The organism is Paenibacillus ilasis (assembly GCF_043195395.1).
Taxonomy (GTDB): Bacteria; Bacillota; Bacilli; order Paenibacillales; family Paenibacillaceae; genus Paenibacillus_AQ; species Paenibacillus_AQ lautus.
Genome location: NZ_JBHDJG010000005.1, coordinates 1 through 56,563, shown reverse-complemented (window position 1 = coordinate 56,563; position 56,563 = coordinate 1). Strand labels below are relative to the sequence as shown.

The following is a 56,563-nucleotide window of genomic DNA, read 5'->3' as shown; positions in this document are numbered from 1 at the left end:
TCATTTTATTGGTAGGTATTTGATATTCGTGCCCGGTCGACAAAACTAGAACCCTTAAGCCCTGATGTTATGTGTTACAATACGGATGAGGAAGATGAAGGGCGGGTGTACCGATGAAACGAAGCCGAGGAACGATCGTTAAATTACTGTTCATAGGGTCTTTGGCGGTAACCGTTGCAGCAGTACCTGAACCAGCTAATCTCAGTGATGTCTATGCCACCTCCAACAAAGCGGTCGTGAAGTCGGTCAATGGGATTCAGCAGAAACTGCTGACAGCGATGAGCGACAGGCAATCGACGGTGCGTTTTGTTTATCAGGGCGAGACCCAATCGCTGAAATCGCAGCTTAAAGATGCACTTGATCAGGCGATGGCCAGTGACCCCTATATTCACTACACCATCGCTAGTTATAGCTACGACTATCGTGGGACTTCCAGTTCCGCCAATGTCACCGTTCGGTTGAGTTACCGCGAGACCGCGGAACAGACGAACTATGTGAACCAGAATGCCGACAGCATTTTGAAGCAGATCATCAAGCCGGGCATGAATGATCATGAGAAGGTGAAAGCCATCCACGATTGGGTTGTCCGGAACTTGAAATACGATACCACGCTTACGAAATATACGGCCTATGACGGGCTTTACACCGGAAGCACGGTATGCCAGGGCTATTCTCTGTTAACGCATAAACTGCTGAAGGAAGCCGGGATCCAGAACAAAATTGTGGAGGGCACGGCTTATGCCTCCGACAATCCGAAAGGCCAGCTCCATGCCTGGAATCTGGTCCTTCTGGACGGCAAATGGTATCATCTGGACACGACGTGGAACGATCCCGTGCCGGATCGCGACAACGAGGTATCCTATACGTACTACCTCCGGACGGATGAACAGATGGGCCGGGATCATACCTGGGTGAAATCCTATCCGAAGGCGAGCACCCTTTACCGCAACACGCTGGCAGGGCTAGCCGTGAAGGATCGTTCGAGAGCCGGAGTATACGAACAATTAAAACGGGATCTGGAATATCAGCTTTATGATGCCCGTTCCATCGTCAGCTCCTATAAACAGCTCCAACCATTGGTGAAAGCTGCAAAGGCTGAAGGGAGCCAGAAGCTGGTGTTCCGGTTTGACGGCAGTGAGCGAGAGCTTGTAAATGTGCTCCAGCAATTACAGATGAAGAGCAATCTCGGTTCCATCAAATACTATCACCATGCGTTTGAGAACACCGATGATCTCAGAGTGCAGATCATCTGGTAATATGTCCGCATCACAAAAAAGCAGCTTCCGTTCCCAAGTATGGGAGGGAAGCTGCTTTTGGCATGACTGGTTATTATTATTTGACGTTTGTGCTCAAATCGCATTCGTCCAACGGCACGATGCGGCTCTTCTTCATCAAGCGGTAGCCGAACCAGATGGAGAGGAACAACGGAATGCTGACATACGTGGCAATGATCGTTAACCAATCGATCTCCCCGCTGAAATTGCCTTGACCGATAATAGCAACAAGACAGAGCAGGAAGGCGAAGATGGGACCGAAGGGGAACCAGCGTGCACGGAACGGAAGATCCTTCAGGTCCTTGCCTTGAGCAACGTAGGCTTTGCGGAAGCGGTAATGACTCACCGCAATCGCCAGCCAGTTAATGAATCCGCACATCCCGGAGGCGTTCAGGAGCCACACGTACACGACCCCATCGCCGAAGAAAGAGGCCAGGAAGGCCAGCATACCTACGGCGGAGGTTACGATCAGAGCCGCAACCGGTACGCCGCGGCTGTTCAGGCGGCTGAGCCATTTTGGTGCCATGCCCTGCTTCGCCATGGCATACAGGACACGGGTTGAGGCATACATCCCCGAGTTGCCTGCCGACAGCACGGAGCTTAGAATTACGGCATTCATAACGGAAGCGGCAAAGGCAAGCCCGGCCTTCTCAAACACCAGCGTGAAGGGGCTGACTCCGATATTATCGACCCCGGATTGAAGCAAGCTGGGGTGGGTGTAAGGGATCAGCATGCCGATGACAAAAATAGCAAAAATATAGAAGATCAGAATGCGCCAGAACACCTGACGGATGGCTTTAGGGACATGTTTCCTCGGATTTTCGCTCTCGCCGGCCGCGACCCCGATCAGCTCGGTTCCCTGGAAGGAGAAGCCTGCAGCCATAAACACGCCGACCAGTGCGAAGAATCCGCCGTGTACCGGCCCGTCGCCTAGGCTAAAGTTGCTGAATCCAACGGCTTCACCGCCAAGAATACCGAATATCATCATGACACCGATGATAAGGAAGATAATGACGGTTGCCACCTTAATGATAGCAAACCAATATTCCGATTCGCCGTATCCTTTGGCGGAGAGAACGTTTAAGCCGAACATAATCGCCAGGAACAGAAGACTCCACAGGAATGACGGGCTGTCCGGGAACCAGAATTTAATAATAACCGTCGCTGCCGCGAGCTCGGCGGCGATGGTAACGGCCCAGTTGTACCAGAAGTTCCAGCCGACGGCAAATCCGAAGGCAGGGCTGACAAACCGGGAGGCGTAGGTGCTGAATGAGCCGGAGTCCGGAAGATACGTAGCGAGCTCGCCCAGGCTGGTCATCAGAAAGTAAACCATGAGGCCAACCGCGGCATAGGCGATAAGCGCTCCGCCTGGGCCGGCGGAGGCGATGGCCGTTCCGCTTGCCAGGAACAGGCCGGTACCGATCGATCCGCCAAGGGCGATCATGGTCATATGACGAGCTTTAAAGCTCTGCTTCAGCGAAGCAGCTGGTGCTTTTTTGCGATTCAAGATCGAACACTCCTTCTATGCATTAAGAAATGATATTTAAAATATACCCTGTTAGAACAAAAAGACCGCAGGTCTATACCTGCGGTCTTTATCGTATCCGCATCATACCCTCCATGAAGATAGCACAACACGGGGGAATCCCCGTGACAGTTCCGTCTCTTTCGACAACGGCCCCAGCACAGGATACAAGAGTATACCCTGCACTTCGGCATTCATGCCTTTCACTGTGCTTCACCGGCTTCTCTTCGCCTCGGCACAACTACTGATCATGTCTGCAACCTCTACCTCATCTTGGAATGATGAGGCTATCTGTATATTCAATTCTAACAAGAGAGTCCTAGTATAAATCACATCCCATGTCAGAAGCAATGGTTAAATTTAACGGTTCTAAGTAGTCCCGCTGATGCGATTACGATTGATTCCGTTTGGCCATTTGCTGCCAGACGGTTCCGGCCGCTTCTTCGCCGGATTCGATGCGCTCCAGTGCCATTCGTGCCTGCAGACTAACCTCGAATTCCGGATCATTGGCAGCTTCCTCCAGGGCGGAGCGGGCTTCCTCGGTACCTACTTCATACAGGAAACGGGCTGCACGCCAGCGTACGATCTTGCTGCTGTCTTTGAGCGATTCGATCATGACCGGGGTAGCGGCAGCATCGCCGATATCGGACAGCGTATCGCCTGCGGTACGGCGAACGGCCGGTGTTTCGTCACGCATGGCCTCATATAGGAGCTCCATCGCTTCAGGGGTGCGAAGATCGCCCAAGTACACGACGACGAGCCGGCGGATCTGCATCTTCGGATCCCGAAGCGCTTTGCGGAGAAGCGGAATATGTTTCTCCGATGGCTCCAGTGCATCCAGCGCGGCATAACGGACGCGCCAGTCCTCATCCTGCAGCGCGGCTTCGGTTTCCTCGTCGGTCAGCTTCCGGCGCTGCTCAACGAAATCCTCGTCGCTGGCACCGTGGGCAATCGCCTGGGCAACAACCTTATCGAGGCGCTCCTGCGGGAAGGCAGCTTCAAGCTCCTGCTCTACGTCACGGGCGATGTCTTCCAGCTGGCCGTATCGCACGCCGTACTCCTTGAGCTTGCGCTCCTTGATGAGCATCGTGGTTCCCACCGCTGCTACCGCTTTGGCGAAGCGCTCCGACAGACCGATGCGTTCTTCCTGATTCCCGCTTTTGACACGAATTTGCATCGGAATATTCCGGAAATATTGCACGAACACTTGAGCCTCTCCAAAAGCGATGTCATCCGCACCTTCTTGGAGCCCGGCGGCCAGCCCCTCCTGACCGAATATTTCCTGAACGGCACCTAGGATGGAAGGCCAATCGGCGTTACCTTTACGGTCGAGCGCGATGAAATCAAGGGTATGAAAGACGCTCTTTACGCCCGGGATATGGAGCAGCTGCCTGATCCAGGGGGGAGCCGACCGTTCGTTGTCTAGTGTATATGTTCTGCGAATCCCGGACTCCAGGGTTTCGTCAAGGTGAAGCATCATGGAGTTCGGGCTCGGGGTTGGTTCAATAAATGTAATTTTCATGGGTTTATCTCGCCTCCTTATCCTCTTATTGTACCTCTTTTCCATGCAGGAAAAAACATCATGGCAAGGATTCAAACAAAATGACCGGACTTTGGATAAAAAGAGGAAAGGTTTGTAAAACTGATAATGATTGGATATAGGCCATTTATGTTCTTCAAAGAGTTAGTGTTAGAGGGCTGCTCCCCTGCAGAAGGGCTGAAATATATAAAGGAGGCTTGACTAACGGATGCACAGGAAGCAGGAGCGAAAGCTTGCGATTCTATGCTTTGTTGTTGCGGCCATTATGCTATATGGCGCCGTGAAAGGGTATCTGCGCTATATGAAATATTTTGGATAAAGAAACCGAGGAGTGAATCTGATGTCTTCATTGGACCCCGTACTGATGAGCCGGATACTGACCGGTTTGACCCTGTTTGTACATATTGTTCTGGCAACCATCGGCGTTGGGATTCCGATTATGCTGGCTCTGGCGGAATGGAGGGGGATTCGGACAGGAGACAACCATTATACCTTGCTCGCCCGGCGCTGGGCGCGTGGATACGTGATTACGGTGGCCGTCGGCGTCGTGACAGGTACCGCCATCGGTTTGCAGCTCAGCTTGTTATGGCCCACCTTTATGCGCGTAGCCGGCAAAGCCATTGCGCTGCCGCTGTTCATGGAAACCTTTGCTTTTTTTGTGGAGGCGATCTTTCTTGGCATTTATCTCTATACATGGGATCGATTCAAAAATAAATGGACCCATTTACTGCTGCTGATCCCCGTAGCGATCGGCTCCTCCGCGTCAGCGTTCTTTATCACGAGCATGAATGCTTTTATGAATCAGCCCCAGGGCTTCGAGCTGGTGGATGGGGTATTTACGAATGTGAATCCGTTCGTGGCCATGTTCAATCCGGCGACGCCGACCAAGGTAAGCCATGTGCTGGCGTCAGCGTTTACGACCAGTGCCGCCGCGCTGGCCAGCATAGCCGCTTTCAGTATATTGCGGGGAAGCAGGCACATTTACTTTAAAAAAGCGCTGAAGCTCACTGTTGTGTCCACCTTTGTTTTTGCTGTGGCCACCGTGATGATCGGGGATTTTTCCGGCAAATTTCTGGCCAAATACCAGCCCGAGAAGCTGGCGGCGGCCGAGTGGCATTTTGAGACGATGACACAAGCCCCGCTCATTTACGGCGGCTTCCTGGATGAGAACAACGAGATTAAGTATGCATTGAAGATTCCCTATGCGCTTAGCATATTGGCAGGGAACAGCCCCAGCACGGAGGTCGTTGGCCTGAATGAATTTCCGGAGAATGAGAGGCCGCCGATGTCGGTGCATTATTTTTTCGATTTGAAGGTGACCAGCGGCGCCGTGATCGTTCTGATTCCGCTTTTATATATGTTTCGCAAGAAACTTCCTGGCAAAAGGCCTTATCCAAAATGGCTGCTGCTCAGTATATTGGCTTTAGGGCCTCTATCGATGTCAGCCATTTGGCTGGGCTGGTTCCTTGCCGAGATCGGAAGGCAGCCATGGATCGTGCGGGGATACATGAAGGTATCGGATGCGGCAACCACTTCATCAAGCGTCGGCTGGATGCTGGTGTTGTTTATTATCCTGTATCTGGTGCTATCCGTATCCGCGATCCGCGTGCTGAGCCAATTGTTCCGGAATAAAAGCGCCGAAGAGGAAATCCGGCTGCTGGGACTCGAAATCGAAGGGGGAGACCGCAATTGAGCTATGCAATGGTGGCAATAACCGTGCTGTGGACATTTCTGTTTGGCTATTTGCTGGTAGCCTCGATTGATTTTGGTGCCGGATTTTTCAGCTATTACAGCGTGCTCACCGGACACGAGAACAAGATTCATAACATCATCCAGCGATATTTATCTCCCGTCTGGGAAGTGACCAACGTATTCCTGATCTTTTTTGTGGTCGGACTTGTCGGATTCTTTCCCGATGCTGCGTATTATTATGGCACCGCTCTGCTTGTGCCGGGGAGCTTGGCCCTTGTGCTGCTGGCGATCCGCGGCGCTTACTACGCCTATCACACGTATGGCAGCCAGACCGGGAACAATATTGTGTATATGGGGCTCTACGGGGCCACGGGGCTGCTCATCCCTGCCGCGTTGTCGACGATATTGGCCATCTCGGAAGGCGGCATTATCTATATGGACAACGGCAAGGTGGAGCTTCATTGGTATACGTTCTTCACGAACCCGTACACGTGGTCGGTCATCCTGCTTGCGCTTGTGAGCGTTCTGTACATCTCGGCGATGTTCCTGTCCTATTACGCGCAGCGTGCCGGGGATGAGGTCGCGTTCGGCGTGGTCCGGGGTTATGCGCTGGGGTGGAGCGGACCGACGATCCTGGCTTCGGTTTTCGCGTTTTTCCAGATCAACCATCAGAATCCGGTGCATTTTCAGCAGATGCTGGATATCGCATGGATGTTTATCGCGTCGTTCATCTGCTTTGTCATTGCGGTGTACCTCGTATGGAAACGAATCCGGCTCGGCATCGCTTTTATCATGGTCATGCTCCAATTTGCCTTTGCCTGGTATGGGTATGGACGCTCACATCTGCCGTATATTCTCTATGATTACATCCACATTCACGAGAGTATTACCAACGATACGATGGCGATCGCTTTGATTACCGCATTTATCCTGGGATTCTGCGTATTGGTTCCTTCCCTGATCCTGCTGATGCGATTGTTTCTGTTCGATGCGAACTATATTCGCGGTAAATCCGCGAAGAAGGGGTGAGGCAAGTGGAGGACTTCGGTATTTTCATAGCACCGCTGCTCACCGTACTGGCTGCCGTAGCCTTTATGGCGATCTACGTCGTCAAGTATAAAGATCCATCGGATTGAGTCTGGACAAAGGCAGTACGGGTTGTTTCGCCAAGAATCATTCGGTGTAAAAAGAACAACAAACGCAAAGTTGAGCGGAGAGGTCAATACGGGGTAAAATACAGGGTAATGGAAGGAGGAGGCTGCATGCCAAAAATTCGCTATAACAATATCGATAACGTCAGCACGGATAAAACACTTAAACAATTCAAGCAGTGGCGCGACGAACGTCGTCAGAAGAAGAAGGATTATTCCTACTGCATTCCGAACCTGACGCCGGATCTTCAGTATTTGCATAGCAACCGGCACGAAACCTCCGTTACCTGGATCGGGCACGCTACGTTCTTCATCCAATATGAAGGCTTGAACATCGTGACTGATCCCGTATGGGCGCGGAGAATGGGGTTTAATAAGCGCCTTGGAGAGCCTGGACTTCCCATTCATGAGATTCCCCCGATCGATGTCATTTTGATTTCGCATTCCCACTATGACCATATGCATGTTGCCTCGATCCGTAGGCTGTACCGTGCGGACACCACGATCCTCGTACCGGTTGGTCTTCGTCGCAAAATGATCAACAAAGGCTTTCGCCGCGTGATCGAACTGCAGTGGTGGGAATCCGCAACCATCAAGGGCGTGAAATTCTCCTTCGTGCCGACACAGCATTGGACTCGGCGTACGCCGTTTGACACGAATACATCCCATTGGGGAGGATTCGTAATGGAGCCCGTGCTGCAGGATGCGAAGACGGATTCGGATTCTTCCGAGGAATCGCCATGCATTAACGAACCTGTCGCGGAGGATGGGACCCGCCTGCTTCCGCCGAATTTGTATTTTGCCGGAGACAGCGGATATTTCGAGGGCTTTAAGCTGATCGGAGAACGCTTCAATATTCACCTTGCACTGATGCCCATCGGTGCATATGAACCGGAATGGTTCATGACGTCGCAGCACGTCAATCCGGAAGAGGCGCTGCAGGCATTCCAGGATGTGAAGGCCGAGACGATGATTCCGATGCATTACGGCACCTTCAAGCTGGCAGACGATACGGCCAGAGAAGCGCTGGACCGGATGGAAGCTGAACGCGAGCGGCTGGGGATCGCCAAGGAGCGGATTCGCGTATTAAAGTACGGAGAGACCTTCAAGGTTCAGCCTGAGCGGAGAAGCGTGACATCGTAACCGAAACGTACAAACGATTCCGAACACTATACACCATAGACTGCCAAAAGAGGCCCGAAAGGTCATATAACCTTTCGGGCCCATTTTCGGTTTCTTTCACGTTCAGCCTCCGAAACGTCTGAACGACCCATGCGCCATTCGATTGGTTTCTTTCATTAATAGAAAAGCTACTTTTTCTATTAAATCTGAAAAAGTAGCTTCAGATCGTCGGCCTCCTGCGCAATTGCTTGAAAATTGGGGGGCACGAAGGAGGTTATATTTGTTTAAAACCGTTTTATATCGTCCAGAAGCTTCGATAACCGTCGTACTTATGCTATAATGTGCTGAAACCAATAGTGATAAAGGATGGTAATGCTTAATGATCAGTACAAGCGGCGTAACGCTCCGCTATGGCAAACGAGCACTATTTGAAGATGTCAATATAAAATTCACCCCGGGCAACTGCTACGGCCTCATCGGCGCCAACGGGGCGGGTAAGTCTACATTTCTAAAAATCCTCTCTGGTGAGATTGAACCGAACCAAGGCGAGGTCCATATGACACCGAATGAACGGATGGCGGTTCTGAAGCAGAACCACTATGAATACGACCAGTATCCAGTCCTGGAGACGGTAATTATGGGTCATTCCCGGCTGTATACCATTATGAAGGAGAAGGATGCGCTGTATGCGAAGTCCGATTTCTCCGAAGAAGACGGTATGCGTGCGGGTGAGCTGGAAGGCGAATTCGCAGAACTGAACGGATGGGATGCAGAACCGGATGCGGCAGCACTCCTGATCGGTCTGGGCATTCCACGCGAGCTGCACGATAAGAAAATGTCGGAGCTGAGCGGCAACGAGAAGGTACGCGTTCTCTTGGCGCAAGCATTGTTCGGCCGGCCGCATAACCTGCTGCTCGATGAGCCTACCAACCACTTGGACCTGGAATCGATTCAGTGGCTCGAGAACTTCCTCATGGATTATGAAGGCACCGTTATCGTGGTATCCCATGACCGTCACTTCCTGAACAAGGTGTGTACGCATATTGCGGATATCGACTTCGGTAAAATCCAGCTGTATGTCGGCAACTACGACTTCTGGTATGAATCCAGTAAGCTGGCGCTTGAACTTCAACGGGATGCCAACAAGAAAAAGGAAGAGAAGATCAAGGAATTGCAGGCATTTATTCAACGCTTCTCGGCGAATGCTTCCAAATCGAAGCAGGCGACTTCCCGTAAGAAACAGCTCGATAAAATTACGTTGGAGGATCTTCGTCCTTCGAACCGTAAATATCCGTTTCTCCACTTTAAGCCTGAACGCGAAGCGGGCAAGCAGCTGCTTACGGTTGATGGCATTACCAAATCGATGGATGGAGAAAAGGTTCTGGATCAAATCAGCTTTGTTGTAAACAAAGGCGACAAAATCGCGTTTGTTGGACCGAACGGTATGCCGAAAACGACGCTGTTCCAGATCATAACCGGTGAAACCGAAGCGGATGCCGGTGAATACAGCTGGGGGGTAACAACCACCCAGGCGTATTTCCCGAAAGACAACTCTGCTTATTTTGACGGTGTAGATATCAATCTTGTGGAATGGCTGCGCCAATATTCCAAGGATCAAGATGAGACATTCTTGCGCGGATTCCTTGGCCGCATGCTGTTCTCGGGTGAGGAAGCGCTGAAGAAAGCAAGCGTATTGTCCGGGGGCGAGAAGGTTCGCTGCATGCTGGCAAAAATGATGCTGAACGGCGCGAACGTGCTCATCTTCGATGAGCCGACGAACCACTTGGACCTCGAATCCATCACGGCACTCAACAATGGTCTGATCGATTTCGACGGAACGATTCTGTTCACCTCGCATGACCATCAGTTCATTCAGACGATTGCCAACCGAATTATCGAGATCACGCCAAATGGTATCATCGACCGCAGCATGAGTTATGATGAGTATCTAGAGAGTGAAGAGATCAAGGGACTTCGCGAAAGCATGTATCCGGTTGAAGCTTAAGAAATAGGATGCGGCGAAGTTGAGGGCGTGAGCTTTCATCTTCTCGATCCATTATAAAAATGCTGCACCTTCCAATTATGGGAGGTGCAGCATTTTTTGCGTTATGCACGTAACTGGCTCTTCTACGAACCGCCGGTACGACGACGCTGGTTGTTTGGTTTTTTATTGTTTTGGCTTTTCATTTTTTGCGCTGAACCGGCCTGAAATTGTCCGGGCTTGTTCGCGGACGAATGTTGCTGTTTCTTTTGTTCCAGCTTTTGTCGGATCGCATCAGCCAAATTCACTTTACGTGATTCATTATTCTCGGGCATAGTATCACCCTCCTCTTTGTGTTCGCTTGTCCTCATTTTATTCGTTTTTAAATCGCGCGGCAAGGGTAACAATGATTAATACCATTTTCTACGTCCATGGTTCTTTGACCGAAGCAATTATGTTTCTCTAGACCCACACGAATGACCTTTGCTAGGATTAAATATGGATAATGATGGATATCGCTTGAGGGCTGCCAAAGAGCAAGCAAAGGAGAGACGTGTAAAGTGAATGCCTATGATAACATCAAACAAGGGGAGCGCGGGGCCTGGATCAGCATTGCCGCTTACCTCGTGTTGTCATCGTTTAAAATATTCTGTGGATACTTATTCGCATCCAGTGCTTTGCTTGCCGACGGTTTTAACAACCTGACGGATATTGTGGCATCGCTCGCGGTATTGATCGGTCTGCGAATTTCCCAGAAACCGCCGGATTCCGATCATGCGTACGGGCATTTAAGGGCGGAGACGATTGCGGCTCTGGTTGCTTCATTTATTATGGCGGTTGTTGGTATCCAGGTGCTGGTTGAAGCCGTTCGTTCATTTTTTGAAGGCTCTAAGGAAATACCGAATGTATGGTCAGCCGGCGTAGCCGGCATCTGTGCCGTTGCGATGCTTGGCGTATACCGATACAATCGGAACCTCGCACGGCGAATCGATAACCAGGCACTCATGGCAGCGGCCAAGGATAATTTATCGGATGCACTCGTCAGTGTGGGAGCGGCTGTTGGTATTATCGGCGCGCAATTCGGTCTGCCCTGGCTGGATACCGTCGCAGCGGTTGCGGTTGGCGTCATTATTTGCAAAACGGCTTGGGAAATATTCAGAGATTGCACCTATAGCCTGACCGACGGTTTTGATGAAAATCGTTTGTCGGACTTGCGTAGTACGATTGCCCGTACGCCCGGTGTCGAGGGAATTAAGGACATGAAGGCCCGAATTCACGGCAATCATGTGCTGGTGGATGTTGTCATCGAGGTAGACCCGGATATCAGCGTTTTGGAGGGTCATCAGATCAGTGACCGTATCGAAGAACAGATGGAGAAGATTCACAATATTATGAGCGTCCACATACACGTGGAGCCTAAGGAAACGTCCTAGGAGATACTGATGGATACGAATACAAATGGCAGGCCAAGGTAATCTTGACCTGCCATTTAATCTGCAAGGATACATGAAGGATCATGAAGTCCGGCAGTCATATACAATTACTCTACATAAATCCAAGCTTTACCGAGCCATGTATAAACTTCAACCCATTCCCCGCCAAGGACGACACCTGTTCGATTACCGGTCGTGTCGATTTTTTGCGGAGCCAAGGCACCAAGCTTTTCGCCGTTTGGTGCGTTATAAAAGTAGGTTCTTTCCGTAATATCGATCATAGGTGTAGGCACCAGCACTACTTCTTCCGGTTTAATAATAGGCTCTTCCGTCGAGATCGGAGCCGGCCCTGAAGTGTCGGATACCGTCCCGTTAATCGGATCTGCGCTTGCTACGGCGGTCAGGGACAGGGTGAGTGCTAGGGCTGCGGTAATGCTCAGTGTTTTTTTCATGGAATAATTCCTCCTTGGGACCGAAGTATGATTTGACATTATCGTAATAACCACGATTTGGATGTTTTGAACCAAGAAAGTTGGGTACATTTCTCAAATCGTGACAAGCTTCAAGGATTCCTATATACTTTGGAGATGGGAAAAGCCTTGTTGTTGTAAGGATATCCTATGGGAGGAGGGACTTTGAATGGTGCGTCGAAAAAAAAGAGCCGGACGTTTCCTGTTGGGTATATTTGTCCTTCTGCTTGTGATTATCGGTGCGTTAGTCTGGTTTGTTTATCCTACGCAATCTCTGGACATGCGCTACCGTTCCGTTGATTTCAAGGACAAGTTGATGACCATGGTATCAAACCGGGATACCCGTATGCTGCTGAGCACAGAAGAAGTCGGGGAACTCAGCAAGAAGAACATGGTAAAATATATGAGCACCCATGACCTGGGCGTCGATATTACAGGCGCCGATTTTTTGATGAATGGCACCACGATGACAGCCCATATGAATGGGCAATGGGGGATCCTTCCCTTTGGCGCTGTGCTGCGCTTTCAAATGTCGGCCGAGGGAAGCCATCTTCACTTGACGCATGAATCGACAACGATCCGGGGGGTTGAGATCCCTTTGAATATGTTTCGACTGGAGCCGATCCAAATTTCGCTCAAGGACTATTTACCGGATCTGGTAACTGTGAAAGATGTGAAGTTTCTGTCCGATGGCTTGGAATTGAACTTCACGATGGATTGGATGTCCATTCCGTCGCTATTTAAGTAAAGCAAGAGAAACGGCTAAAGACTCAGACAAGGAACGATGTCTGGGTCTTTTTTGTATTTTCACGGAGATGTCATTATTTTCAGAAAAAAACTATGAAAAAAATATATATGTAAACATTGACACTAAAATCATCCCCCACTATAATCAGTAATTGTTTAGAAATAAATGTTTTAGTACTAAAGTATATAGAGGCGCCAGTAGGTTGTCTCTATTGAAGGAGTGCTGGACCTTTTAAAGGAGTGTAAAAAATACATGTCCATGCGGAATGAAATTCTGGAGTTGGAGATGCTATTTAAGAAGATGGTTCGGACAGTGCATCATGAGTGGCAGAAGGAGGGGTTTCCTAAACTAGGCAGAACCCAGTATACCGCCTTGGAGATGCTTCATGAACAGGGAGCTTTGAGATTATCGGACTTGGCTGATTCCATTCATGTAACATGCGGGGCGGTGACGGGCATATCCGATAAATTGATCGAGGGCGGATTCGCTCGCCGAATAAGGGATACAGCCGACCGCAGGGTCATCCATCTGGAGATTACGCCGCTTGGGCGCGATCTGATCGAGCAGCTGGCCAATAAACGCGCGGAGTTGAGCCATTTGTTATACGGTTTTCTAACGGACGAAGAGGTTAAGCAGTTGAGTGTCCTGTACCGCAAAATTATGACCAATGTTGAATTTATCCAAGGTCAGATGTCCACATAGAACAAACATGCTATATGTATGATTTTACTTAGAAAGAGAGTGAAGGCTGCACATGAGTACCCATACCATTGCTCGCCACGGCGAGCCTGTTAAGAAAGGCCCTATCATTGCTGCACTTATGATTGGCGCTTTTGTCGCCATTCTTAATCAGACATTGATGAATGTTGCTCTGCCGAGCATCATGGAAAATTTGAGCATTAAACCGACCGTAGCCCAGTGGCTGACCACAGGCTTTATGCTGGTAAACGGGGTCTTGATCCCCGTTACTGCTTATCTGATCGCGCGTTTCTCGACAAGGCAGCTGTTCATCAGTGCGATGACGCTGTTTACGATTGGCACCTTGCTGTGTGCCATCAGCCCCAATTTCGCGTTTCTGCTTACCGGACGCCTCGTTCAGGCTGCTGGTGCAGGCATTTTGATGCCGCTTATGACCGTTGTATTTCTGAACATTTTCCCTATTGAGAACCGCGGCAAGGCGATGGGGATGATGGGGATCGCCATGATATTTGCTCCTGCTATCGGACCCACGCTTTCAGGCTATATTGTGGAGCACTATGATTGGCGTGTGTTATTCTACATGATCTTGCCTTTCTCAATCATTGCTACACTAATCGGGGTTTTCTTCCTGAAAAATGTTACCGAGGTCAGCCGGCCGAAGCTGGACATGATCGCCATCATTTTGTCCACCCTGGGCTTTGGCGGTTTGCTGTACGGCTTCAGTGATGCCGGGAATGACGGTTGGTCCAGCACCCCGGTTGTTACGACCCTAGCGGTCGGCGCGATTGCTCTCATCCTGTTTGTATGGCGGGAGATGAAGGCCGACAATCCGATGCTGGAATTCCGGATATTCAAATACAACATGTTTACGTTGACGACCCTTATCAATGTCATTGTTACGATGGCGATGTATGCCGGGATGATCCTGCTGCCCATTTATCTGCAGCAGATTCGTGGATTCACACCGGTGGAATCAGGACTTCTCATGCTTCCCGGCGCTATTCTGATGGGGATCATGTCACCGATTACGGGAGCGATCTTCGATAAGGTTGGCGCAAGATGGCTGGCTGTTATCGGTCTGGCGATTACGGTCATTACGACGTGGGAGTTCAGTAATCTGACCGAAACCATATCTTACAGCCAGATGATGATCATATATACGGCTCGCATGTTCGGGATGTCGATGCTCATGATGCCGATCCAAACGGCCGGACTAAATCAGCTGCCGCGAAGCTTGAACGCCCACGGTACGGCCATGTCGAATACACTCCGCATGGTTTCCGGTTCGATCGGAACGGCAATTCTTGTTACCGTCATGTCCACCCAGGCAGAGAGCAAAGGGGAAGCCCTGATGCAATCGGGATTATTTGATCCGAAGAATCAGGCCGACCTGCTTAAGCTGGGTAATGAAGCAACCATTTATGGCATTAACTATGCCTTTGTTATTGCCACGTGGATCAGCGTCGCTTCGTTGATCCTAGCGTTCTTTATCAAGAAGACTAAGCCGGCGGAAGAGCCGAAAGCCTCAGGAAATCAGGAGGCTGCAGCAACGAACGTATAACCCGATCCCATTTTTCGCAGCGCAAAAAAAGGGTGTCCTATCCGTTTATCAAACGGAGGACACCCTTTTTTTATTCCTTTTGTGTATATACAATGCATGGGCTTTAGTATGTGACAGCGTCACATACTTCGTCTGCGTCCGGTAAAGAGAGAGATCACAAACAGGACAACGAAGATGAAGAACAGCACCTTCGCGATACCGGCTGCAGCCTCAACGATGCCGAAGAAGCCAAAGATCCCTGCAATCAGTGCAACAACTAGAAAAATTACGGACCATTTTAACATCCTATTCACCCTGCTTTCTTCATCGATTTTATTGGATATAGCATGTAGTCTCATGATGCTCCACGAAGCGGCACATATCCAATTTGAAGCTTGGTAGAGAGCCATCGGCCGTTGCCAACAGCGCCCTTCGTAGTGTTCTTTAACCGGGGCGGCAAGGGATGAAACAAGCTGCAGAACAATGGCATTATTGGCAAGGATCCCTTTGTTTCGTGGGCTGGGGGATAGGGTAACTATTGCGTATCCGAAACCAACATACTTGAAAGTGAGGGACAACGTATGCTAACCCAAATCAGTGTTGCCATTATTGCCGTAGCATTTGCGGTTCTGGTTTTCTTTTTAATTAAGACACTAAAGGCTGCGACACAATCGCTCGAAAAGGTAACAGAAACCCTTCAGGATGTCCAAAAGACGGTGGACGAATTGAGTTATGAAGTGAAGCAGACGATTCGAAATACGAACGATATTACGGTGGATGTTCAGCATAAGATGAGACAGATTGATCCGGTACTGGATACCGTCAAGAATCTGGGAGAAGCTTTAAGCGAAGTCACCTATGCGGTAAAGCAGGTATCCTCCGGCATGGTTAGCCGCTTTAAGCAATCCCGGATGGAGCAGAAGAAAGAGCAGCCTGCCCGTACGGAAGTGCCTTTGACGGCCCAGGATCGTACGTTCCAGTCTTATGACGCGGTATATCAGAATACGGAAGCAGAAGAAAAGTCACGCGGTCGGAACTGGTTAGCTTATGTGGATACAGCGGTTGGTCTGTGGAACAGCTTCCGTCGCCAAAAAGCCAGATAAAAGTAAAAAAGCAAAACCCGGGTATAGCTCTGCAAGCTGAAGAAAGGAGGAGGTCGCATGTGGAATGTCGCACTGTTGATGGTAGGGCTCTTGATTTACTCCGGAGGTGGAGGTGCTGTGGCAGAGCCGCAGTCTTCCGCCGGGATGTCGCCACCGCCTATGATTCATGCCGCTTCGGATGCTGGACAAGCACAGACCAGCGACAACGCTACGGAGAGCTATGGAACTTTAAACGGGATTTCGCTAACGGATAACAAGGGCGATGTCATTCGCAAGCTGGGAGCACCGGCTCGAATTGAGCATGAGGAGCTGACCGGAATGACCAAGCTGGATTACAAAGATATGGAGGTTGGTGTCCGCAACGGCTATACGGAATATGTTCATGTGAAGCCCTCTGCCGTATCCTTTCAGGTTGAAGGCCAGCGTATAGGTATGACAACCAATCAGATTCGGGCATCTCTGGGTAAGCCGTATTTTAAAGCGGAGGACGGGGATGTGTACCTTGAGAACCATCATGCGCTTAAGGTATTTATTGACAGGAGCTCCGGTGAAATTGCAGGAATTGATTTATTTTTTGATTATAGCGAGTAAATTTGTTTCAACCTTAAGAAATAAGGTTAATAACAAATGGACTATAACCTAAATTAAGGTTTTACACTATTAGGGGAGGTTTTCACAATGGAATTTACCAATACGAAGTCATATGCCAAAGTCGTTGAGAACGGTACTCAAGCGGTTCAGGAGGTTCAGAATCTGCGGCAGTCCGGTTACGATCATGATCGGATTTATGTATTGGCTCATGATTCGGACAAGACAAGCCGGATCGTGGATGCATCCGATGCCAATAACGTAGGCATCAAGGAAGAAGGCGTGTTTGACGCCTTTGTGAATTTGTTCCGGTCCCGCGGCGATGAGCTTCGCGCCAAAATCGTATCGCTTGGATTCACGGAGGCCGAGGCTGGATTCTATGAGAAACAGCTGGATCTAGGCAAAGTACTTGTCATCGCTAAAAAAGATGAATGATATAGCATCGAAAGCACAGCTTTATGGCAGCATCGCGGGTAGGCATTAGCGTTATAGGACTTAAAACATAGATAAGGAATGAGACCTTTGACGTCTCATTCCTTATCTATGTTTTAAAAGAATGTTCCATAAATCCTATAAAAGTGGAAGATTCAAGAGGTAGAGCCTTTTTCTATAGCAATAGATCAGAGGGTTATTATAGTATAATAGTAGGAAAAGGATTTCTATCGTATAATCCGTAACGTTAAGGGAGAGGGCAATGAGAATATTAATCGTAGATGACAATCCGACTAACGTCATTATTATTCGAGAAATCTTGAAAAAGGAAAATTATCAGAATACTCTATCTGCATCTTCAGCACTGGAAATGCTGGAACATCTGGGGATTGGCGATCGCAGCCGTGAGCTGCAGCCCCGGAGAGCGGATATCGATCTGATTCTGCTCGACATGATGATGCCTGAGATGGATGGAATAGAAGCTTGCCGTATTGTACAGCAATATGAGCATTTGAAAGATATACCGATCATTATGGTCACTGCCGTCGGGGATTCCAAGAAGCTGGCGGAAGCGCTGGATGCCGGAGCCGTCGATTATGTGACGAAGCCGATCAACAAGGTGGAGCTTATGGCGCGGATTCGCTTGGCGCTCCGTTTGAAGCATGAGAAAGACTGGCATATTGAGAGGGAACAGCGGGTCCAGGCTGAATTGAAGCTTGCGGCCATGGTTCAGAATGCCGTATTGAGCTCACCAATTGAAGATGATCAGCTTGAGATTCATGCGCTGTACCAGCCTTCGGCGGAGCTTGCGGGAGATTTGTATGCATGGTACCCGCTTGGCGATGGCCGTTATGGCGTGATTCTGCTGGATATGATGGGACACGGGATTACTTCGTCCTTATTTTGCATGTTCATCGCTTCGGTTCTGAAGGACACGGTGACGACTTATGTCGAACCGGAGAAGGTGGTTCAGGAATTGAACCGCAGGTTCAATCAGTTAAACCTCGGCGAACAGCTGATACAGTACTATTTTACAGCGATCTATCTTGTTGTAGACACCCGTTTGAAGCGGGTGGATTACGTCAACGCAGGGCATCCTCCGGCTCTCTTCTTTCAGGAAAGCGGGGATGTGATGACTTTGGATCAAGGCTGCTGCCCAGTTGGGTTATTCGACCGGATCGAAGACATGGAGCCAAGAAGCTTTCAATATGAAGGTGAAGGACATTTGGTCATGTATACGGATGGCCTGCTCGAACTGGTAGAGGGCGGTCATGACGAGAAGCTGGATTATCTGAAGAAGCATTTGGGCGGCCCTCATCATTGGAGAGAAGATGAAATGAAGGAGCAATATTTTGTGGATGATCCATCGCAGGAGCGAGAGGACGATAAATGCCTGGTTTGGATATCTCTTAAAAAAGGAGAGGAAACCAATCAATGAAGCTTAGAAGCAAGTTAGTCATTGGTTTTACGACTTTGCTGGCGCTCATGCTGGTTCTGACCTTGATTGGTTATGACCGAATCAGTTATATGAACGACCAGATGGACCAGATCTATCAGGAGCGCTATCAAAAGGTACGAAACTCCAGCGCAATGCGCGGAGAAGTCAACGACATGGCACGAGAGCTTACGAATATGATATTGAGCAATGACCAGTCCACGTATGCTGTGTCCGAACAGGAACTGGAAGCGATGACAGCACGAGCTCAGTCGTATTTTAAAGCGATCCAGGAAAGTGCAAATACCGCAGAAGAGCAGCAATTGTTAGTCCGGATTGAGCGTGCGGTGAATCAATATATCGTTTATCAAAACAAGACACTGGAGCTGTTGGCGAAGAGCAACGCAACAGAGGCCAATTTGCTTCGCAATTCGACAGGACAATCTGTCCAGGAAGAGATGCTGACGAGTTTGAACGAGCTTAGCAGCTACGAGAACCAGAAGATCAATGATGATATAACAGCAGCGAAAGCGGCATATGACCGCTCTGTCCAAATGTTCATCTATATCATGGCTGGCGGATTGTTAATAGGGATGCTGGTCATTCTATGGATTCTTCCAAGCATTACCCGAGGCATCAACGTGGTCTCCATGATGTTGAAGAGCTTTGGAGAAGGCAGATTGAAGGCGATCCGTCGTATTAAAGTGACGTCTAAGGATGAGTTTGGCGATGTCGCTCGGGTATTTAAAGACCTGTCTGAAGACATTATCGAGAAGCAGCGCATCGAGGAAACCTATCTCCAGGCGCAGCGTGATCAGTCCTGGCTGAACTCGAACATGGCCAGAGTCACGGAGCTGCTGGAGGGGATCAATTCCCTGGAGGAAGTCGGTCAGCGGTTCATCAGCGAATTCACGCCGATTTTGGGTGCTCATTATGGAGCTATCTATATCCGTCAAGAAGACAAACATCCGAATAAGTTGGAGATGAAAGGTTCCTACGCCCATGAAGGCGGCGAAGAGCCGAAGATTTCCTTCATGATCGGGGAAGGGCTTGTAGGTCAAGTTGCGCTCGACAAGAAACCGATCGTACTGAAAAGCGCACCGGAGGATTACATGAAGGTGGAATCCGCATGGGGATCATCGAAGCCGGTATCCGTCATAATTTATCCGATTCTGTTTGAGAATGAAGTGATGGGTGTTATTGAGTTGGCAGCTTTTGAGGAAACAACATCACTACAGGAGCAGCTAATATCTCAGCTGAGCCAATCTCTTGGCATCATTCTCAACAATATTATAGGCCGTCTACGGGTGGAGCAGCTGCTGCGCGAATCGCAGGCCATGACCGAAGAACTTCAGGTTCAATCGGAAGAGCTGCAGACCCAGCAAGAAGAGCTTCGCCGCACCAACGAAAATCTGGAGGAGCAAACCAATGCCCTCAAGCGCTCCGAGGACTTGCTGCAGCGCCAGCAGGAAGAGTTGGAGCATTACAATACCGAGCTTGTTGCCAAGACGCGTGCGCTTGAGGAACAGGTGCAGGAAGTGGAAGAGAAGAACGATGAAATCGAGAAGGCAAGAATGCAGCTTGAGCAGCAAGCGAAGCAGCTGTCGATTACAACCAAATATAAGTCGGAGTTCATGGCCAATATGTCTCACGAGCTGCGAACCCCGCTAAACAGCCTGCTGATTTTATCACAGCTGTTGTCGGAGAATAAGGATGGAAATCTGAGCACCAAGCAGATTGAATATGCACAGACCATATATATGTCAGGCTCCGATCTGCTCAAAATGATTGATGAGATTCTCGATTTGTCTAAAGTGGATGCAGGGAAAATGGAGATTCATTATGAGGATGTTCAGCTTCCGGATATTGAAGCCTTCGTGGAGCAGAATTTTGCCGCCGTGGCATCACGCAAGCATATCGACCTCGGTGTGCACATTAGTGAAGATATTCCGCAGAGCATCGTTACGGACAGCCATCGCGTGAAACAAATTCTTCGTAATCTGTTATCGAATGCCTTCAAGTTTACCAATAGCGGCTCAGTCGAGCTGCATGTGGAGAAGGCCGACAAGGAGAAGCTTCCGCTTTATCTGAATGCCGAAGCGGATTATGTGGCCTTTGCTGTCAGAGATACCGGAATCGGTATCCCGGCTGATAAAACGGACCTGATCTTTGAAGCCTTCCAGCAGGTAGACGGCACAACCAGCCGTAAATACGGGGGAACCGGGCTTGGTTTATCCATCAGCCGCGAGCTTTCCCGTCTGCTGGGCGGGGGCATTCTGGTTGAATCGGAAGAGGGCAGGGGAAGCTGCTTCACGCTCTTCCTGCCAGCCAGTCGTCCGGATTTGGTAGAAGGTACACAGGAAGCTGCCGCAGCAATTGAGGCGCCACCGGAGCGTAATCTGATCGTACCGAAGGCAAAGATGATTACGAAAGAGGCTCAGCCATCCGTACAGGTGGATGACGATCGCAACCAGCTCGGACCGACAGATAAAGTATTGCTTATCATTGAGGATGACGTGAAGTTTGCCAGAATCCTTCTGGATATGGCCAGAGGACGCGGCTTCAAGGCCTTGGTTGCATTGCAGGGGGATATCGGTCTGGAGATGGCCAAGTCGTACAAACCGGATGCCATCATCCTGGATATCCAGCTTCCGGTCATTGACGGCTGGTCTGTCATGGGCGAGCTGAAGAGCTCCGCGGTTACGCGCCACATTCCAGTGCATGTCATTTCGGTCGTGGATGAAGTGAAGCAAGGATTAATGATGGGAGCGATCGCTTACTTGAAGAAGCCGTCATCCAGAGAAGCGCTGGAGGACGCGTTTACGCATATCGAATCCTATGCGGAAAAATCGATGAAGCATCTTCTGATTGTCGAGGATGACGACATTCAGCGGAATTCCATTATTGAATTGATTGGTCATGACGATGTATCGATTACGGCGGCATCCACAGGCGCCGAAGCGCTCAGTGAGCTGCGTAAACAGCGCTATGATTGTATGGTGCTTGATCTGATGCTGACGGACATGACAGGCTTTGAGCTGCTAGATCAGATCCGCGATGACGAGAATCTGGTGGATCTGCCGATCATTATTTATACAGGCAAGGACTTGGATTCGAAGGAAGAGATGCAGCTTCGTAAATATGCGGAGTCGATCATCATCAAAGACGTGAAATCACCGGAGCGGCTTCTGGATGAAACGACGCTGTTCCTCCATCGGGTCGAGGCTGATTTGCCGGAAGATAAACGTAAAATCCTGCAGAAGCTGCACAACAAGGAAGAGCTGTTTGAAGGCAAGAAGATTCTGCTGGTGGACGATGATATCCGCAACGTGTTTGCTCTCTCCAGCGTGCTGGAGGGATACCATATGGAAGTTACCTTTGCCGAGAACGGCCGGGAAGCCATTGAGCTGCTTCAGGATAATCCCGATTTCGATCTGGTGTTAATGGATATGATGATGCCGGAGATGGACGGGTATGAGGCGATGCGACGTTTACGCGAAATGCCGGAATTCGAGAAACTGCCGATTATTGCCCTGACAGCCAAAGCCATGAAAGAGGATCGGGCGAAGTGTATTGAAGCGGGAGCTTCCGATTATATGAAGAAGCCGATACAAACGGAGCAACTTCTTTCGCTTATGAGGGTTTGGTTGTATTCGTAAGCCGCTTTTGTGGGTAAAGTACAAGTAGCAAATAAACACGGGGAAAGCGGTGCAAGCGTAATGTCATCTAGTGACCATATGGAATCAGAACAACTGTTGTTAACAGAGGAAAGCGAACGTGAGCTGGAACAGATCGAGATTGAGCTTCTTTTGGAAGGTATTCATCGATTCTATGGTTACGATTTTCGCAATTACGCTATTCCCTCATTAAGGCGGAGAATCTGGCACCATGTTCATGCCGAGGGCGTATCCACAATCTCAGCCCTTCAGGATAAAGTACTTCACGACCGTTCTTGTTTTGAACGTCTCATATATAATTTATCGATTCCGGTTACGGAAATGTTCAGGGATCCGAAGCTGTTCCTGACATTCAGGCAGTCGGTAGTTCCATTGCTTCGTACGTATCCTTATATACGGATTTGGCATGCCGGCTGTTCGACCGGAGAAGAAGTGTATTCCATGGCCATTTTGCTTCATGAAGAGGGACTGTATGAGAAATCCCGGATTTATGCGACAGACATGAATTCACGTTCTCTCCAGCAGGCCAAGGAAGGCGTATTCGACATCAAACGCATGAAGCAGTACACCAAGAATTATTTGGAGGCGGGCGGTACCCGCTCGTTCTCCGAATACTATACGGCGAAGTACAATTCGGTTATTTTCCAACCGTTTTTGAAGAAAAATATGATATTTGCCGAGCATAATTTGGCAACAGACCGTTCCTTTAACGAGTTTAATGTGATCTTTTGCCGGAATGTCATGATTTATTTTAATGATCAGCTGCGGGATCACGTACACGGATTATTTCACGAGAGTCTAAGCCATTTTGGTATTCTCGTACTGGGTTCTAAAGAGTCCATACACTTTACGAATTATAGTGAAGCTTATGAGACGCTGGACCGGGTGGAGAAAATATACCGGAAGATTAAATAGAAGTTTTGTAGGAGGATCTCATGGGGATTCACGAACCGATTCATATTCTGTTGGTAGATGACCGCCCTGAAAACTTACTTGCACTCGAAGCTGTTCTGGACAGCGAACAATACACACTTATTAAAGCTACTTCGGGGGAAGAGGCTTTGCGATATCTCTTGAAGTATGATTTTGCCGTGATTGTTCTCGATGTACAAATGCCCGGCATGGACGGTATCGAAACAGCAAGGCTGATCAAGGCGAGAGACAAGACAAAGGATATTCCGATCATATTCATTTCCGCGAACAGCAAGGACGCGGAGCATCTTTTTGCAGGATATTCCGCGGGGGCAATCGACTATATGGTTAAACCCTTTATCCCTCAAATCTTGAAATCCAAGATCGAGGGTTTTGTCGATATGTACCGGACCAATAACAGGCTGAAGATTCAATCCATGCAATTGCACCAGAAGACCCAGGAGCTTGAAAAAATTAATCAAGAACTTGTGCTGGCCAAGGAAGAAGCGGAGATTGCCGCCAAAGCCAAAACGGAATTTCTGGCGATGATGAGTCACGAGATCCGAACGCCGATGAATGGCGTCATCGGTATGATTGACTTGCTGATGGACAGCGATCTTCAGGATGAGCAGCGGGAGTACGCAACGATTATCCGCAACAGCGCGGATGCTTTGGTTAACATCATTAATGACATTCTGGATTTCTCCAAGATGGAATCAGGCAAAATGGAGCTGGAGGAATATCCGTTTGATCTCAAGTCCTGCGTTCAGGAAGTGTTTGGTTTGTTCTCCGGAGAAGCCTCCAAGAAGAATCTGGAGCTTACGTATTACATTGAGGATCAAATTCCTGCGATCGTATTCGGTGACATGGGACGCCTTCGTCAAGTATTGGTGAATCTGGTATCCAATGCCGTGAAGTTTACGAATGAGGGCGGCGTGTATTTGGTTGTTTCGCTTACTCAAACTAAAGAGGACCGATTAACCCTTGAATTCACGGTGAAGGATACGGGAATTGGCATCTCATCCGAGAAAATCGATCGGTTGTTCAAGCCGTTCTCTCAGTTGGACTCCTCGATGACAAGGCGCTACGGCGGAACAGGACTTGGGCTTGCTATCTGTAAATCGCTCGTACAGATGATGGGCGGAGAGATCGCGGTTGACTCCAAGGAAGGCAAGGGAGCCACTTTCGTATTTACGATCTGCGTTCATACGCATGAGGAAGAGTATCACCGACTCCGGGTAGAGGAGCGTTCGGCAAAATATCGTGTGCATGGGGAGAGGCAGCCGAACATCCTGATTGTGGACGATCATCCGATTAATCGAAAGCTGATGGACAGCATGCTGGAAAAGATGGGGATGAAGGCGGATATGGCGGAGGACGGCAGGCAGGCGGTTGAGATGGTTGCCGGTCCCAAAGTCTACGACATGATCTTCATGGATTTGCAGATGCCGATAATGGATGGTCTGGAGGCAGCGCGTCTGATCCGCCAGATGAAGCCGGATGCTGAGGCTCCCGTTCTGGTTGCGATGACGGCTAATGTAATGGACGGGATTCAGAAGCGCTGTTTTGACGCGGGCATGAATGAATATATCAGCAAGCCGGTCAAAATCAGCTGTGTGAAGCACCTGATATCCCGGTATGTACCGGTAGAACCGGAAGGATGGGATATCCCCCCAAGCCCTGTTCGCATCATCAACGGTTAGCGCGGCAATCGTTTTCCATATATTAGCGTGTCCATAACCCTCTTTAACCTGTTTCAACAAGCTAGATAACGGGTTATGTAAAGGGAAAACAAATGATTGGGAGAGAGTGTCTATGAATACAAAAACGAATGATAAGTTCAATGCTAAGACCCAAATGAACGAGGGCGTATGCACGGTGTTTTTGAGCGGTGAACTTGATCTGTCCGTCGCTCCGGATTTTCGATTAGTGATGGAGCCTCTTGTCGGCAATTCCGAAGTAGACTTGATCGTCAACATGAAGGACATGACATATATTGATAGTACGGGTATTGGTATTCTTCTATCGATACTGAAAGCCAGACATGGCATGGAAGCACGCTTTGCAGTCGAGGAAGTTCCGCCGCAAATTCAAAAGCTGTTCGATATGACGGGTATTGCGAAGTTCTTTCAGTCGTAAGAAGAATTCCCAATAGGAAAGGATCGAAAAGAATGAATTCAGATGTACAAAGAGTAACGCTTAATTTGCCTGCCAGTGCTGAATACGTGGATATTGTAAGACTGAATCTCTATGGAATAGCTTCCAAGATGGGCTTTTCCTATGAAGAGATCGAAGATATGAAGGTTGCGGTGTCGGAGGCCTGTAATAACTCGGTCTTGTATGCTTATAGTCAGGAAGGCGGCATGGTAGAGGTTTTATTTCAAGTGACCAGCGAGTCGCTATCCATTACGGTCAGAGACGAAGGGGAGAGTTTCGACAGTGTGGGAGCGGTTGGCAACCGTACACTTCATGATAAAGATCTCAGCGAGGTCCAAATCGGAGGACTAGGCTTCTACCTGATGGAGGCGCTTATGGATGAAGTAAGCGTGACAAACCAGGCTGGAAAGGGAACCGAGGTTACGCTGACAAAGCGTCTCGCAAGAAGCGAGGAGCCCGTATGAGTGATAAGGCGACTCCCCAAGAGTCCAGAGATGAAGCCGTTCATTTAATTGAACAGTATCAGCAAACGAAGGATAACGATATCGCGACGGTGCTGATTAAGAAATATGAACCGATGGTCAAAATGGCGGCAGGCAAGATTGCCCGAAATCGGCCCGACCTGTATGAGGATTTGTATCAGGTTGGCCAAATGGCATTAATTCGTCTTCTGCAGCAATATGACATCAGCCTGGGGATTCCGTTTGAACCCTATGCCATGAAGAGCATGATCGGGCATATGAAGAATTTCCTCCGCGATAAATCATGGTACATTCAAGTACCAAGACGAATCAAGGAAAAGGGTGCCTTGGTTCAGCAAGCGATTGATGAACTAATGGTGAAGCTGGAGAGATCTCCCGATGTGAATGAGATCGCATCCTACCTGGATCTTTCCGTTGAGGAAACGGTTGAAGTGTTAGCCGGACGTGAATGCTATCATTATGTTTCATTGGATTCCCCTTTATCTCAGGAAGAAACCGGAGCGACGCTTGGAGAGCTGATCAGTTCGGATGTGAATGATTTTGATTCCGTTGAGAAGCGCATGGATCTTCAGCAGGCGATGAGTCAGTTGAAGGAGCAAGAGCAGAAGGTGCTATTGCTGGCATTTCAGGAGGGACAGTCCCAGAGAGCTATCGCTCAGAGGTTAGGCGTGTCGCAAATGAGTGTCTCACGTATCCAGAAGCGGGCAACGGAAAAACTGAAGCAGATCATGTCCAATTCTTCTTACTGATATGGACAAGCCTCGTAGAAACAGACGTATCGCAACATAAGGCACGCTTCCTCCATTACAGGAAAGCGTGCCTTTTTGGAACCTACGATTCGTATTTATAGAAGGGAGTGGCAAAGAAAACATGCTGGGGCCAGATGGGATGGAAGGTCAGGATATTTATACTTATGCAGGGGGATGGAAGTGGTACGATGTTCGAACGGATAACTGGCAATCCTCCTGGATCGGCGAACTTCGGACGCGCTATCCTTATACAGCCGAATGGTTTGATCTAGCTTCGACGTTAAAGGAACGAAACTACTTATCCGTCCGATTCAAGGATGGGGTGGAGCCGGTCATTATGGGAACCATGCTTTATAAGGTCACGGATGATGCCGATCATTACAAGTCGGAACAGTTCTATTTCTATACGGACGACCAAGTGCTGATTACCATCAATTTGGATGACCATACCCGAAGCGTGATGGCTAAGTCCGAAAGAGCTTCCATGCTTCATCAATGCCAAAAGCCCGTCGACGGCATGTTTGTGCTGGCTCGGGCCATTCTGCATTATTACCATGCGGGAATGGATCAATTCGAGCATAACCTGCGTCTTGTCGAAAGTGATATGCGTACGCACAACCGGAGATCCTTAATGGATAGCATTTTGTCGTCCCGGTTTGAGTTGTTGGAGTGGAGCAATCTGTTTATTCCTTTTCAGGAACTGATTGCCGCAGCAAAGGAAGGGTATCATGGCGAGTTGGATAGCAGCCGCTCGTTTCAACAGCTCCTGCATCGAGTGGAAAGAATGGAAAAGCTGATTCATCATTATGAGCGCGAAATCGATACGCTGGTATCGATAGACGATGCAATCTCTGCGTTCCGCGGTAATGAAATTATGAAGACACTGACGATTTTTACGGTCGTGCTCACACCGGCAACCGTGGTCGGAGCCATATGGGGGATGAACTTTGAAAATTTGCCCGCCATTAAGACGTTCTGGGGATTTACAGTAGTCATCGGCTTCACTTTGCTGTGGACCGGAGGCATGTACCTTTGGATGCGTGCGAAGGGATGGACGGGAGACCTGCTTCAAGTGAAGTCCAACAACAAAAATCTTTGAGGCACGAATATGCATGAATGGCAGCGAGAATGATCACAACGCCCGGTGACCTCTATAGGCACCGGGCTTTTTCATGTATTGAAGACACACTAGGATCTGGATTGATCAATATATCCTTGCAAATCGGAGATGAAATCCCCAATCATCGGTACGTTGACAAAGAAGCTGAGGATGTAACCCAGAAGACCCAGTACGAGAGCCGTACCAAGGGTTAAGCCCAACCCCCGGGCTAGGCCGGCAGTGAGGTTGGCAATGATGCGTTTCTTGGGATTCATGTAATTATCGATCATGTCCTTCATTTCGGATTTCTCCAGCGTGGCGGCGATTTTGTCCAGTCGCGTGTTCAACTTCTTCACTTCGTGCCTTAGCTCAAAGGGATGGTCCTGGACATCATCCGCCTCTTTGGAGTGCCTTTCCTTCCTTGATTCGGATTGTACTCGTTGTTCCTCGTTTCGTGTCGAACGACTGCCGCTTCGGGTCGAGAAGCTGGAGCCGGTACGATATGGGTTTGCTTTACTCATGAGATATCCCCGCTTTCCAGGCAGATGCGCCGTTTCATTTCACTTAGGAATTACTACAATGTGTATAAGAAGACGTTCACGATCTGGCACAAAAATAGCCAGCTGTGTCAGCTGGCTATTCGTGACTATACGAATTAATAATTCGTTGTCGATTTCATTTCACGGCTGACTTCGGAAGAAGTATCCATCGCTTGATCCTTCACATCTTTGGAAGCACTCGAAACCTCGCTCGACACGTCAGCCGATGCTTCCTTGACGCTGGACATAATGCTCTGGCGGCCTTCATTCACGGTGGCCATGACATCGGAGGCTTTGCTGCCCACGGTTTTGGCCAGTTCGGAGGCTTTATCGCCTACCGTGTAAGCAACTTCCTTGGTTTTATCCGACACCATGCTCAGCTTCTCGGACAAATCCCCGCGAAGCTCGCGGCCTGGCTTTGGAGCGAACAACAGAGCTGCCGCCGCTCCGACCAAGGCGCCGATGAAAGCACCTTTGAAGAATGTCGAACCGCTTTGTACTGGATATTCTTGTTCTGTGTTATTCATAACTTTCACTCCTTTTAGTTAATATAAGAAAGAATATAAACACGAGAGTCAGGCTGTGCGTCTAAACAACTTGGCAACAAGACCGAGCAGGAATACAAAGATGGCTGTACCGATGATAGCGGGCACAATAGCAAATCCGCCTATGACAGGACCCCATGCTCCGAAGAGCCACGGTCCGATCCATGCGCCTATGAAACCTGCGATCATGGAACCGATAATTCCGCCCGGCATTTCATGACCAACCAGCGCATCCCCGATAATCCCGATGATGATTGCCATCACGATGCTGATGATAATTCCCCACATACGATCGCCTCCTTTTCAGAGCAATGTGTTTCGAGTGGGCTTGCTTATCTCGTAATTAAACGTAAGGCCACACCATGAAACAGGACAGTGCAAAACGGGAGATAAATGAAATGTCCGTCCTGAATGGAACGAAGCCTGCTGTTATTTGCGGTTTTTTGTACTATACTGAATACAGATTTGCAATCATTCTCGGATGTGCGTGATGACGGGGAGATGCAAACATACAGGTTTTTCAGGGCTCAATGCGTAAGAGACGGTTAGAGAAGGAGTTAGACAACATGGATACTGTACTGGTGAAGGAATATCGGGCGGACATACTGGAGTGCGTCCACAATGGACATATATGTATTGTGAATGAACAAGGAAACGTTGAGGCTTTTGCGGGAGATCCGGATTACGTCGCATTTACGCGTTCTTCGGCCAAGCCCCTACAGGCAATTCCCTCCATTCGAGGCGGGCTGGCCGACCATTATGGACTGACCGATGAGGAAATAGCGGTCATGACCGCTTCGCATCGTGCCGAGCCGGCTCATGTAGAAGTATTGGAACGTTTTGCGCGCAAGGCGGACATCAGTGAAGCTTACATGGTTTGTGCATCCAGCTGGCCGCTGGACGAAGGAAGCAAAGAGGCTCTTCTGCGAGGGGGCGGTGATAAGAGTAAATGGTACCATAATTGCTCCGGCAAGCATTATGGGATGCTGGCCTACTGCCAGATGGCAGGGTATTCGCTAACGGGATACGATCAGCCGGAACATCCGCTGCAGCAGGAGATCCTTCGGACGGTTGCCTATTTGGCGGGATTGGCTCCTGGCGATGTCAAATTGGGAACCGACGGTTGCGGACTGCCGGTATTTGCCATGCCGCTCCGCGCTCTGGCAACAGCCTATATGAAGCTCGCCTCCCCGGACCTCATAGAGGATGGGCCGACGCAGAAGGCAGTCATCCGAATCACGAAGGCCATGCATGCAGCACCTTATATGGTAGCGGGTAAACACAAAGTGGATACCCTTCTTCTGGAAGATCATAATATTGTGGCCAAGGGCGGCTTCAAGGGCGTGTACTGTTTTGGTCTTAAGAAGGAGCGGCTCGGCATTTCTTTCAAAATTTCAGATGGCTCCGAAGAGGAGTGGGGCTGGATCACGGAGTCCATATTGGAGCAAATCGGCTATAGCAACAAACCGACCATCGAGCGTCTGAAAGCCGCATACCCTAAGGATTTATACAATGATGAAGGTCTTCAAGTAGGCAGGGTAGAAACCGGATTTAAGCTGCTCCGCGCTTAAGGACGACTGATTAGACCGGAAACCGCCGGGGTATTGAATAGTAAAAACGGCGGAGGTGACCGGCCATGATTAAGATCATGACGGCAGCGGAAAGACATACTACCCATGAAGACGGTATTCATAGTGAATTCAGCTTTTCTTTTGGTGATTATACAGATCCGCATAACGAGCATTTTGGAAGCCTGCTGGCGCATAATGAATATGTGCTCCAACCGATGGAGGGATTTGATCGAAGGTTTCATCATGACTTGGTGATTGTTCATTTGGTGCTGGAAGGCACGTTAACGTATGAAGATGATACAGGGAAGTTATTGGAGCTTGTACCCGGTTCGATTCATGTCGTGAATACAGGCTCCGGCGTGTATCATGCCGAGAGGAATGCCTCCTCTTCAGAAGACGTACGCTATCTGGAAATGTGGTTTCTCCCTGCGGAACCGGGCCTTGAGACGATACATCACCAAAGCAATTTTACAAAGGAACAGCAATTGAACCAGATGCTTCCGATCATCGGGTCAGGTAATGGTGAATCAAGCTTGCATCCATCGCTGGATGTTGTGATGTACAGCAGCATACTCGAAACGGGACAAGAACTGACGTACAGCCTGGCCGGGAACCGGAGAATGCATGTGTACGTCATAAGCGGTCATGTCGAAATATCATCGGAAGACGGCGTATTCGATATTAAAGCGGGTGACGCGGCAAGGATCCAGCGTCGTCATGAGCTGACATTCCGGGGGAACTCAAGTGAGGGGAACTCGGAAGTGGTGATGATCGATATGCCGTAGAGAAGGACAGAAAGCCCCCGGAACTTCGCTAAGATTAGCGAAGTTCCGGGGGCTTTGCTATAAAAGGGTTCTTCTTTTAGATATTCAAGGTTCTCGGGTAACGATGATTTACTGGTTCCCGCGAAGCTGCCCGAGCTCCGATACAACAGCTTCCACTTCCGATATACTCAGGTTTTGTTTATTCATGACCATATCGTACAAATCATAAATATCATCATATTGGTTAACCGAGAAGGCGGAGGCTTGCATAGCAGCTCCTGTAGCCATCCGAAGCTTGTTTTTAATCTGTTCAATCATATACTCGACATTGGCTTGGGATTTTTCACTCAAATCCATGGATTAACACCATCCTCTCATAGGCGGATTTACGATTTTCATCCCTGTATTGTAACATGTTACCGTGCGGCTCGACCAATGTTTTTGCCATCGGAGACAGAGATAGGTTAAAATCAGGAAAAAAAGGTTTTTCAGGCTGCGGGAGCAAGGCTTCAAGCGGTGAGATCAAGGAGGGCCGTCATGAGCGAACAAGCCGGCAAGACGCCAGGCGTACATGCTGTAAAAGCTAAAATGTCGGGGCATGAACTGACGGATTTTTTTCGGACGATTTCGCAGCGGCATGAGCTGGACAGCATCGTATTTTTATGTATTGGCACCGACCGTTCCACGGGAGATGCACTCGGACCGCTGACAGGAAGCCGGCTCATAGAATACGGTTTTCCGCATGTAATCGGGACGCTGCCTGAACCGTGCGACGCTTTTAATCTTGAGGCAAGGCTTCAAGGTATACCTGAGGATAAGGCGATAATTGCTATTGATGCATGCCTGGGGCAATCCTCGTCAGTCGGATATTTCTTTACATGCGAGGGTCCGCTGACGCCTGCCCAGTCCGTCGGCGGGAGGCTTCCGGCAGTGGGAGATTACAGCGTGGCAGCGGTTGTGAACGTCCATGGACCGAAGCCGTATTGGACTCTCCAAGTGACGTCCCTGTACCAAGTCATGGGGATGGCGGAGCAGATAGCGCAGCAAGCCGCTATAGCCTTTGGCCTTAGGCCGTAAGACACGGCGTTTCAGCCGGGGGTGTTTTTGTTTAATAATAGATCATTCTTTATAAAATAATGGGTGTCTATCACGTGGCATCCGCTGAATAGAAAGAAGGGTATCGCTATGGAAAAAGTACAATGTAACGGCAGCACGATTTGTTATGTTGATCAGGGACAAGGTGAGCCAATCATTCTGCTTCATGGTTTCTGCGGAAGCTCTGCCTACTGGGAACAGGTACTGCCATTTCTTCAAGGCTTCAGAGTCATTGTACCGGATCTCCGTGGTCACGGGCGGTCTGATGCACCGATGGGATCGTATACCATTGAACAGATGGCAGACGATGTACTGCTATTGATGGATGAGCTCGACATTCCGAAGGCAGCCTTATTCGGTCATTCCCTCGGAGGATATATCACGCTCTCCTTCGTCCAGCGTTACGCTTCTCGCTTGAACGCCTTCGGCCTGATTCATTCCACAGGCTACCCGGATTCGGACGAAGCGAAGGAGAAGCGGGTGAAGGCGGTCAGCACCATCCAAGGGGAAGGCATTACCGCTTTTGTTGACGGATTGGTGCCTGGCTTATTCGCGCCGGATACGAAGGAGAGCAAGCCGGAATGTATTCAGCGGGCAAAGGAGATAGGCTATCTAACGCCACCTCAGGGAGCAATCGGAGCGGCGCTGGCGATGCGTGAGCGTCCGGACCGACGCGATGTGCTCTCGGCGTCCACGCTGCCTACCCTGCTGGTAGCAGGGAAGAAGGACGGATTGATTCCGGCAGAGCGTACCTTTACGACAGACCATGACAACGTGACCCAAATCGTAATCGAGGGCGCAGGGCATATGAGTATGATGGAGACGCCGGAGAAGCTGGGGGAAGTCATCACATCTTTCATGGGACGGCTTGAGCATGAATAAACGCATGAAGATCTTTCAATAGTTTATAATGAACGGATATCCTTGAACGGGATATCCGTTTATTTATTATTGTGCCTAGGCACTACTCTCCGTCGTTGCTTGGCCGGCCGATAGAGCCAAGAAATGGGAGGGAAGGGCCGGATACTGGAATTCTGGCCCCGAATAGCCTACAATTTAATCGTGATCCGGCTTGGGTTTTGACCCAACATGATTGCACTGCAAAGGTGACTCGCTGAAGCTGCCCGGCATTCATCCAGGTCCTTAGCAGCAGGACTCACCGGAAAGTAAAGAGCAGGTCATCAATACGCTGCATTCGGCATGGATGCAGGTTGGGGGCGAGGGTATGTTTCGCAGGGATTATCTCGTGCGGTTGATTGAGGATATGACACAGATGATTGCCAAGGTGTTTTCACTGAAGCAGGAGCGCAAGCACACAGAAGCCTTATGGGAGCTCGATGAGCTGTTCAAACGGCAGTTCCGGTTGAATTCAGAGCTGCTTCGCTCATTGTCCGCTGCCGACATTGAACAGCTATTTCGCAGTCATGGTTATCTGGAAGCGGACAAGCTGCAGAGTGCAGCGAGACTTATGGAAGAAGAAGCATCGCTGCTGCTTGAGATGGAGCGTGAAGAAGAGGCCGTTATGCTCTACACCAAGGTTTTACAATTATATTTGAAGTCGGCCCTGCAGGGGGCGGATCCGAAACTGATCGGGTTAACGGAACGGATCGGCATGGTTAAAGAGCGATTAAGGGCATACGCATTGCCAGAGACGGCGATGCGGGATTACTATGCGTATACGGAGCAGCAAGGGATGTACGCGGAAGCGGAGAACACCCTCTACCAACTGCTGGATAACGGCAAGATGGAATATACCGAAGCCGTACAGTTCTATCAAAGATTGCAGCTGAAGCTGCCCGAGGATTTGGCGAAGGGCGGTCTTCCGCTGGAGGAAGTCCACGAAGGAATGGATGAGCTTAACCGTCGTTTTCCGCATGCGGTGAATGGCGACAAGTCGTTTACCTAAGCGGGATTAATCGGTCTATAACATAAAGAAAGCGAGATGTACCCTTTGGATGCATTAAGAAAATTGATTCATAACATCATGGAAGAAGGATCGTTAATCACGGCTACGCTAAGCCAGCTTCGCAAGCGGGAAGGCATGACGTACAGCAAAGTAACGGTTAAACCTGTAGAGCTCAAGAACAAGCTGCACTACCAGTTCGCGTATTATTCGGGAACCAAAGTCACCCATCAGAACGTGCCGGCGGATGAGGCCGAGGCGGTGCTGGTTGACATGTTCGAGAATGTATTCCGGCAAGCGATGATGTATACGCCGGAAGCGGATTATCAGGTGCTGATCTCGAAGAAATACAAGGTTTCGATTCTGACCAAATCCGCCTCCAAGACCAAGACGGATTTGTCCCATAACCGGAAAAAGACGTATATCCTTGAAGAGGGGGAGCCCGTTCCGTTTCTGGTGGAACTCGGCATCATGAGTGAGGACGGAAAAGTATTTGCTCGCCGGTACGATAAGTTCAAACAGATCAACCGGTTTTTGGAGATGGTTGAGGATGTGCTTCCCCACCTGCCGGAGGACCGTCCGCTGACGATCGTTGATTTTGGCTGCGGCAAATCCTATCTGACCTTCGCTTTATATCACTATTTGGCGGTAACCGCGCGCAGAAAGCTGAATATTGTCGGATTGGATCTCAAGGCAGATGTCATCGAACACTGCAGTATGCTGGCGAAAAAACTGAACTACACCCAATTGCAGTTTCTTGTTGGTGACATTGCGGAATATGACGAACTGGAGCAGGTGGATATGGTGGTCACGCTGCATGCATGCGATACGGCAACAGACGCTGCGCTGGAAAAAGCGGTCCGTTGGGGGGCCTCGGTTATTCTGTCGGTGCCTTGCTGCCAGCATGAGCTGTTCTCCCAAGTCCAAAGCCCTGTTATGGAGCCGCTGCTGTCCCACGGTATTCTGAAAGAACGATTCTCGGCGCTTGCCACGGACGCCATTCGAGCCAAGCTCCTCGATCTGATGGGCTACAAGACACAGCTGCTGGAGTTTATTGATATGGAACATACCCCGAAGAATATATTGATCCGGGCGGTTAGCGGTTCTGCCGGAGATCGGGATAAGCTGTGGCAGGAATATACCGCATTCCGTGATTTTTTAAGCGCCTCGCCATATCTTGAACGGGCGTGCAAGGACTTGCTGCCGGATACGTAAACGGAATCGCGTTGAACCGGATTGGCGATGAACGTGCGAGCGCGCACTTTCATCGCTTTTTTAGTTAACAGAAAGCATAAACTATGAAGCTGGGCCTTCCGGATATTGCCAGACAATTACTATCTAAACGCGGTTTTTCTTCTGAGAATGTTCGTCGAGAGACGTTTTTTCTATATCGGTATTCGAAGTTTGCCATAGAGATCAGGCCGCCTTATTGCGCACTAGAAAGATCACCGCCGATCACCAACGCCGCATCGAGAATAACGAAGTATGTCCTTGTCCACAATGGCTAATAGATGGTTTGGCTGCGAAAGACGAATGCCGTGTAAGGAACAGCCGGGGATAAATGGTTATGCATGGGAACGGGGGCGTTGGTTCATGGCATGTAAGACCCTGCATCGTCATTGCGGGATGTTGCTGATGGCACTTGTCTTTGTGGCAGGTATCCGGAGCGGGATGTTTTTTGATGGAGATATCTATGGGGTCGGGGCAGGTTTCGGTGTGCTTCTGCTGCTGATGATGGGAGCCAAATGGAATGGTGCCGTCCAAAGCCGGAAGATACATGGCGTTGGCGTGCTGTCGGGCGCGGCTCCTGCGGATAGAGGATTACGGGTGCTTCTCGGTTGTATCTGCGGAATGATTCTCATTTATGTGCTTCATGGGATAGGGATAGGGATGGGAATAGGGCGCGCTCTCACTCTGGAAGGCACGATGAAGGAGATTATCTTGTGGGGGACCTACGGCTCCTTTGCAGCCGTCGCCTGGCGCATATGCCGTAGAAGTGATGGCCTGCTTATGATGCAGGCGGGTTGGCATCTGATGGGCGCTGTGCTGTGTGGCAGCGCTTTGCTTGCCGTATATGGGCTTTTGCAGCTGCCGTATGGGATCTATCATACGGCGGATGCGGACATCAGCGCGACCGGCGCGAGGCTTGGCGGCCTGCTTCAATACCCGAACACGTTCGGTGCCGTGATGGCCGCTTTCCTGCTGGAGCGGCTGTTCGCGCTACCGTCCGTCCTGCGGACCCGGACGGGCCCGCTCCGCGCAGCGGCTGCCTTGCTGCCGCTGCTGCCCTACACCGCCGCGCTGCTCCTGACGGAGTCGCGCGGCGCTTGGCTTGCGGCCGCAGTCGCGTGCGCGGCCGGCTTCGCCAAGGAGCGGCGTGCCTTCACGCCGCTCCTTGTGGCTGCCGCCGCGCCAATGGCGAGCGCGGCGCTGCTGTACCGCCAGCTGGCGGAGGCCAAGCTGGCTCCGGCGGTACTGCCCGGCCTGCTATGGCTGGCCGGGCTTTGGGCCGGCGGCGTCCTCGCCGGCCTGCTGCTGTGCCGCTGGCGGCACAGCGGGGGCCCGTTGCGGCGGGTTGCCGCGCCAGGGGCCTTGGGGGCTGCGGCGCTGCTGGCTGCCGCAGCCGGAGCGGTGATCCTGCATCAGGTGCAGGATCGGACCCTGGGCGGCGCGGCTACGCTGAGCGCGCGCCGCCTCATGTACAGCGACGCGTGGCAGCTTGCCCGGTCGTCGCTGTGGCTGGGACGTGGCGGGGAGACGTGGCGGCAATCCTACCTTGCCATTCAGTCCCAGCCCTACGTAGGTGCCGAGGTGCACAGCGGATATATGGATATCCTGCTGAATACGGGAGTGATCGGGCTGCTGCTTGTCCTTGTTCTGGTTAGCTCTATGGCTGCGGGGCTCATTGCTGTGGGCTCCCGACTCATGCCCGCTGCCCTCGTACTGATCGGACACGCGGCCGTGGACTTTGACTGGAGCTTTGGGCTGGTATGGCTGCTGCTGTTGTGGCTTACGGTAATGGGCTTCGCTGTGGCCTCATCTGGTCCGGAAGTGCAGGATGGACCTAACGCGGCACAAAGACGCAAACCCTTCAAAATAGGGACGAAGCTGCTAACCGTTTATGGAGGGAGCCGGGGATATCAGCCGTTATTATCGCTGCCACTGCTCAGGGTTACGGCGATCGTTCTGCTTGGGGGCTGGTTTCTTCTCGCTGCTGCGCTGGGCATCAGCGAGGTCAAAGAGCGATGGGCCGCCTCGGAACCGTCCGGACCGCAGATAGCGCTTCTCCAATCCTCGTTAAAGTGGAACCCCGCCAACACGGAGGCGGCACTGAACCTGGCGGATTGGCTTTCCCCCAGTCAGCGAATCCCGCTGCTGAAGCGAAGTTTGGTGTACGCACCGAATCACCCCGGGCTAAGCTGGAAGCTGGCAGAGGCTTACTCGCTAAGAGGCGAATCGGAAGAGGCGGCAGCCTGGTATATAGCGGCCATCGATCGGGATCGGTTCAATGAGGTCAAACAAACCCGAGCCGTGCTGAAGCTGGCTGCCCTTGCAGATTGGCACCGGACGGCAGGGGATCCCGCCAGATCGGTTAAGGCAGCCCGGGCCGGTATGGATATCCTGATGCGCTATCGTGCCCTTGCGGTCGATTTTCGTGAGATGGATGATCATCGAAATGACCGGGAATTCGATCTGTCTTTGCTTGCAGCGCGGCAGGCCAACCGTTTGGAAAAAATACTGAATGGGGGAACACGGAAGCATGCCGCAAGGCAGCCCATGAAAGCAGATATCCCCGACCAGCGCTAACGCGAATCGTGCTTGTATCGTAACCCAGAGCGGCTTACCGCGTGCCTGCGCGTGTTTCAGGATGTGGTTGTTTCAATCGTTACGGAGTCCACGCTCTGACGACACGCGGCGGTTCGTTTGTCCATACGAACAGTGTTGGAAGCACCGAGCTGTCGTTTGATTGCTGCTTATGCCATCGAAGGTTTTTGCTTACTGTCCATTCCACAGCAGAGAACGGAACAAGGAAGAGCAGCGTTATCCGCCGAAAGCATCCCGGAAGGCCGAGGCCAACTGACGTTCCGGAACCTGCCACAGCTCGGCCAGTTCGCCGCAGACGTCCTTTTCCCACCAGTCGCACAAAAGTTTCTTGTTGCTGTAGTTTTCGTGGATCCAGATCAAATTGCCGATAACCTTCCGGTAATACAATTCTTCACCTTGCTTCAAGGTTTCCGGAGGAAGGTACAGTTTGAGGCGTTTGGTCGTACGGTACAATTCTTTGCTGCAGGCCCGCCGTATCCCCCGCGGGGAGGGGGGCTTGCTGCCCGGTTGTTTGGCATGGGGAGAATGCATGCGTAACTCACTCCTTTGCTCCACCATATGTCCCGAAACCGGCGAAAGTCACAGCGCCGCCCGTAATTGGGCGCAGTAGAAGGCATGTCCCGGCCTGTGTTAGAATAGGCTAGTATAAGAAATCAACGCAGGAAGAAAGCGGGGGACAAGCGTGGAATTCTTTTACGAGGCCGTAGGCCGACTGTTTGAATGGATCCAGCAGCTGGGCTATTTCGGAATCATGCTCGGATTAATGGTGGAGGTCATCCCAAGCGAGATCGTACTTGCCTATGGCGGTTATCTGGTTTCCATGGGTGAGGTTCATTTTATCGGAGCCATGATTTTTGGTACCGTTGGCGGTGTGCTCGCACAATTGTTTATTTATTGGATCGGCCGTTACGGAGGCAGGCCCTTCCTGGAGAAGTACGGGAAGTACATACTGATTAAGAAGAAGCACATCGATTACGCCGAGGAATGGTTCGGGAAGTACGGTACCGGCGTTATTTTTACGGCACGGTTTGTACCGGTGGTACGGCATGCGATTTCCATCCCGGCCGGCATATCCAAGATGCATGTGGGAAAGTTTACGCTGCTGACCACCCTTGCGGTTATTCCATGGACGGCATTATTCTTATACCTCGGATTGCTTCTGGGTGATCAATGGGAGCATATCGACGAGAAGGCAGGGCCGTACGTGCAGGAAATTCTGCTGGGCGCATTGACCGTCATGATTCTTTATTTTTTGATAAAATGGATAAAATCATCGAAGGCGAGGTCGAAATAACGAATGAGTATGAATATGGCAAATCATTTGGGGACAGGCATATCTCCACAGCAATTTATGGACGGCATGCAGAAGAACCAGGAGACGTTCAAGGCAGGGTATGAACAGTTTGTCTGGGGGAATGAAGAGGATAAGGAGTTCTTCGAAAGCCTGAATTTCCGGGATGACCTGCGGGTCCTCATTCTGGCAGCGGACTGGTGCGGTGATGTTGCACGCAATATACCTGTCGTTTTTCGTGCGATGGAGACTGCGGGGATTGAGACGGAAGTGCTGATTATGGAAGAGAATCTGGACGTCATGGATCAGTTCCTGACCATGGGCGCCCGTTCCATTCCGGTTGTTATCATTTCGGATACCGGAGGACATGTTCTCGGTACATGGGGGCCGCGTCCGGCGCATGTTCAGAAGTTTATGATTGAGTTTAAACAGAACAATCCGGATCGTGAAGCATCGGACTATCAGGACAACCTTGCCGCCACACGACAAAGCATTATTCAAGCCTACGGGGAAGGGTATGAGTTCCACGCTGCCATCATTAAGGAATTGCGTGAACTTATGTCAGGGTTCTAATCATGACACTTCATATTGAGACCTTTAATTTAGGGCCGCTTCAGACGAATGCGTATTTACTGACAGGGCCTGTAGAAGGCAAAGCAGTCATTATCGATCCCGGCATGAACCCGGGGCCGCTGCTGAAGCGAATAGCCGATTTGGAGATTGAAGCGATCCTGTTGACCCATGCGCATTTTGATCATATGGGGGGTGTCGAGGAAATCCGCAAGCTGAAGGGCTGTCCCGTTTACCTGCACACCTTGGAGAGTGAATGGCTGTCCAGTCCGAAGCTTAACGGATCGATGATGTGGCCACAGGTAACGGAACCGTTGTCTACCGGGCCGGCTGAGTACGATTTGGCGGATGGACTTGAGTTGCAGCTGATCGGACATACCTTCAGCGTCTTTCATACACCGGGTCATTCACCGGGAAGTGTGAGCTTCAAGTGTGGACATGATCTGTTTTCCGGCGATGTGCTGTTCCGTCTAGGCGTTGGGCGAACGGACCTTCCTGGAGGTCGTGAACGTGATTTGATTGATTCCATTCAAAATACGCTGTATACCTTCCCTGACGAGGTCGTTGTGTACTCCGGCCATGGACCTCGGACAACCATAGGCTATGAAAAACAGCGGAATCCTTACGTCCCTGCCAGCCGATAAGATAGCTTCCGACATAAATCGGGAATATTTGTCTGGACAAACATAGACAACATTGATACAATACGGTTAATTAAATGTTACCCTTGCGAAGCACGCAGACTGTGGAATTCATCCCGGTTTGCGTTCTTTTATTTTATAGGGAGTTTTTTTGGCATGGACGTGATGAGGGGGAAGCGCCAGTGAGGAAAGATCATCTATCGCTGTTGAACGGGAGTGTTACAAGGAGCGAAGCGATTGATCGACAACCGGAGTTCCACCGGCAGACCCAGACCGAAATATCTTCTGTTGTCTGGGACAGGCTGGTGAAGGATGAAGGGATAGCGCAGCAGCCATGGCATCATCGGCTGCAGGTGATACGATTTAATCAATAGATCGACATACGAACATGACACCCTCATCATGAACTGAATGTGTTTTTTCTATTGGAGAGGGCAGCCGGTTTTTTGCCGGCTGCTTTTTTTTGAGTTTTTTAACAAATAAATACCGATGAATTTCTTCCGAACCTATTTGGATGATATAAAAGATATCATTCCGTACACGATAAAAATAAATATCTGTTTGAACGATTGGCTGTTGTTAATCGTATTACGGGTGGAATGCGAAAGAAGGTGATGATTTTTTCATGATCCCAGATGAAGAGGGCTTGATACAACAAGCGAAATTAGGAGATGCGGCGGCTATGGCGCTGCTGTTCAAGCAGCATTATTCCTTTCTTTATAAATATTTGCTAAAAGTGACGATGGACCCGATGGTTGCAGAGGATACTGCACAGGATACCATTGTTCGATGCATGGAGAATATGACCCGCTACAACGGGACTTCGTCCTTCTCCTCCTGGATGATTACCATTGCTACCCGGTTGTTCATCGATAGTACCCGGCGCAAGAAGCGGGAGAAGAAATGGCTGGAGCAGGAAGCGGTTCAGTCGGCAAGGCGGATGCGCTGGCAGATGGAGCGGCGGGGAGAAGAGTGGACGGATATGCTGAATGGATTATCCCGCTTATCTGAGGATCACCGGATTGCCATCCTGCTTAAGCATTATTACGGCTATAGCTATGATGAAATCGGAACGATGCTCGGTATTCCCGAAGGAACGGTGAAATCACGAACAGCCTACGGTATCAAACAGCTGCGAAAGGAGATGGGTGACGATGGTCAAAGGACCTGAGCATGAGGACGAAATATGGATTGAAGGATTTACCAAAGAAATGGAGCGGGTGGATCAATTGTTTGAGGATGCGCCATCCCCATCCCTGGAAGGATTGCATACGCTGGCCGTTCATACCTTGGAGCGGAAGCGGCGACGGATGAAATATGAATTGCTGCTTTTTCTTCTGATTTCACTCTTTATCGTTGGTGGCGGATTGATGGCTGCCTTGGCGGCGCCGAAGATCCTGCTGTTTATTCACGGGTTCGGCATGGTTGCCGGGATTTCCGTTCTTGTATTTTCAAAGAGTCTGAGATCTGCCGGAAAGAAGGGGATCTGATGAATGAAGTTAACGAGAGCCCGCTGGGAGTGATCATCCTTGCCGTTGTGCTTGTGCTGATTCAAGGGACATGGCTTTTCTTGGATGCGAGGAAGCGGGGGCTTGGCAAGATGGCTTGGTTCTGGGGGATATGGGGGTCTACGACAATGCCAATGCCGCTGCTCTTTTACTGGATATTCGTCATCCACAAAGATGACCGCAAGTCTTAAGTTTCTTCATTATATACGGAAGATGGGGGATTATTATGGAAATTAACTGGGGATTGATCTGGCCGATTCTTGCACTGCAAGCCATTCTCGCGGTAACGGGGCTGATATCTTTGTTTCGTGCAGAGCCAGCAAGCATACGTGGGCCGAGATGGATGTGGGTGTTGATTATACTGCTGGGTAACCTTCTTGGCAGCGTTGCTTATTTCGTTGCGGGGAGGCGAGAAGCTTGATGGAAAAACTTTTAAGCATTCATGAATTGACCAAAAGCATAGGAAGCATCACGCCGGTTAAGGGCATTTCATTTGAATTGCAGCGAGGGAGCTGTACTGCCCTGCTTGGTCCTAATGGTGCCGGCAAAACAACTACACTGCGGATGCTGGCTGGATTAATACCTCCAACCCGGGGCGAGATCCGATATGGATCAGCCGATACGCAAACGAATGGCTGGCGTCACCGGATCGGTTACTTGCCTCAGTACCCGAAGTTTTACAGCTGGATGTCGGGCATGGAGTACTTGTCTTTCAGCGCCAAGCTGTCGGGATTATCCGGACGAGAGGCTTCTAAGCGAAGTCGGGAAGTCATCGAAATGGTAGGCCTGCAGCAGGCGGCCAAACGCCGAATATCCGGTTACTCCGGCGGAATGAAGCAGCGGCTTGGCATTGCTCAGGCGCTTGTGCATAAGCCTGAGCTGATCATGCTGGACGAGCCGGTATCGGCGCTTGATCCGATCGGACGTCGTGAGGTTATGGACCTTTTGGGTCGCTTGCGCGGGGAAGTCACCGTTCTGTTCTCAACCCATGTGCTTCACGATGCGGAGGAAATCTGCGATGACATGGTACTGATGGTAGACGGGGAAATTGCGGAGAAAGGCGCGCTTAACGAACTTCGCACGAAATATCGCCAGCCAGTTCTATCCATTGAGGTGGAACCGGGGGAGCGGGAGGTTGCTTGGCTCGACAGTCTTGCGAACCGTCCTTATGTGCATGAGATCGAGCTCGGCAAACGCGGCGCCAAGCTGATGGTGACGGATATGGATGTTGCGCGGGCTGCTTTAATCAAGGAGCTTGCCGATGACGAAATCGAGCTGCTTCGTTTTGAAGCAGGCACGTCTTCGCTCGAGGATATGTTTATGAAGGTGGTGGGCTCATGAAGTCGTTCTGGATTTATTATCAAAAAGAAATGCTCGAGGCAAGCCGGACCTATAAATGGATTTGGGTTCCTGCAGTCTTCCTGCTTCTTGGCATTATGCAGCCGGTCTCCACCTATTATTTGCCGGATATCCTGACCATGGCCGGGGAATTGCCCCCGGAAGCGGCGGCATTATTTACCGTCCCGTCCGCCGAGAATGTTATGGCATCAACCTTGAGCCAATTCAGCACCATCGGCCTGCTGGTGCTTGTGCTGGCGGGAATGAACACGGTAGCCGGGGAGCGGGCAACCGGCACGGCTGAGCTTGTTCTCGCCCGCTCGGTATCCACGATTCCCATGATGTCTGCTAAATGGGCCGCCTTGATGACGTTGCTGGTCGTTTCTTTTGCGATTGGACTTGGCGGTGCTGCCTATTACACGTATCAGCTCATCGGTCCTTTGGAATGGGGATCGGTTACCAGCGGCGGGGGCTTATATGCTGTATGGCTGGCCTGGATCGTAACGCTTGTGCTGCCGCTCGGTGCCGTCCTTCGCGGACCGGCTGCGGCCTTCATCAGCTTGGCAGTTGCCGGCTTGCTTTCGCTCTTATCCGGTTTGCTGCCCTCCCGCGTTCTATGGAGCCCGGGCCGTTTAAGCAGCATGGCCGCTGAGCGAATTCTTGGCGCAGGGAGCAGCGCGTGGTCACCGATACTCGTTGCCATGCTGATTATGGCGGTATCGATTATCGTTGCCGCAAGGCTGCTTAGAAGGAGTCCGCTGTCCCCGCAATCCTAGTTTTCATGGGAGATTCAGGTTTTATCTGAATCACATGGACATCTCTATCTTTTTTTAGTAGACTATGAAGACAAGAAAAACGTCATCGACGTACGTTATCAGAAGAGAGACCGTATTTAGCGGAAGTTTTTCTTGCGAGATAAGGATGATAAGCCTCTGAAGTTTATATTTTCTTATCTCTTAAAAAAGGATAGACAACTCAGGAGGTAGACGATGCTGCGTTTAGGGGAAAAGATTACAATCGTTGCGGACGCCTTTGAGCAGAATCTTCCAATCGGTCAATACGGTTATATCATCGCTTATGACCGAAATCCGGACAATGCGTTCGATTACGTCATTCGGATTCCGAGCCTCAACCGTAATTTTTTTGTTCCGGCAGATGATGTAGAGCTGGAATCAATCGTGTTGAAGCAGGAAGCTGAGCGGGTCGAGCGGGAAGCGCTCATCGATTTCGCCCTGTCGACATATAATGAGAAGCTGTTTCATCAAGTGATGAACGGCGAGTTGGAAAGTGTTGAAGAGGAAGAAGAAACCAAGGAAGCAATATCCCAGGCGGATTTCATCAAACAAGTGAATCTTCGTGCTTGGATTTAGAAGAGTCGGCTGAGGCCGACTCTTTTTTGATGGAATGGAAAAGTAACTCCGAAGCGGCAAGCTTCAAGCTGTTTGGATTGAATCTTGCATGCTTCTACAATATAATGAGAAAAGTTGTCGTGCAGACTTTACCCCTTTAACTGGATAGGGGCATGAAGGAGGATGTAAAGCCATGAGCATTACCGATAAGGATGTTCAGCATGTAGCGAAGCTGGCCCGTTTGAATTTGACGCCTGAAGAAGAGCAGATGTTTACCGGCCAACTGAACGCGATTTTACAATATGCCGAGAAGTTAAATGAATTGGATACAGAAGGTGTTGAGCCGACTACACACGTGCTTCATCTCAGCAATGTCATGAGAGAAGACGAGGTGCGAGAGAGCTTACCTATCGAGAAGGTGCTGCTTAACGCACCGGATGAAGAAGACGATCAAATTAAAGTACCTGCTGTTTTGGAATAGCCTGAAGGGAGGATACACACTTGAGTCTGTTTGATTACAAGTTAACGGAGATACATAATAAGCTGCAGAATAAGGAGCTTTCCGTAACCGATCTGGTTGATCAAGCTTTTACTCGTATTTCCGAACGTGAGGATCGGGTGAAGGCATTTATTACTTTGGACGAAGAGGGTGCTCGTTCATCCGCCAAGGCTTTGGATGAGAAGCTGGCTTCAGAGGGGACGCGCGGACTGTTGTTCGGGCTTCCTGTCGGAATCAAGGATAATATCGTGACAGAAGGGCTTCGCACCACATGCGCAAGTCAGTTTTTGTCCAATTTCACGCCGGTTTATGATGCGACGGTTGTCGATAAATTGCGTGCAGCGGATACGGTGACGATCGGCAAGCTGAACATGGATGAATTTGCAATGGGGGGCTCCAATGAGAACTCCAGCTTCTACCCTGTGCGAAACCCATGGGATTTAGATCGGGTACCCGGTGGATCCAGCGGCGGCTCGGCTGCGGCCGTAGCTGCAGGCGAAGCTTACTTTGCGCTGGGGTCGGATACAGGCGGTTCCATCAGGCAGCCTGCCTCTTATTGCGGTGTCGTGGGACTGAAACCAACCTATGGCCTCGTATCCCGGTTCGGTCTTGTTGCCTTTGCCTCATCGCTGGATCAGATCGGACCTTTGACAAAAAATGTGGAAGATTCCGCTTACGTCCTGCAAGCCATTGCCGGTTATGATCCAATGGATTCGACATCTGCAAAAGTGGACGTGCCCGACTATCTGAGCGCGTTATCCGGAGACGTTACCGGTCTTCGCATTGCTGTGCCTAAGGAATACCTGGGCGAGGGCGTAGACGCTGAAGTAAAGGAAACCGTCCTGAACGCACTGAAGGTGCTCGAAGCGCTGGGCGCTACCTGGGATGAAGTTTCCCTGCCGCATACCGACTATGCGGTAGCAACGTATTATTTGCTTGCTTCTTCGGAGGCCTCTTCGAACCTGGCCCGCTTTGACGGCGTGCGCTATGGCGTTCGTTCCGACAATGCAGGCAGCCTGATTGACTTGTATCATGAGTCCCGCAGCCAAGGCTTCGGCGATGAGGTGAAACGCCGCATCATGCTGGGTACCTATGCGCTTAGCTCGGGTTATTACGACGCCTATTATTTGAAGGCGCAGAAAGCCCGCACGCTCATCAAGCAGGACTTCGATAAAGTATTCGAGCAATATGATGTCATCATCGGACCGACAGCTCCGACTACGGCTTTCAAGCTGGGAGCTCAGGTGGACGATCCGCTGACGATGTATTTGAATGATATCCTGACGATTCCTGTCAGCCTGGCAGGTGTGCCGGCAGTGAGTGTTCCTTGCGGATTTGCGGACGGACTACCCGTTGGCATGCAAATTATCGGCAAAGCCTTTGATGAGTCGACCGTGCTGCGCGTCGCGCATGCCTACGAGCAAAATACTGAACACCACAAACGGCGCCCTGAACTGTAAACCGGCGGCAGAGAAGGAGGGAAACAATCGATGTCTACATCAAAATATGAAACGGTTATCGGATTGGAAGTGCACGTAGAGCTGCATACGAATTCCAAAATATTTTGCGGCTGCTCCACTGCGTTTGGAGCCCCGCCGAACACACATACATGTCCCATCTGTCTTGGCCATCCCGGCGTGCTGCCCGTGTTAAACCGCCAGGCTGTGGAATATGCTATGAAGGCTGCGATGGCGCTGAACTGCACCATTGGCGATGTCAGCAAATTTGACCGCAAGAACTACTTCTACCCGGATTCTCCGAAAGCCTACCAGATTTCCCAGTACGATCAGCCGATCGGTGAAAACGGCTGGATCGATATTGAGGTGGACGGAAAGACGAAACGAATCGGGATTACCCGGCTTCATCTGGAGGAGGATGCCGGTAAACTCACGCACGTGGATGGCGGATATGCATCGCTGGTTGACTTTAACCGCGTAGGCACGCCTCTTGTTGAGATCGTGTCCGAACCTGAGATCTCAACGCCGGAGGAAGCCAAGGCTTATCTGGAGAAAATGCGTGCGATTATGCAATACTGCGACGTTTCGGATGTGAAGATGGAAGAGGGCTCGCTTCGCTGCGACGCTAACATCAGTCTTCGTCCTTGGGGACAGAAGGAACTCGGCACGAAGGCCGAGCTGAAGAATATGAACTCTTTCCGCGGCGTACAGCGCGGTTTGGAATATGAGCAGTACCGGCAGACGGAAATTCTCGATGAGGGCGGCGTGATTGTACAGGAAACCCGCCGCTGGGACGAAGCGCAGGCGAAAACCTTCTCCATGCGCGGGAAGGAGCAGGCGCACGACTACCGTTATTTCCCGGACCCGGACCTCGTATCGGTGCATATTAGTGAGGAGTGGAAGGAGTCGGTTCGTGCAACGATTCCGGAGCTTCCGGATGCCCGTAAGGCCCGCTATGCTTCAGAGTATGGTTTGCCGGACTATGACGCTGCGGTTATCACGTCGTCCAAGCTGCTCGCCGACTTCTTTGAGGACAGCCTGAACTATACGAAGGATGCCAAATCCGTATCGAACTGGATCATGGGGGATTTGCTGGGTTATTTGAACTCGAACAATTTGGAACTGTCTGAAGTGAAAATCACGGGCCAAGGCCTCGGCGAAATGATCGGATTGATCGAGAAGGGAACCATCAGCAGCAAAATCGCCAAAACCGTCTTCAAAGAGATGCTGGAGAGCGGCAAGCTGCCTGCGCAAATCGTTGAGGAGAAGGGCCTCGTCCAAATCAGCGATGAAGGTGCGATCAAGAGCATCGTCGAGCAGGTGGTTGCAAACAATCCGCAATCCGTGGAGGACTACAAGGCAGGTAAACAGAAAGCGATCGGCTTCCTGGTTGGTCAAGTGATGAAAGAGAGCAAGGGAAAAGCCAATCCTGCGCTGGCCAACAAACTGCTGGTTGAGGTGCTAAACGGATAATCAACGTTCATCCGTCATGTTCCCGAAATGTATTTAGATAATGGGAGCTTGTCCCGTATTAGGGGCAAGTTCCTTTTTAAGATATCAGAAAGTATGAACTTCGGAGAGGCTGCTGCCTGATATCGCAAGAAAAACTACACTAAACCCGGTCTGTCTTCTTGGAGAGTACGCCGTAGACGTTTTTCTTATAATAACTAGGTTAGGGGATGAATACATGATAAGAGCTTTATCTTTGGAGGATAGGGATACCGTCCAGCAGATATGGAGTCTGCAGCATATGGCGTACCCTTTGGAAGCTGAATTAATCGGATTCTCGGAAATCCCTCCGCTGCAGGATACCTTCGATACGATCCGCGCGAGCGGGGAAACCTTTTTTGGTTATATAAATGAAGAAGGCGATCTTATCGGAGCTATTGCGGTAGAGCCGGAACAGGAGCAGGTCACCATATCACGGATGATGGTCCATCCCGGTCATTTTCGCAAAGGAATCGCGGGGACTTTAATTCGACATGTGTTGGAATGCTACAAGGAGGCGCCCATGTTCGTAGTCTCGACAGGGACGCGTAATACGCCTGCGGTAACGTTGTATGAGAAATTCGGGTTTGTAAAGAATCACGCTTTTGAGGTTGCTCCGGGCGTGGAATTGACCGAGTTCCATCTTCATATACACTGAATGATATCAGCATAAGCGATTGAAGCCGACGTGAGGGGAGTATCGTTCTTTTGAATAATCCTTGGGTGATAGATAATGTATCCATTTTATTAAGATTGCTGCTGGCTATGCTGCTTGGCGGCTTGATCGGTTTTGAACGGGAACGTTCCAACCATGCTGCAGGACTGCGCACGCATATATTGGTATGCTTGGGTTCAACCCTTATTATGCTGTTATCCATTTACGGTTTCTCCGATTTTGTAGACGAGATTAACGTTCGGATTGACCCTGCGCGCTTGGCCACGGCCGTCATTACGGGGATCGGTTTCTTGGGTGCCGGTACCATTCTGTTTACCGGTAAATCCATTACCGGATTAACCACCGCCGCGTCCATCTGGGTTGTGGGAGCTGTGGGGTTGGCTGTTGGGGCCGGGTTTTATTTTGCCTCGATTGTATCGACGGTGCTCATTCTTCTTAATCTGGTTGTCTTCAATAAGCTGGAGCAGCGTTACATCCGCGGCAGTAAATTGCATCTGATCACCATCCATGCAGCGAATACGCCGAATATTTTGGATGACATATCCGCTGTTCTGGAGGAACAGGAATTCGTGATCAAGAAGCTTATCGTTAACGAACGAAGCAGCGCGGCATACGGGGAGCTGCAGCCTGCGGTATTAGGGCTCGAAATCTCGCTGCAAGTCTTGACCGATCGCAAATTCGAACCGATGGAGATCACCCGGCAGTTGCGGGGGATCGGCCATGTTACCATGGTAACGGCTGAATAGGATATGGAATGAACCATAACAAACGGCAACTGCTGAACCACCGGCGGTGCCGTTTTTTTGTAGGTTCGCCGGCTTTCTGCGGACGGCCTATCCAGTTTTTTGCCAGTTACTTCGGCACCTCGTTGGGGTACTATCAAAGAAAAACATCGTAAAACAACGCCTGTCCCAGGATGTTTGGAAGGAGGCGAGAAGGTTATGAATCCAACACCCGAACCACAAACCGAAGTCAGCAAGAAGAAACGGCTTTCGATTCAGGTTAAGCGTCACCCGGGGCTGCAGCGAAAAAAGCGGAAATTATATGCACTTCTATTAGCCGCTCTCATTCCGGGTCTGGGTCATGTGTACCTCGGTATGTACCGCAAGGGGATAACATTTGTGATGCTGCTGCTGCTGGATATATCGGCGCTTTTATACTTCTCTTCCATCGGTATGCAGATTAATGTACCGCTGCTTGTCGTTTTGGGTCTTCTGATTCCGGTAGGATATTTTTATAACGTGTATGACGTGCTGCAGGCAGCGGAATATATCATCTCTCGAAAAAGGCGCGGTGAGGCAGCCGCTGCTGCTTCGAAGGACGGACGAGGATGGAACCATCCGTTCCGGGGTGAGCGGGGAATCGCTTTTGGCATCATGTTGGTTGCTACCGGGACCCTGCTCATTTTGTTTCACCAGAAGCCGCCTTGGCTGCAGGCAGGAATTCGCGACTATGGTGCGGAAGCCTCTGCCATCATGCTGATTGTTATCGGGATATGGGCGGGAATCCGGGAAGCTCTCCGGCACCGAAGAGACAAGGGCAAATCCCTATAGTACACGTACAGCGGCACGGTGGTCATGGCCGCGTCATAAGACGAGGGGAGGAGACGGATGAAACATAAAATTAGAGTGGGACGGTATACAGCCGCCTTACTGCTTGTCTGTACAGGCGTGTTGTTGCTCCTTGACGAGTGGAGAGGCACGGATTATATATTTATGCTCCGGCGTTGGTGGCCGCTGTTGTTTATCCTGCTCGGCGTTGAATATTTAGTCAGGTACACGCTGTCGCGTGTCTTGGGCAGACGCAAAGAACTTCGGTTTCGGCCCGATATGAGGGGGATTCTGCTGGCAGTGGCTGTTACGGCCTCCGTATTCGTCATTTCCCAGCAGGAGCATTTTCTCCATCTCTGGAACCGGGTGAGCCTGAACTTGACGGCAGCGGGAGTGGATTATAGCGAAGCTGAAGATAACCGGTTTCAGAAGCCGATATTGGAGATTCCTGTGGAGCTTGAAACCGAGAAAATCATCGTCGATCACTTAAACGGGGATATCTCCATCACACGGCAGGATGTAGATGATATCAAGGTGGAGACGGAAGTATGGGTGGATCATGAGCAGCCCGGTTTGGCTGAAGCGATCGCCGAGCAGTCGACGATCGAAGTGGGGGAAGGCAAGACGATCACAATTCGGTCCAAGGGGAAGGCCTATGGTGAATCGGGTAAACGGCAGCCCCGTATGAACGTGAACATCGCGGTTCCGGATGATCGGCGATTCAATTTTGAGATACGGACGATGAACGGAGCCATTACCTTAAACCGCGTGGAAGCGATTGAGAATATTTTGCTGGAGAGTGGTAACGGGCCGATTACGATGGATCGGATTTACGGAAATGTGACGGGTAAGACCTTAAATGGCGAAATTACGGCGCGCGGCGTTACCGGTAATATTAAAATGTCCACCAACCGCGGGAATATGCTGGCGGTCGATATTACGGGCGAAACGGATTTGACCACGCAAGTGGGGAATATGACGGTAAAGCGAACGACTGATCATATCCGGGTTCAGACGAGAAACGGCAACATTCTGATCAGCGGGGCAGAGTCGCAATTAAGCGCTGAATCTCTCAATGGCGGAGTGGCTATACGTTCATCCCGCATTGGTGGCGATTGGAATGTATATAGTGCGGTCGGCGAGATGAATCTTCACGTTCCACTCGAGGGCGATTACAAGCTTGAAGGGACGATTAGCTACGGAAGAATTCTGACGACGCTGCCCAATCTTCTGATCGAACAGAAAACCATCTCCGGCGAATCCGGTACAGGCGAACATTCCATTCGTATCGAGGGAAACAGTAATCTGAACATCTTCCGAAGCTATCCGGAACAGGAGGAAGGCCGGAACAACGGGGGCTGGACGCCTCTGCCGGATTGACAACATTCCAAGAAACGCCGTACAATGAATTCTAAGAACGTTATAGGTTTGGTAAAAACCAGTTAACTTAAAGGCGGTGGGCAACCATGGGAACGTCCGTACAGCATGCGCTGGAACAACTGAAAACGACCGGTGTCCGTATCACGCCGCAACGTCATGCGATTTTAACGTATCTGGTGGAATCTATGGGCCATCCGACAGCGGATGATATTTATCGGGCTCTGGAACCTAATTTTCCTAGTATGAGCGTAGCCACAGTATACAACAATCTAAAAATGTTTATTGAAGCCGGCATGGTGCGTGAGCTGACGTACGGGGACAACTCGAGTCGTTTCGACGCCAACGTATCGGATCATCATCATGTCATATGTCAGAGTTGCGGTAAAATCGAAGATTTCAGCTATCCGTCCCTTGAAGATGTTGGAATACAGGCTGAGAAGAGCACCGGATTTGAAGTAAAGGGACTACGAATGGAGCTGTATGGGCTCTGCAAGTCCTGCCAATAGACGCCGGTTGTTATAGATAAACGTGCGGAATGAACCATTCCACACGTTTTTATTTTTAAGGGCGTTATTCAACGATAAGGAGTTAGTAATGAGCGAGAGTGAAATGGGGGAGTAGTTTGGCAAGAAGAAGATATCGGGGAAAGAAGAGGCGTACGAGAGGAAGCTCTTTCTTTCTGGGGTTACTGTTGATCGCGGCTGGGGCCTGGTGGGTTGTCACCACATTATTTCCCAACCAGACCTATACGGTGCCGGACTGGCGTGGAATGGACAAGCCGATTTTTGTTCAGGGGGAACTGCAGGAACAGCCTGCCCAGGGCTCCGGCGAAGAGCTGCTGCTGCCGATAACGGTTATTCAGGAGAGCGTGGATGCCAACATTCGTTATGAGCAGGAAACGGAATCCGTCCTTGTAACGACTTCGGAATCCGTATTCCGCATGAAGATGGACAGCACGAAGGGCGAGCTGAACGGCAAGGCGGTTACCATTCCCTACGCACCTAAGCTGATTGACGGCATTGCCTATGTTCCGATTAAGCCGCTCAAACAGCATTATGGCGTGACCGTTCACGAGGACACGACGACAGGCGCCATCATTCTGATGCGTGCAGGGGATTCGATTCAGCTTGCCGAAGCAGCACCCGGTAATCCTGAGGAAACCGTGGCTCTGCGTGAGAGCGGGGAGAAGAAGTCTCCGATTGTACTGGATATGCCGGCCGATGAGCGCCTTCGCGTATGGCGTGAAGAAGAGGGGCGGTTATTCGTCCAGGCGGATAACGGATATACGGGATATGTTCCTAAAGAGGAGGTTAAACTTGGGGACGTAAAGGAAATTCCGACGCTTGCGCAGACTCCTTCTCGGGCAGAGCTTGAATGGAAGGATAAGTCGGTCAATCTGGCATGGGAAGCTGTTTATAACAAAAATCCCAGCACGGATAGCATTGGCGAACTGCCCGGTGTCAATGTGGTCAGCCCGACCTGGTTCAGCATTGTGGATGGTGAAGGCACGGTCAAATCCAAAGCGGTTAAGCAGTATGTAAGCTGGGCCCATAACAGGAACATGGAGGTTTGGGGTCTGATGGACAACAGCTTCGATCCTGACATGACAACCGAAGCGTTGTCTACTTTCGATAGAAGATCGTATATTATCAAGCAGATGCTGGCTTATGCCAAACAATATAAACTTGACGGAATCAATATTGACTTTGAAAATGTCCACACCAAAGATAAAGATCATGTCGTTCAGTTCGTGAGGGAAATGAAGCCGCTGGCCAAAGCCAGAGGGCTTATCGTTTCCATCGATGTGACGCCAAAATCGAACAGCGAGATGTGGTCGCTCTTTCTCGATCGGAAACGGCTCGGAGAGACGATTGATTACATGATGGTAATGGCTTATGACGAGCACTGGGCCACGAGTCCGAAAGCGGGATCCGTATCCTCGCTGCCATGGGCCGAGCAGTCGGTAAGGCGAATCATGGAAGAGGACGCGGTACCGTCATCCAAGCTGGTGTTGGGCGTACCGTTATATACACGGGTCTGGACGGAAACAAGCGAAGCGGGAGAGGCGAAGGTGTCCTCCAAAGCGATTGGGATGGAGAAGCTGCAGACTCTCCTTAAGGAAAAGAAAGTGAAAGGCTCGCTGGATGCCAGTACAGGGCAGAACTATGTTCAATTCACGGAGGGAGAATCCATTATGAAAATATGGATGGAGGACGATACTTCTCTGCAATCTCGTGTGAATATGGCTAAAAAGCTGAAGCTTGGCGGCATTGCTTCATGGAACCGGAGCTTTGCCATTCCGGAAACCTGGCATGTTCTAAAGACGATACATGATTAAGGATTAACAGAACTTATCTTACATCATAATAAAGAACCCGGTTATCGCGAGGATAACCGGGTTCTTTATGTTTAATCGTCTTACGAGTTGCGAATCCTATTGAATAGGCTAGTTCTTCAAACCCCTTTAGGATTTGGTTTGCTGGGCTTCAAGCTCTTCTGCTGTGATGTTGGCTTGGCCTGGATCCAGTGTCAGAATGGTATGGCAGAACATGCAGCGGTCCGTTTTTCCCAACATCTTGGTCAATTTATTGCATTCCGGACACTGAATTTGGACGGCACTCGTGGATAACATACCTGCCCAGAAGTAAATGCCGAGACTCCCCAGCATCATAATCAGGCCAAACACCAATCCGATTCCGGCAAATATTTTGCCAGCTTGGCCGAAAAATACGATTCCGGCTGTACCAAGCACCATAAGGCCCATACCCAGCATCGTCAGCAGCAATCCCCAAGTGCGGAAGGCGTTGATTTTTGCGTTCTTAAAGATCATGGCTCTAAAACTCCTGTCATTCAAATAGTTGTTTATGAAATAACGTGAACCGAGAAATGAAATCTTGTATTTTCGTTTATCGTCTTCATAAGATCTTATCTCCTAAAAGAAGGAACTTACATGGACATGTAGAATTACATTATAACTGAAATGGCTGAAATTCGCCAAGGAATGTATGGAGGGAAACGTGGAATTAACCAACTTTTCTTTTTATTATGGAAATACGGTTGATGAGGAAGCTGTAGGGGCGATAGCATACCGTAATTCGGACAAAAGGCGGCAAGGATTGCTTGTTTATGATTTTGAGGTCAATATTGTTGTCGTGTATGACGGAACACCTGACGAGCCTCCCATCCAGCATTCTATCGTGGGCGGGGAACGCTGCCAGGTGGTAAGTATCGGGCTGGACGATTTGCATCGGGAACTCCTGAGCGGTACACACAAAGTATTGATCAAATGCTTCCTAGAAGGAGATATCATAAAAGACGATCAAGATCGTCTGTCCAATCTGCGCCGTGATTTCCTTAGGTTTGCTGAACCGTTCCGGGAGCAAAAATTGTTTATTGGTTTTGCCCACTTCCTACAAAAGTATATAGATGCCAAGATGCTCTTGAAGGAAGAGCGGGTTCTGGATGCTTACCATACTCTATTAGAAGGTCTGCATTATTGGGGGCAGCTTGAGCTGATAGAACGGGGGATTCATCCGGAGTCGGCTGTTTGGGAGCAGATTACAGGATTGAATACACCCGTCCGCAAATTATATGAAGAGCTTACGGTCAGTACGGAAACGCTCGGGCAACGAGTGGAGCTGGCCCTGCTGGCATATGAATTCTCCATGATATCCAAGCTGGAGAGCTCATCAGCGCTGTTGCTCCGCGTATTAAGAAGCCGACGGAATCCCTGGACGATACAGGAGCTTATTCTTCACCCTGAGCTGGCACCTGTAGGCAAGGAGCTGCCGATCGTGATGCGCAAGCTGGTCTATCAATCACTTGTGAAGGAAGTTCCGATTTGGAGAGGAGTTCGATCCTATGGATCGGAAGCCATCCGGTACTATACCGATTAAAGAAGGACGCGAGTCCTTCTTTTTTTGTGTCGAAGTATTTGATATACGGTTATAAAACAGCGCCTTTAGGAGACAGTATCTAACGTTAGGGTAGATAAAAGATGTCCTAAGGCATGCTGAGATGCGTCAGAACGTTTGTTACAAGAAGTCGAAAAATAATTTGACGAATCATGTTGACGAGCCACCTGTTTCTGTGATAAATTATAACTCGCCCCTTCGAAAGGGACTTTGATAATTCGGTTAAGAAAATGTCGAATTAAAAAGTTTTCAAAAAAAGTTCTTGACGAAACGATGGGCACCATGATATATTATAAAGGTCGCCGCTGAAAATGAGTTTTCGGCGAAAGACAACGAAGTTGATCTTTGAAAACTGAACAACGAGTGAGTAAAACGAACCACTTTGGTGGGACGTTGAAATAGAGAATTGAACAAATTCTCGTCAGTTAAGAAATGAGCAAGTCAAACACTTTATTGGAGAGTTTGATCCTGGCTCAGGACGAACGCTGGCGGCGTGCCTAATACATGCAAGTCGAGCGGACTTGATGGAGTGCTTGCACTCCTGAAGGTTAGCGGCGGACGGGTGAGTAACACGTAGGCAACCTGCCCTCAAGACTGGGATAACTACCGGAAACGGTAGCTAATACCGGATAATTTATTTCACAGCATTGTGGAATAATGAAAGACGGAGCAATCTGTCACTTGGGGATGGGCCTGCGGCGCATTAGCTAGTTGGTGGGGTAATGGCTCACCAAGGCGACGATGCGTAGCCGACCTGAGAGGGTGAACGGCCACACTGGGACTGAGACACGGCCCAGACTCCTACGGGAGGCAGCAGTAGGGAATCTTCCGCAATGGGCGAAAGCCTGACG

General features: G+C 50.1%; 61 protein-coding genes, 1 rRNA gene and 1 riboswitch (1 of these 63 cut by a window edge). Of the genes, 51 read left to right on the top strand and 11 right to left on the bottom strand.

Going from position 1 to position 56,563, the window contains the following annotated elements; genetic code table 11:
* Positions 1-15, top strand: the 3' portion of a protein-coding gene (locus ACETK5_RS30330) for a YcdB/YcdC domain-containing protein (protein ID WP_394059595.1). The gene continues 2,337 nt to the left of window position 1, outside the view; 15 of the gene's 2,352 nt are visible here — the last part of the coding sequence; its start codon lies beyond the left edge, outside the window; it ends in the stop codon at positions 13-15.
* Between the two features lie 98 nt (positions 16-113).
* The gene (locus ACETK5_RS30325; RefSeq protein WP_100541477.1) at positions 114-1,256 is read left to right on the top strand and encodes a transglutaminase domain-containing protein; all 1,143 of its coding nucleotides are present in this window, start codon (positions 114-116) and stop codon (positions 1,254-1,256) included.
* Between the two features lie 76 nt (positions 1,257-1,332).
* Here ACETK5_RS30325 and ACETK5_RS30320 read toward each other — a convergent pair whose 3' ends face one another.
* Both ACETK5_RS30320 and ACETK5_RS30315 read right to left on the bottom strand, forming a co-directional pair.
* Positions 1,333-2,724: an amino acid permease gene (locus ACETK5_RS30320; protein ID WP_243391015.1), complete on the bottom strand. Its 1,392-nt coding sequence runs from the start codon at positions 2,722-2,724 to the stop codon at positions 1,333-1,335.
* A gap of 169 nt (positions 2,725-2,893) precedes the next feature.
* A riboswitch (Lysine riboswitch) is annotated at positions 2,894-3,073 on the bottom strand.
* A 117-nt stretch (positions 3,074-3,190) separates the two neighbouring features.
* Entirely contained in the window at positions 3,191-4,321 is a 1,131-nt protein-coding gene (locus ACETK5_RS30315; protein ID WP_394059594.1) for a virulence factor, read from the bottom strand.
* Between the two features lie 358 nt (positions 4,322-4,679).
* Between ACETK5_RS30315 and ACETK5_RS30310 the strand changes: the two genes are divergently transcribed.
* From ACETK5_RS30310 to ACETK5_RS30295, 5 genes are all read left to right on the top strand, one after another.
* Entirely contained in the window at positions 4,680-6,032 is a 1,353-nt protein-coding gene (locus ACETK5_RS30310) for a cytochrome ubiquinol oxidase subunit I (RefSeq protein ID WP_394059593.1), read from the top strand.
* Entirely contained in the window at positions 6,029-7,060 is a 1,032-nt protein-coding gene (locus ACETK5_RS30305; RefSeq protein ID WP_100541481.1) for a cytochrome d ubiquinol oxidase subunit II, read from the top strand. Before ACETK5_RS30310 ends, ACETK5_RS30305 begins: the two co-directional genes overlap by 4 nt.
* Before the next feature lie 5 nt (positions 7,061-7,065).
* Positions 7,066-7,167 (top strand): cytochrome bd oxidase small subunit CydS family protein, encoded by a 102-nt coding sequence (cydS, locus tag ACETK5_RS32505; RefSeq protein ID WP_015737491.1) that lies wholly within the window; start codon positions 7,066-7,068, stop codon positions 7,165-7,167.
* A gap of 126 nt (positions 7,168-7,293) precedes the next feature.
* Positions 7,294-8,325 carry an MBL fold metallo-hydrolase gene (locus ACETK5_RS30300; protein WP_100541482.1) on the top strand — a complete coding sequence of 344 codons (1,032 nt, stop codon included), beginning with the start codon at positions 7,294-7,296 and terminating at the stop codon, positions 8,323-8,325.
* A gap of 358 nt (positions 8,326-8,683) precedes the next feature.
* Entirely contained in the window at positions 8,684-10,309 is a 1,626-nt protein-coding gene (locus ACETK5_RS30295) for an ABC-F family ATP-binding cassette domain-containing protein (protein ID WP_100541483.1), read from the top strand.
* Between the two features lie 122 nt (positions 10,310-10,431).
* Here ACETK5_RS30295 and ACETK5_RS30290 read toward each other — a convergent pair whose 3' ends face one another.
* A complete protein-coding gene (locus tag ACETK5_RS30290) occupies positions 10,432-10,620 on the bottom strand; it encodes a hypothetical protein (RefSeq protein ID WP_100541484.1) in 189 nt (62 codons plus the stop codon).
* A 225-nt stretch (positions 10,621-10,845) separates the two neighbouring features.
* Between ACETK5_RS30290 and ACETK5_RS30285 the strand changes: the two genes are divergently transcribed.
* A complete protein-coding gene (locus ACETK5_RS30285; protein WP_326097720.1) occupies positions 10,846-11,718 on the top strand; it encodes a cation diffusion facilitator family transporter in 873 nt (290 codons plus the stop codon).
* A gap of 107 nt (positions 11,719-11,825) precedes the next feature.
* Here the strand turns inward: ACETK5_RS30285 and ACETK5_RS30280 are convergent, their stop codons facing one another.
* Positions 11,826-12,170: a hypothetical protein gene (locus tag ACETK5_RS30280; RefSeq protein ID WP_326115685.1), complete on the bottom strand. Its 345-nt coding sequence runs from the start codon at positions 12,168-12,170 to the stop codon at positions 11,826-11,828.
* Positions 12,171-12,357: 187 nt separating this feature from the next.
* Here ACETK5_RS30280 and ACETK5_RS30275 point away from each other — a divergent pair, with 187 nt between their 5' ends.
* From ACETK5_RS30275 to ACETK5_RS30265, 3 genes are all read left to right on the top strand, one after another.
* The gene (locus ACETK5_RS30275; protein WP_100541487.1) at positions 12,358-12,936 is read left to right on the top strand and encodes a hypothetical protein; all 579 of its coding nucleotides are present in this window, start codon (positions 12,358-12,360) and stop codon (positions 12,934-12,936) included.
* Positions 12,937-13,188: 252 nt separating this feature from the next.
* On the top strand, positions 13,189-13,638 hold the full coding sequence (locus ACETK5_RS30270; protein WP_100541488.1) for a MarR family transcriptional regulator: 450 nt from the start codon (positions 13,189-13,191) through the stop codon (positions 13,636-13,638).
* 52 nt (positions 13,639-13,690) lie between these two features.
* On the top strand, positions 13,691-15,196 hold the full coding sequence (locus ACETK5_RS30265) for a DHA2 family efflux MFS transporter permease subunit (protein ID WP_100541489.1): 1,506 nt from the start codon (positions 13,691-13,693) through the stop codon (positions 15,194-15,196).
* A 119-nt stretch (positions 15,197-15,315) separates the two neighbouring features.
* Here the strand turns inward: ACETK5_RS30265 and ACETK5_RS30260 are convergent, their stop codons facing one another.
* The gene (locus ACETK5_RS30260; protein WP_082341766.1) at positions 15,316-15,480 is read right to left on the bottom strand and encodes a DUF1328 domain-containing protein; all 165 of its coding nucleotides are present in this window, start codon (positions 15,478-15,480) and stop codon (positions 15,316-15,318) included.
* 276 nt (positions 15,481-15,756) lie between these two features.
* Between ACETK5_RS30260 and ACETK5_RS30255 the strand changes: the two genes are divergently transcribed.
* The 11 genes from ACETK5_RS30255 (at position 15,757) to ACETK5_RS30205 (ending at position 27,809) form a co-directional block, all read left to right on the top strand.
* Complete coding sequence (locus ACETK5_RS30255) at positions 15,757-16,278, top strand: DUF948 domain-containing protein (protein WP_100541490.1); 522 nt, start codon at positions 15,757-15,759, stop codon at positions 16,276-16,278.
* Between the two features lie 57 nt (positions 16,279-16,335).
* The gene (locus ACETK5_RS30250; protein WP_100541491.1) at positions 16,336-16,869 is read left to right on the top strand and encodes a hypothetical protein; all 534 of its coding nucleotides are present in this window, start codon (positions 16,336-16,338) and stop codon (positions 16,867-16,869) included.
* An 87-nt stretch (positions 16,870-16,956) separates the two neighbouring features.
* Positions 16,957-17,301, top strand: a complete 345-nt coding sequence (locus ACETK5_RS30245; protein WP_394059590.1) for a YflT domain-containing protein — start codon at positions 16,957-16,959, stop codon at positions 17,299-17,301.
* A 259-nt stretch (positions 17,302-17,560) separates the two neighbouring features.
* Positions 17,561-18,736, top strand: a complete 1,176-nt coding sequence (locus ACETK5_RS30240; RefSeq protein ID WP_326115682.1) for a PP2C family protein-serine/threonine phosphatase — start codon at positions 17,561-17,563, stop codon at positions 18,734-18,736.
* Complete coding sequence (locus ACETK5_RS30235; RefSeq protein WP_100541494.1) at positions 18,733-22,392, top strand: response regulator; 3,660 nt, start codon at positions 18,733-18,735, stop codon at positions 22,390-22,392. The genes ACETK5_RS30240 and ACETK5_RS30235 overlap by 4 nt, the downstream gene beginning before the upstream one ends.
* A 78-nt stretch (positions 22,393-22,470) precedes the next feature.
* The gene (locus tag ACETK5_RS30230; protein WP_394059587.1) at positions 22,471-23,325 is read left to right on the top strand and encodes a CheR family methyltransferase; all 855 of its coding nucleotides are present in this window, start codon (positions 22,471-22,473) and stop codon (positions 23,323-23,325) included.
* Between the two features lie 20 nt (positions 23,326-23,345).
* Positions 23,346-25,025: a response regulator gene (locus ACETK5_RS30225; RefSeq protein ID WP_100541496.1), complete on the top strand. Its 1,680-nt coding sequence runs from the start codon at positions 23,346-23,348 to the stop codon at positions 25,023-25,025.
* Positions 25,026-25,137: 112 nt separating this feature from the next.
* Positions 25,138-25,461, top strand: a complete 324-nt coding sequence (locus ACETK5_RS30220; RefSeq protein WP_009594079.1) for an STAS domain-containing protein — start codon at positions 25,138-25,140, stop codon at positions 25,459-25,461.
* Positions 25,462-25,493: 32 nt separating this feature from the next.
* The gene (gene rsbW / locus ACETK5_RS30215) at positions 25,494-25,943 is read left to right on the top strand and encodes an anti-sigma B factor RsbW (RefSeq protein WP_100541497.1); all 450 of its coding nucleotides are present in this window, start codon (positions 25,494-25,496) and stop codon (positions 25,941-25,943) included.
* A complete protein-coding gene (locus ACETK5_RS30210) occupies positions 25,940-26,710 on the top strand; it encodes a sigma-70 family RNA polymerase sigma factor (RefSeq protein WP_009594120.1) in 771 nt (256 codons plus the stop codon). Before rsbW ends, ACETK5_RS30210 begins: the two co-directional genes overlap by 4 nt.
* 121 nt (positions 26,711-26,831) lie before the next feature.
* The gene (locus ACETK5_RS30205) at positions 26,832-27,809 is read left to right on the top strand and encodes a magnesium transporter CorA family protein (RefSeq protein WP_394059583.1); all 978 of its coding nucleotides are present in this window, start codon (positions 26,832-26,834) and stop codon (positions 27,807-27,809) included.
* A gap of 89 nt (positions 27,810-27,898) precedes the next feature.
* On the opposite strand, the gene ACETK5_RS30200 is transcribed toward ACETK5_RS30205, so the two are convergent.
* From ACETK5_RS30200 to ACETK5_RS30190, 3 genes are all read right to left on the bottom strand, one after another.
* Positions 27,899-28,330 (bottom strand): DUF5665 domain-containing protein, encoded by a 432-nt coding sequence (locus tag ACETK5_RS30200; RefSeq protein ID WP_127593952.1) that lies wholly within the window; start codon positions 28,328-28,330, stop codon positions 27,899-27,901.
* A 134-nt stretch (positions 28,331-28,464) separates the two neighbouring features.
* Complete coding sequence (locus ACETK5_RS30195) at positions 28,465-28,875, bottom strand: YtxH domain-containing protein (RefSeq protein ID WP_100541500.1); 411 nt, start codon at positions 28,873-28,875, stop codon at positions 28,465-28,467.
* A 48-nt stretch (positions 28,876-28,923) separates the two neighbouring features.
* On the bottom strand, positions 28,924-29,181 hold the full coding sequence (locus ACETK5_RS30190; RefSeq protein ID WP_394059581.1) for a GlsB/YeaQ/YmgE family stress response membrane protein: 258 nt from the start codon (positions 29,179-29,181) through the stop codon (positions 28,924-28,926).
* Positions 29,182-29,459: 278 nt separating this feature from the next.
* Here ACETK5_RS30190 and ACETK5_RS30185 point away from each other — a divergent pair, with 278 nt between their 5' ends.
* Together ACETK5_RS30185 and ACETK5_RS30180 are read left to right on the top strand one after the other, a co-directional pair.
* The gene (locus ACETK5_RS30185; protein ID WP_394059579.1) at positions 29,460-30,464 is read left to right on the top strand and encodes an asparaginase; all 1,005 of its coding nucleotides are present in this window, start codon (positions 29,460-29,462) and stop codon (positions 30,462-30,464) included.
* Positions 30,465-30,529: 65 nt separating this feature from the next.
* Positions 30,530-31,249: a pirin family protein gene (locus tag ACETK5_RS30180; protein ID WP_326097706.1), complete on the top strand. Its 720-nt coding sequence runs from the start codon at positions 30,530-30,532 to the stop codon at positions 31,247-31,249.
* A 108-nt stretch (positions 31,250-31,357) separates the two neighbouring features.
* Here the strand turns inward: ACETK5_RS30180 and ACETK5_RS30175 are convergent, their stop codons facing one another.
* Positions 31,358-31,585 carry a DUF1128 domain-containing protein gene (locus tag ACETK5_RS30175; RefSeq protein ID WP_100541503.1) on the bottom strand — a complete coding sequence of 76 codons (228 nt, stop codon included), beginning with the start codon at positions 31,583-31,585 and terminating at the stop codon, positions 31,358-31,360.
* 180 nt (positions 31,586-31,765) lie between these two features.
* Here ACETK5_RS30175 and yyaC point away from each other — a divergent pair, with 180 nt between their 5' ends.
* The 5 genes from yyaC to ACETK5_RS30150 all read left to right on the top strand — a co-directional run bounded on the left by yyaC (position 31,766) and on the right by ACETK5_RS30150 (position 38,033).
* Positions 31,766-32,305 (top strand): spore protease YyaC, encoded by a 540-nt coding sequence (gene yyaC / locus ACETK5_RS30170; protein ID WP_100541504.1) that lies wholly within the window; start codon positions 31,766-31,768, stop codon positions 32,303-32,305.
* A 108-nt stretch (positions 32,306-32,413) separates the two neighbouring features.
* On the top strand, positions 32,414-33,205 hold the full coding sequence (locus ACETK5_RS30165) for an alpha/beta fold hydrolase (RefSeq protein WP_394059576.1): 792 nt from the start codon (positions 32,414-32,416) through the stop codon (positions 33,203-33,205).
* A gap of 343 nt (positions 33,206-33,548) precedes the next feature.
* The gene (locus tag ACETK5_RS30160) at positions 33,549-34,229 is read left to right on the top strand and encodes a DUF6483 family protein (protein WP_100541506.1); all 681 of its coding nucleotides are present in this window, start codon (positions 33,549-33,551) and stop codon (positions 34,227-34,229) included.
* A 36-nt stretch (positions 34,230-34,265) separates the two neighbouring features.
* Positions 34,266-35,441: a class I SAM-dependent methyltransferase gene (locus ACETK5_RS30155; RefSeq protein WP_326097703.1), complete on the top strand. Its 1,176-nt coding sequence runs from the start codon at positions 34,266-34,268 to the stop codon at positions 35,439-35,441.
* A gap of 378 nt (positions 35,442-35,819) precedes the next feature.
* On the top strand, positions 35,820-38,033 hold the full coding sequence (locus tag ACETK5_RS30150) for an O-antigen ligase family protein (protein ID WP_394059573.1): 2,214 nt from the start codon (positions 35,820-35,822) through the stop codon (positions 38,031-38,033).
* A gap of 234 nt (positions 38,034-38,267) precedes the next feature.
* Here ACETK5_RS30150 and ACETK5_RS30145 read toward each other — a convergent pair whose 3' ends face one another.
* Positions 38,268-38,582: a hypothetical protein gene (locus ACETK5_RS30145; RefSeq protein WP_326116231.1), complete on the bottom strand. Its 315-nt coding sequence runs from the start codon at positions 38,580-38,582 to the stop codon at positions 38,268-38,270.
* 151 nt (positions 38,583-38,733) lie between these two features.
* Here ACETK5_RS30145 and uptA point away from each other — a divergent pair, with 151 nt between their 5' ends.
* The 20 genes from uptA (at position 38,734) to ACETK5_RS30045 (ending at position 54,136) form a co-directional block, all read left to right on the top strand.
* Entirely contained in the window at positions 38,734-39,345 is a 612-nt protein-coding gene (gene uptA / locus ACETK5_RS30140; protein WP_326116230.1) for an undecaprenyl phosphate transporter UptA, read from the top strand.
* Between the two features lie 3 nt (positions 39,346-39,348).
* Positions 39,349-39,915 (top strand): thioredoxin family protein, encoded by a 567-nt coding sequence (locus ACETK5_RS30135; RefSeq protein WP_100541510.1) that lies wholly within the window; start codon positions 39,349-39,351, stop codon positions 39,913-39,915.
* Positions 39,916-39,917: 2 nt separating this feature from the next.
* Positions 39,918-40,556: an MBL fold metallo-hydrolase gene (locus ACETK5_RS30130; protein WP_100541511.1), complete on the top strand. Its 639-nt coding sequence runs from the start codon at positions 39,918-39,920 to the stop codon at positions 40,554-40,556.
* Positions 40,557-40,735: 179 nt separating this feature from the next.
* The gene (locus tag ACETK5_RS30125) at positions 40,736-40,927 is read left to right on the top strand and encodes a hypothetical protein (protein ID WP_100541512.1); all 192 of its coding nucleotides are present in this window, start codon (positions 40,736-40,738) and stop codon (positions 40,925-40,927) included.
* A 251-nt stretch (positions 40,928-41,178) separates the two neighbouring features.
* On the top strand, positions 41,179-41,724 hold the full coding sequence (gene sigY / locus ACETK5_RS30120) for an RNA polymerase sigma factor SigY (protein WP_326118174.1): 546 nt from the start codon (positions 41,179-41,181) through the stop codon (positions 41,722-41,724).
* Positions 41,708-42,043 (top strand): YxlC family protein, encoded by a 336-nt coding sequence (locus tag ACETK5_RS30115; protein ID WP_071219593.1) that lies wholly within the window; start codon positions 41,708-41,710, stop codon positions 42,041-42,043. The genes sigY and ACETK5_RS30115 overlap by 17 nt, the downstream gene beginning before the upstream one ends.
* On the top strand, positions 42,043-42,252 hold the full coding sequence (locus ACETK5_RS30110; protein ID WP_071219592.1) for a hypothetical protein: 210 nt from the start codon (positions 42,043-42,045) through the stop codon (positions 42,250-42,252). Before ACETK5_RS30115 ends, ACETK5_RS30110 begins: the two co-directional genes overlap by 1 nt.
* A 35-nt stretch (positions 42,253-42,287) precedes the next feature.
* A complete protein-coding gene (locus ACETK5_RS30105; protein ID WP_100541514.1) occupies positions 42,288-42,482 on the top strand; it encodes a PLDc N-terminal domain-containing protein in 195 nt (64 codons plus the stop codon).
* On the top strand, positions 42,479-43,402 hold the full coding sequence (locus ACETK5_RS30100; protein WP_394059568.1) for an ABC transporter ATP-binding protein: 924 nt from the start codon (positions 42,479-42,481) through the stop codon (positions 43,400-43,402). Before ACETK5_RS30105 ends, ACETK5_RS30100 begins: the two co-directional genes overlap by 4 nt.
* Positions 43,399-44,175, top strand: a complete 777-nt coding sequence (locus ACETK5_RS30095; protein ID WP_100541516.1) for an ABC transporter permease — start codon at positions 43,399-43,401, stop codon at positions 44,173-44,175. The genes ACETK5_RS30100 and ACETK5_RS30095 overlap by 4 nt, the downstream gene beginning before the upstream one ends.
* Before the next feature lie 213 nt (positions 44,176-44,388).
* Positions 44,389-44,769: an ATPase gene (locus tag ACETK5_RS30090; RefSeq protein ID WP_071219588.1), complete on the top strand. Its 381-nt coding sequence runs from the start codon at positions 44,389-44,391 to the stop codon at positions 44,767-44,769.
* A 172-nt stretch (positions 44,770-44,941) separates the two neighbouring features.
* The gene (gatC, locus tag ACETK5_RS30085; protein WP_071219587.1) at positions 44,942-45,229 is read left to right on the top strand and encodes an Asp-tRNA(Asn)/Glu-tRNA(Gln) amidotransferase subunit GatC; all 288 of its coding nucleotides are present in this window, start codon (positions 44,942-44,944) and stop codon (positions 45,227-45,229) included.
* Positions 45,230-45,249: 20 nt separating this feature from the next.
* Entirely contained in the window at positions 45,250-46,707 is a 1,458-nt protein-coding gene (gatA, locus tag ACETK5_RS30080; protein WP_100541517.1) for an Asp-tRNA(Asn)/Glu-tRNA(Gln) amidotransferase subunit GatA, read from the top strand.
* Positions 46,708-46,737: 30 nt separating this feature from the next.
* Entirely contained in the window at positions 46,738-48,177 is a 1,440-nt protein-coding gene (gene gatB, locus ACETK5_RS30075; protein ID WP_100541518.1) for an Asp-tRNA(Asn)/Glu-tRNA(Gln) amidotransferase subunit GatB, read from the top strand.
* A gap of 214 nt (positions 48,178-48,391) precedes the next feature.
* Positions 48,392-48,850 carry a GNAT family N-acetyltransferase gene (locus ACETK5_RS30070; protein ID WP_100541519.1) on the top strand — a complete coding sequence of 153 codons (459 nt, stop codon included), beginning with the start codon at positions 48,392-48,394 and terminating at the stop codon, positions 48,848-48,850.
* Positions 48,851-48,900: 50 nt separating this feature from the next.
* Positions 48,901-49,614 (top strand): MgtC/SapB family protein, encoded by a 714-nt coding sequence (locus ACETK5_RS30065; protein WP_100541520.1) that lies wholly within the window; start codon positions 48,901-48,903, stop codon positions 49,612-49,614.
* A 195-nt stretch (positions 49,615-49,809) separates the two neighbouring features.
* Positions 49,810-50,421: a hypothetical protein gene (locus tag ACETK5_RS30060; RefSeq protein WP_394059563.1), complete on the top strand. Its 612-nt coding sequence runs from the start codon at positions 49,810-49,812 to the stop codon at positions 50,419-50,421.
* 57 nt (positions 50,422-50,478) lie between these two features.
* Positions 50,479-51,798: a DUF4097 family beta strand repeat-containing protein gene (locus ACETK5_RS30055; protein ID WP_326116226.1), complete on the top strand. Its 1,320-nt coding sequence runs from the start codon at positions 50,479-50,481 to the stop codon at positions 51,796-51,798.
* Positions 51,799-51,884: 86 nt separating this feature from the next.
* Complete coding sequence (perR, locus tag ACETK5_RS30050; protein ID WP_071219580.1) at positions 51,885-52,304, top strand: peroxide-responsive transcriptional repressor PerR; 420 nt, start codon at positions 51,885-51,887, stop codon at positions 52,302-52,304.
* 116 nt (positions 52,305-52,420) lie between these two features.
* Complete coding sequence (locus ACETK5_RS30045; RefSeq protein WP_394059560.1) at positions 52,421-54,136, top strand: glycosyl hydrolase family 18 protein; 1,716 nt, start codon at positions 52,421-52,423, stop codon at positions 54,134-54,136.
* Between the two features lie 126 nt (positions 54,137-54,262).
* On the opposite strand, the gene ACETK5_RS30040 is transcribed toward ACETK5_RS30045, so the two are convergent.
* The gene (locus ACETK5_RS30040; RefSeq protein ID WP_076325456.1) at positions 54,263-54,628 is read right to left on the bottom strand and encodes a YgzB family protein; all 366 of its coding nucleotides are present in this window, start codon (positions 54,626-54,628) and stop codon (positions 54,263-54,265) included.
* A gap of 187 nt (positions 54,629-54,815) precedes the next feature.
* On the opposite strand from ACETK5_RS30040, the gene ACETK5_RS30035 reads away from it, so the two are divergent.
* A complete protein-coding gene (locus ACETK5_RS30035; RefSeq protein ID WP_394059557.1) occupies positions 54,816-55,694 on the top strand; it encodes a hypothetical protein in 879 nt (292 codons plus the stop codon).
* A gap of 468 nt (positions 55,695-56,162) precedes the next feature.
* Positions 56,163-56,563 (top strand): 16S ribosomal RNA (locus ACETK5_RS30030); the annotation flags it as partial.

What these genes read in the sequence shown, in the direction of transcription:
- ACETK5_RS30070 (WP_100541519.1), top strand. Translation starts at nt 48,392, where the DNA reads ATGATAAGAGCTTTATCTTTGGAGGATAGGGATACCGTCCAGCAGATA.
- ACETK5_RS30255 (WP_100541490.1), top strand. Translation starts at nt 15,757, where the DNA reads ATGCTAACCCAAATCAGTGTTGCCATTATTGCCGTAGCATTTGCGGTT.
- ACETK5_RS30280 (WP_326115685.1), bottom strand. Translation starts at nt 12,170, where the DNA reads ATGAAAAAAACACTGAGCATTACCGCAGCCCTAGCACTCACCCTGTCC.
- ACETK5_RS30090 (WP_071219588.1), top strand. Translation starts at nt 44,389, where the DNA reads ATGCTGCGTTTAGGGGAAAAGATTACAATCGTTGCGGACGCCTTTGAG.
- ACETK5_RS30145 (WP_326116231.1), bottom strand. Translation starts at nt 38,582, where the DNA reads ATGCATTCTCCCCATGCCAAACAACCGGGCAGCAAGCCCCCCTCCCCG.
- ACETK5_RS30060 (WP_394059563.1), top strand. Translation starts at nt 49,810, where the DNA reads ATGAATCCAACACCCGAACCACAAACCGAAGTCAGCAAGAAGAAACGG.
- ACETK5_RS30290 (WP_100541484.1), bottom strand. Translation starts at nt 10,620, where the DNA reads ATGCCCGAGAATAATGAATCACGTAAAGTGAATTTGGCTGATGCGATC.
- sigY (WP_326118174.1), top strand. Translation starts at nt 41,179, where the DNA reads ATGATCCCAGATGAAGAGGGCTTGATACAACAAGCGAAATTAGGAGAT.
- ACETK5_RS30040 (WP_076325456.1), bottom strand. Translation starts at nt 54,628, where the DNA reads ATGATCTTTAAGAACGCAAAAATCAACGCCTTCCGCACTTGGGGATTG.
- ACETK5_RS30175 (WP_100541503.1), bottom strand. Translation starts at nt 31,585, where the DNA reads ATGGATTTGAGTGAAAAATCCCAAGCCAATGTCGAGTATATGATTGAA.
- rsbW (WP_100541497.1), top strand. Translation starts at nt 25,494, where the DNA reads ATGAATTCAGATGTACAAAGAGTAACGCTTAATTTGCCTGCCAGTGCT.
- ACETK5_RS30220 (WP_009594079.1), top strand. Translation starts at nt 25,138, where the DNA reads ATGAATACAAAAACGAATGATAAGTTCAATGCTAAGACCCAAATGAAC.
- ACETK5_RS30210 (WP_009594120.1), top strand. Translation starts at nt 25,940, where the DNA reads ATGAGTGATAAGGCGACTCCCCAAGAGTCCAGAGATGAAGCCGTTCAT.
- ACETK5_RS30295 (WP_100541483.1), top strand. Translation starts at nt 8,684, where the DNA reads ATGATCAGTACAAGCGGCGTAACGCTCCGCTATGGCAAACGAGCACTA.
- ACETK5_RS30150 (WP_394059573.1), top strand. Translation starts at nt 35,820, where the DNA reads ATGGCATGTAAGACCCTGCATCGTCATTGCGGGATGTTGCTGATGGCA.
- ACETK5_RS30235 (WP_100541494.1), top strand. Translation starts at nt 18,733, where the DNA reads ATGAAGCTTAGAAGCAAGTTAGTCATTGGTTTTACGACTTTGCTGGCG.
- ACETK5_RS30110 (WP_071219592.1), top strand. Translation starts at nt 42,043, where the DNA reads ATGAATGAAGTTAACGAGAGCCCGCTGGGAGTGATCATCCTTGCCGTT.
- ACETK5_RS30310 (WP_394059593.1), top strand. Translation starts at nt 4,680, where the DNA reads ATGTCTTCATTGGACCCCGTACTGATGAGCCGGATACTGACCGGTTTG.
- ACETK5_RS30195 (WP_100541500.1), bottom strand. Translation starts at nt 28,875, where the DNA reads ATGAATAACACAGAACAAGAATATCCAGTACAAAGCGGTTCGACATTC.
- ACETK5_RS30115 (WP_071219593.1), top strand. Translation starts at nt 41,708, where the DNA reads ATGGTCAAAGGACCTGAGCATGAGGACGAAATATGGATTGAAGGATTT.
- ACETK5_RS30105 (WP_100541514.1), top strand. Translation starts at nt 42,288, where the DNA reads ATGGAAATTAACTGGGGATTGATCTGGCCGATTCTTGCACTGCAAGCC.
- ACETK5_RS30155 (WP_326097703.1), top strand. Translation starts at nt 34,266, where the DNA reads ATGTACCCTTTGGATGCATTAAGAAAATTGATTCATAACATCATGGAA.
- ACETK5_RS30240 (WP_326115682.1), top strand. Translation starts at nt 17,561, where the DNA reads ATGAGAATATTAATCGTAGATGACAATCCGACTAACGTCATTATTATT.
- gatC (WP_071219587.1), top strand. Translation starts at nt 44,942, where the DNA reads ATGAGCATTACCGATAAGGATGTTCAGCATGTAGCGAAGCTGGCCCGT.
- ACETK5_RS30315 (WP_394059594.1), bottom strand. Translation starts at nt 4,321, where the DNA reads ATGAAAATTACATTTATTGAACCAACCCCGAGCCCGAACTCCATGATG.
- ACETK5_RS30190 (WP_394059581.1), bottom strand. Translation starts at nt 29,181, where the DNA reads ATGTGGGGAATTATCATCAGCATCGTGATGGCAATCATCATCGGGATT.
- ACETK5_RS30270 (WP_100541488.1), top strand. Translation starts at nt 13,189, where the DNA reads ATGTCCATGCGGAATGAAATTCTGGAGTTGGAGATGCTATTTAAGAAG.
- ACETK5_RS30095 (WP_100541516.1), top strand. Translation starts at nt 43,399, where the DNA reads ATGAAGTCGTTCTGGATTTATTATCAAAAAGAAATGCTCGAGGCAAGC.
- ACETK5_RS30225 (WP_100541496.1), top strand. Translation starts at nt 23,346, where the DNA reads ATGGGGATTCACGAACCGATTCATATTCTGTTGGTAGATGACCGCCCT.
- ACETK5_RS30180 (WP_326097706.1), top strand. Translation starts at nt 30,530, where the DNA reads ATGATTAAGATCATGACGGCAGCGGAAAGACATACTACCCATGAAGAC.
- ACETK5_RS30250 (WP_100541491.1), top strand. Translation starts at nt 16,336, where the DNA reads ATGTGGAATGTCGCACTGTTGATGGTAGGGCTCTTGATTTACTCCGGA.
- ACETK5_RS30245 (WP_394059590.1), top strand. Translation starts at nt 16,957, where the DNA reads ATGGAATTTACCAATACGAAGTCATATGCCAAAGTCGTTGAGAACGGT.
- ACETK5_RS30300 (WP_100541482.1), top strand. Translation starts at nt 7,294, where the DNA reads ATGCCAAAAATTCGCTATAACAATATCGATAACGTCAGCACGGATAAA.
- yyaC (WP_100541504.1), top strand. Translation starts at nt 31,766, where the DNA reads ATGAGCGAACAAGCCGGCAAGACGCCAGGCGTACATGCTGTAAAAGCT.
- gatB (WP_100541518.1), top strand. Translation starts at nt 46,738, where the DNA reads ATGTCTACATCAAAATATGAAACGGTTATCGGATTGGAAGTGCACGTA.
- perR (WP_071219580.1), top strand. Translation starts at nt 51,885, where the DNA reads ATGGGAACGTCCGTACAGCATGCGCTGGAACAACTGAAAACGACCGGT.
- ACETK5_RS30055 (WP_326116226.1), top strand. Translation starts at nt 50,479, where the DNA reads ATGAAACATAAAATTAGAGTGGGACGGTATACAGCCGCCTTACTGCTT.
- ACETK5_RS30205 (WP_394059583.1), top strand. Translation starts at nt 26,832, where the DNA reads ATGCTGGGGCCAGATGGGATGGAAGGTCAGGATATTTATACTTATGCA.
- ACETK5_RS30320 (WP_243391015.1), bottom strand. Translation starts at nt 2,724, where the DNA reads ATGACCATGATCGCCCTTGGCGGATCGATCGGTACCGGCCTGTTCCTG.
- ACETK5_RS30200 (WP_127593952.1), bottom strand. Translation starts at nt 28,330, where the DNA reads ATGAGTAAAGCAAACCCATATCGTACCGGCTCCAGCTTCTCGACCCGA.
- ACETK5_RS30260 (WP_082341766.1), bottom strand. Translation starts at nt 15,480, where the DNA reads ATGTTAAAATGGTCCGTAATTTTTCTAGTTGTTGCACTGATTGCAGGG.
- ACETK5_RS30165 (WP_394059576.1), top strand. Translation starts at nt 32,414, where the DNA reads ATGGAAAAAGTACAATGTAACGGCAGCACGATTTGTTATGTTGATCAG.
- ACETK5_RS30160 (WP_100541506.1), top strand. Translation starts at nt 33,549, where the DNA reads ATGTTTCGCAGGGATTATCTCGTGCGGTTGATTGAGGATATGACACAG.
- ACETK5_RS30325 (WP_100541477.1), top strand. Translation starts at nt 114, where the DNA reads ATGAAACGAAGCCGAGGAACGATCGTTAAATTACTGTTCATAGGGTCT.
- ACETK5_RS30265 (WP_100541489.1), top strand. Translation starts at nt 13,691, where the DNA reads ATGAGTACCCATACCATTGCTCGCCACGGCGAGCCTGTTAAGAAAGGC.
- ACETK5_RS30130 (WP_100541511.1), top strand. Translation starts at nt 39,918, where the DNA reads ATGACACTTCATATTGAGACCTTTAATTTAGGGCCGCTTCAGACGAAT.
- ACETK5_RS30185 (WP_394059579.1), top strand. Translation starts at nt 29,460, where the DNA reads ATGGATACTGTACTGGTGAAGGAATATCGGGCGGACATACTGGAGTGC.
- ACETK5_RS30135 (WP_100541510.1), top strand. Translation starts at nt 39,349, where the DNA reads ATGAGTATGAATATGGCAAATCATTTGGGGACAGGCATATCTCCACAG.
- ACETK5_RS30230 (WP_394059587.1), top strand. Translation starts at nt 22,471, where the DNA reads ATGGAATCAGAACAACTGTTGTTAACAGAGGAAAGCGAACGTGAGCTG.
- ACETK5_RS30275 (WP_100541487.1), top strand. Translation starts at nt 12,358, where the DNA reads ATGGTGCGTCGAAAAAAAAGAGCCGGACGTTTCCTGTTGGGTATATTT.